Raw genomic sequence first — 56,575 nt, 5'->3', positions numbered from 1 at the left:
GCCGCGCCGCCGAGCGCGGCGACGGGCAGCAGCCGGCGGTGTCCGGCGCCGACGGCCATGCGGGCGGCGTGCGGGACCATCAGGCCGACGAAGCCGATCGCGCCGCTGAAGGCGACGAGTACGCCGGTGAGGAGCGAGGCCAGGACGAACACGGCGGCGCGGAAGCGGCCGGTGTCGAGGCCGAGGACGGTGGCGCCCTCCTCGCCGGCCAGGAGCAGGTCGAGCGGCCGGGCGAGGGTGACGAGGAGGGCTGTGCCGAGCGCGAGGACGGTCGTGGGGAGCGCGAGCATGTCCCAGCGGGCGCTGCCGAGGCCGCCGAGGGTCCAGTAGAGGATTTCCTTGAGGTGGTCGGCGCGCGCGGAGGTGACCATCAGCAGGCTGGTCAGGGCGGACAGGATGTAGGAGACGGCCACTCCGGCGAGGAGGAGGCGTCCGGTGGTCATGGCGCCGCCGCCGCGCGCGAGCGCGTGGACGAGGACGAGCGAGGCGAGCGCGCCCGCGAAGCCGGCGAGCGGGACGGTGACGGTGGTGGCGAGGCCGGCGCCGATCCCCAGGACGATGACGCCGACCGCGCCGACGGAGGCGCCGGAGGAGACGCCGAGGAGGAAGGGGTCGGCGAGCGGGTTGCGTACGAGGGCCTGGAGGACGGTGCCGATGACCGCGAGCCCGGCGCCGACGACGGCGCCGAGCAGGACGCGGGGCAGCCGTACGTCGAGGACGATCGTGCGGTACGGGCCCGCGTCGGCGGCGCCGGTGACGATCTCCAGGACCTGCGGGGCGGGGATGCGTACCGAGCCGAGGGCGAGTCCCGCGACCGCCGCTGCCGCGAGGAGGGCGGCGAGCGCGGCGACGAGGAGGGTGTAGCGCAGCCGCCCGCGGGCGGCGGGGGTCTCGCAGCTCACGTCCGTGCCCGCTACTTCTTCAGCTCGGGGTGGAGTTGGCGGGCGAGCTTGTCGACGGCGGCCGGGGCACGTACGCCGAGGACCATGTCGGACAGGGGCAGGACGGCGAAGCGCTTGTTCTTGACGGCGGGGACGTCGGCGAGGGCCGGGTCGTCGAGGAGGCGCTGTTTCTTCTGGGCGACGGTGGTGCTGCCGTAGTCGAGGATGACGATGGCCTCGGGCCGGCGGTCGACGACGGTCTCCCAGGAGGCGTCGGCGAAGGGCTTGGGGAGGTCGGCGAAGACGTTCTCGCCGCCCGCGCGTCCGACCATCTCGTGGCCGATGCCCGCTCCGCCGACGGTGGAGGCGGTCTTGTCGCCGCCGTCGTAGACGAAGACGGAGACCGGGTCGACGCCGGCGAGCTTCTTCTCGGTGGCGGCGTTCACCGCCTTGGCCTCGTCGATCCAGCGCTCGGCGCGGCCGGCGACGCCGAAGGTGCGGCCGACCTCGCGGATCTCCTGGTAGAGGGCTTCCATCGAGGTCTTGCCGTCGGCGCAGTACTCCGTGTTCAGGCGGGAGTCGATGCCGGACTTCTTCAGCGTGTCGCGGCTGCGGCCGTCGCCGGGCGAGAAGGCGGAGGCGTAACCGCCGTACACGAAGTCGGGGTTGGCGGCGAGGAGCTTCTCGTACGAGGGGTACTCCTTGGCGAGCACGGGGGTGGCCTCGTACTGCTTCTCGTACTTGGGGAGCACCTTGTCGTCGAGGTAGGCGGTGCCGACCAGGGACTTGGCGAGGCCGAGCTCCAGCATGACCTCGGTGACGTGCTGGTTCATGGTGACGACGCGGGTGGGCGGTGCCTTGTAGGTCGTCTTCACGCCGCAGTTGGTGACGGTGTACGGGAAGCGGGGGGCCGCTTTCGCGGCGGTCTCCGGTGCGTCGTCCGCCGTGGTGCAGGCGGTGAGGGGGAGCAGGGCGGCGGCGGTTGCGGCGACGGCGGGGAGCGCGCGGCGGGAAAGCCAGGTACGGCCGGACACGGTGGTGCCTCCTCCGGGGGATTTCCTCGTCCCCTGGTCGGTGGTGCGGAAGGCGGCAGGTCAGTTCCTGGCTTCCAGGCATGGCGATGGCCGTGGCGGTCGTCATGACTGGTCACAGTGGCGGGACCGTGCCGGATTCGCACCGGCTTCCTGGGTCCTGCCGCCCGGGTCGTGCACAGTCTGTCACTGCGTCCCGTGTGGAGATCATTCGGGCCGGAGCCTTACGGCGCAGTGGCGGGGCCGGGCTACGCCTCGACCTTGACCTCTTCCTCCGTGATCACGCCGTCCACGATGCGGAACGAGCGGAACTGGAAGGGGCCCGCGTCGTCGGTGTCGGCGGTGGAGACCAGGACGTAGTGCGCGCCGGGCTCGTTCGCGTAGCTGATGTCCGTGCGGGACGGGTACGCCTCGGTCGCCGTGTGCGAGTGGTAGATGATCACGGGCTCTTCGTCCCGGTCGTCCATCTCGCGGTAGAGCTTGAACAGGTCCGAGGAGTCGAACTCGTAGAACGTGGGCGAGCGGGCGGCGTTCAGCATCGGGATGAAGCGCTCGGGGCGCCCGGACCCGGCCGGTCCCGCGACCACGCCGCACGCCTCGTCGGGGTGGTCGGCGCGGGCGTGCGCGACGATCTGGTCGTACAGGGCCTGGGAAAGGGTCAGCATGGGCCCCAGGATAAGCAAAGGGCCCCGCCCGTACCGAGGGATGGTACGGACGGGACCACATGCTGGGATCAGCTCTGCTCGGCGGCAGCCTGCCCGCTGTTGCGCTTCTTCAGCACCAGCCAGGACACGCCCAGCAGCAGCGCCCACAGCGGCGCGCAGTACAGCGAGATGCGCGCGTCCTTGTCGACGCCCATCATCACGATGACCATGCCGATGAAGAGCAGGGCGAACCAGCTCGTGTACGGCGCTCCCGGGGCCCGGAAGGAGGACTTCGGCAGCTCACCGCGGTCGGACTTGGCCCGGTAGCGGATCTGGCTGACCAGGATCATGATCCAGGCCCACATGCCGGAGATGGTCGCGAAGGAGACGACGTAGTTGAACGCCTCGCCCGGCCACTGGTAGTTGATCCACACGCCGACCAGCATCAGGGCGGCGGAGAAGGACGTGCCCACGAGGGGCAGGCCGTTCTTGGTCAGCTTGGTGAAGAACTTCGGGCCCTGGCCGTTGAGCGCGAGGTCGCGCAGCATGCGGCCGGTGGAGTACATGCCCGAGTTGCAGGAGGACAGGGCGGCCGTGAGGACCACGAAGTTGACGATGGCGGCGCCGACGCCGAGGCCCATCTTCTCGAAGGCCGCCACGAACGGCGAGACGCCCGGCTGGAAGTGGGTCCACGGGACGACCGACAGGATCATGATCAGCGCGCCGACGTAGAAGACGGCGATGCGCCACGGGACGGTGTTGATGGCCTTGGGCAGGACCGTCTGCGGGTCCTTGGCCTCGCCCGCCGTGACGCCGACCAGCTCGACGGCGAGGAAGGCGAACATGACCAGCTGGAGGGTCATCAGCGTCTGGCCGATGCCGTTGGGGAAGAAGCCGCCCTGGTCCCAGAGCATGGTGACCGAGGCGGTGTCGCCGGCGTCGGAGAAGCCGAGGGTGAGGATGCCGGCGCAGATGAGGATCATGCCGACGATCGCGGTGACCTTGATCATCGAGAACCAGAACTCCAGCTCACCGAAGAGCTTGACGGAGATCAGGTTCACGCAGAAGAGGAGGACCGTGAAGATCAGGGCGAAGACCCACTGCGGCTGATCGGTCCAGCCGTCGGTGCCCTTGGTCCAGTACTGCATGTACTCGGAGGCCGCGGTGACCTCGGTGATGCCGGTGACGACCCAGAAGAGCCAGTACGTCCAGCCGGTCACGAAGCCGGCGAAGGGGCCGACGAACTCGCGGGCGTACTCCGAGAAGGAGCCGGAGACCGGGCGGTACATGAGGAGCTCACCGAGCGCCCGCATGATGAAGAAGATGACGAGGCCGGCCATGGCGTAGGCCAGGATCAGGCTGGGGCCGGCGATGGAGATGCCCTTGCCCGCGCCGAGGAAGAGGCCGGTGCCGATGGCGCCGCCGATCGCGATCATCTGGATCTGACGGGCCCCGAGTCCGCGCTGGTAACCCTCGCCGGATGTCGCGCCTTCGGCCTCACTGCCGTCGTGCTGCTTGTCGACCTGCACTGAGGTCATGGTGTGTCGCGCCTTTCTCCATGCCGATCCGGCCTTGAACGGCTCGGATCGACTGTGACGATCCTTTGAGGGGCTCGGCCCCCGGATGTGGAATGGAGTTGCGTGCCGGGGTCAGCCGGCGTCAGCGCCCCCGGGGACAGGGGTGGCGTCCCCGGGCGGTCGTGAAGATTTATCACGCCCGCAACAGTGATCCACTGCGCCCAATGTGGCGCACACCACGGGAAAAATGGGACAAGTAACGCCTGGAGCCCCAAAGGGACCCCAGGCGTTAATCCGATCGTTATCCGGATTTGAGTGTCCGTTGAGCGAACGCCATGAGTGATATGTCAGGACAGGTCAGGGCATATTCAGGGCATGAGCGTTTCGACGAGGCTCTCCTGGAGCGCGCCGAGCCACAGGTACGCCATCACCATCGGCTTGCGCGGATCGGAGTCCGGCAGCCGGTACAGCTCCCCGTTCTCGTCCTCGTCGGTGACCTCCAGGCGCGTCCCGATGGTCAGCCGCAGATCGTTGAGCGTGCCGAGCCAGCGCTTGCACTCGTCGTCCGTGAGCTTGAGTACGGCGCCGCCCTCGCCCCCGGTGGCCAGCGTGTCGAGGCTGCGGACGACCGCGAGGGCGTCCTCCCGCTTGCGCTCGCGCAGGTCGTTCTCGGTGAAGCGCCGGAACTCGGCGGAGTTGGCGCGCACCTCGCGCTCGTGCGCGTCGTCGGGATCGGCCTGCGGATCGCCGTACGCGTCGGGGAAGAGCCGGGCGAGCGCGGGGTCGGACGGCGCCTCGCTGGGGCCCTGCGCGAACAGCGCGGCCAGCGGGTCCTCGCCCGCCGCCGGCTGGTCGCCGGGTCCGACCAGTTCGAGCAGTTGTACGGCCAGGCTGCGCAGGATCGAGATCTCGACCTCGTCGAGCGCGACGGCCACGCCGCCGCCGGGGATCTGCTCGAAGAGCCCGGCCATCAGCCGCGGTCCTGCGTGAGGGTCGCCCAGAGTCCGTAGCCGTGCATCGCCTGCACGTCGCGCTCCATCTCCTCGCGGCTGCCGCTGGAGACGACCGCGCGGCCCTTGTGGTGAACGTCCAGCATCAGCTTGTGCGCCTTGTCCTTGGAGTAGCCGAAGTACGTCTGGAAGACATACGCGACATAGCTCATGAGATTGACGGGGTCGTTGTGGACCAGCGTCACCCAGGGGACGTCGGGTTCGGGGACGGCGGAGGTTTCCTCGGCCGATTCCGGGCGTTCGATCTCTGCGGGAGCCGTACTCACTTGTCCCATGGTGCCACCCGGGAGGGACCCTCGCACAAACGGCCACGTAGAAATCGTCACTCTGACGAGATTGGGGGTAGCATCTTTGCCATGAACACTGCGGACCTTGGGCTGCCGGTGGATGTGCCGTCGACAGCGCTCTTCACCGACCAGTACGAGTTCACGATGCTCCAGGCCGCCCTCCGGGCCGGTACCGCCGACCGGCGTTCCGTCTTCGAGGTCTTCACCCGCAGGCTGCCCGAGGGGCGCCGGTACGGCGTGGTGGCGGGCACCGGGCGGGTCATGGACGCCGTGGAGAACTTCCGGTTCGACGCCGGCGTGCTCGGCTTCCTGCGGGAGCACGCGATCGTCGACGAGCCGACGCTGGAGTGGCTCGCCTCGTACCGCTTCACGGGCGACGTGTGGGGCTACCCGGAGGGCGAGGTCTACTTCCCGGGCTCGCCGATCCTTCGCGTCGAGGGCAGCTTCGCCGAGTGCGTGCTCCTGGAGACCGTGATCCTCTCGATCCTCAACCACGACTCGGCCATCGCGGCCGCCGCCTCCCGGATGGCCGCCGCCGCGGGCGGCCGGCCGCTGATCGAGATGGGCGCCCGCCGTACGCACGAGCTGTCCGCCGTCGCCTCGTCCCGCGCGGCGTACGTCGGCGGATTCACCTCCACCTCGGACCTCGCGGCCGGCTTCCGCTACGGCATCCCCACCGTCGGCACCAGCGCGCACGCCTTCACCCTGCTGCACGACAGCGAGCGCGACGCCTTCCAGGCGCAGGTCGCCTCGCTCGGCAGCGGTACGACGCTGCTGGTCGACACGTACGACGTCGCCGAGGCCGTCCGTACCGCCGTCGAGGTGGCCGGGACGGACCTGGGCGCGGTCCGTATCGACTCGGGCGACCTGCTGCTGGTCGCGCACCGGGTGCGCCAGCAGCTCGACGAGCTGGGGGCCACCCGTACTAGGATCGTGGTGACCAGCGACCTCGACGAGTACGCCATCGCCTCGCTCGCGGCGGCACCCGTGGACGCGTACGGCGTCGGAACGCAGCTGGTCACCGGCAGCGGACACCCCACCTGCTCCATGGTCTACAAGCTGGTCGCCAGGGCCGCATCGGCGGACCCGAAGGCGCCGCTCCAGCCGGTGGCGAAGAAGTCGACGGGCGGCAAGACCTCGATCGGCGGGCGCAAGTGGGCGGCGCGCCGGGCGGACGCCCACGGGGTGGCCGAGGCGGAGGTCGTCGGCACCGGGCCCGTACCGCCGGAGCTGGCCGGCCGGCAGCTCCAGGTCGAGCTGGTCAAGGGCGGCGAGGTCGTGGCGCGCGAGCCGCTGGACGACGTACGCGAGCGGCACATCGCGGCGCGCGGGGCCCTGCCGATGTCGGCGGTGCAGCTCTCCAGGGGCGAGCCGGTGATCCCCACCGAGTACGCATGAACGCCGGGTGAGCGGGCAGCGGCAAGCCAGAGGGCGGGCGCCGAGGGCGTCGCCGACCCTCTAGCAGCCAAAGGCCCCCTGCCGCAAGGCCGTTGGAATCTCTACTCTCGGAACCAACGCCCGCACAACAGGACACGCACCCCCCACCGCCTCATCCCCACCGAAGGGCCCCCGCCATGCACCGCGCCTTGATCGTCGTAGACGTTCAGAACGACTTCTGCGAGGGCGGCAGCCTCGCGGTGGCGGGTGGTGCCGACGTCGCCGCCGCCGTCACCGAGCTGATCGGCGAGGCCCCGGCCGGCTACCGCCACGTGGTCGCCACCCGGGACCACCACGTCGACCCGGGCGACCACTTCTCCGCCACCCCGGACTACGTCCGCTCCTGGCCGGTGCACTGCGTCGCCGGTACGGAGGGCGTGGGCTTCCACCCGAACTTCGCGCCGGCCGTCGCCTCGGGCGCCATCGCCGCGGTCTTCGACAAGGGCGCCCATTCGGCGGCGTACAGCGGCTTCGAGGGCACCGACGAGAACGGTGTCGGGCTGGCCGACTGGCTGCGGGCGCGCGGGGTCACCGAGGTGGACGTGGTCGGCATCGCCACCGACCACTGCGTGCGGGCGACGGCCCTGGACGCGGTCCGCGAGGGCTTCACCACGCACGTACTGCTCGACCTGACGGCCGGCGTGTCCGAGGCGACGACGGAGCGGGCGCTGGAGGAGATGCGCGAGGCGGGCGTGGAGCTGTCCGGGAAGCCGGTGGTCTAGCCGGCCGCCCGGGGGCCCGCCGCGCGCCTCCTAGGCCGGGCGTACGGGTCTGAGCAGCGCCCGTATGGGGTGCCAGAGCTCCACCGTCTCCTGCGGCGCCGTACGCCACAGCAGCCCGTCCGGGTGGTGCAGTACGGCGGTGATCTCGTCCGGCGTCGGCGGGTGCGCGTTGCCCCGCAGGTAGACGGCCCGCAGACCGTGGTTCCGCAGCCTGGTCAGGGCGCGGGCCCGGTTCACCGAGTGGACCAGGACGCGGACCATGCGGCCCTCGGCCTCCGGGCTGGGCAGCGTGAGAGCCACCACCACGCTGCCGCCGGGCAGCCGTACGAAACCTCCACCGGACATGCCGATCAATCCCCCATAAGACGTCGTGTCAACAAGAGCTGGTCAAGAGGCATCTAAACGTGAACGGCCGCCGCCCGCTAGAGGGCGACGGCCGTTCATGCTCTGACCTGCGATGTTACGAACTACTTGGTCGACGGACCGACCTTCACGGTGATCGTCGAGCCGCTCTTGGGCTCGCTGACGATCGAGATCTTGGTGTTGGTGTCAGGGACGTCCACACCACCGGTCGGGTTCTCCTTGTACCAGTACGTCCCCTTGCGGTCGTCGAAGACCGGGACGCCCTTCTGCGACGCGAGCTTCAGCGGCACGTTCGCGCTGTGCAGCGTGAAGCCGTCGGTGCGGTACCTGCTGAAGGTCGAGTCGAAGGACTGGATCTTGTTCCGCAGCAGCTTGCCGTCCGCCCACTTCAGCGGCTTGGCGTGCGCGTCGACCGGAAGGATCAGGCCCTTGCCCGGGTGGGCGCTGGTGTTGTTGTCCTTCTGCGAGGTGTCCCACAGCCAGACCATCAGGCCGTTCTGGTACGGGTAGTGCTCCACCCAGCTCGGCCGCGTGGGGGCGAACCCGAAGTTGTACGGGCCGACCTTCAGCGTCCGGTCGTAGGACACGTACTGGCGGTTCTCGGCCAGGTAGTACTGGTCGTACTCCTTGGTGAAGGACTCACCGACGCGCGTGAAGCCCTTGGCCGTCCAGCCGTTGTCGTCGCCCTCGGCGTTGTCGGTGAACAGCGGCTTGCCGTCGGCGGTCACCGTGATCGCGTCGGCCGCGAAGCCCTTGCCGCCCGCGCCGCCGTCCGTCTGGTAGCGGAAGCGCAGGTCGATCTTCTTGCCCGCGTACGCGTCCAGCGGGAAGGCGAGCTTCTTGTACGCGCCGCCCACACCGGTCAGACCCGGCTTGTCGGCGGCGTCGCGCGGGAGCGCCTTGCCGTCGGCCGTGCCGTCGACGGCGTTCCACGTCTTGCCCGCGTCGGCCGAGACCTCGGCGTACAGCCAGTCGTAGTTCGCCTCGATGTCCCACCAGCCCTGGAGCGACAGCTCGGCCTTGGCCTTGCCGGTCAGGTCCACGGAACGGGTCAGGGTGTTCTTGAGGTCGTCGCCCATGTCGCTCCACCACTGCTTGGAGCCCTCGGCGGGCTTCACGACAGTCGTGGTCACGGGCACCTTCGGCAGCTCGACGACGAGCGCCTGCGGGTTCTTGGTGTTGTACGCCGAGACGCCCAGCTTGTGCTTCGACTTCGTCGCGGCCTTGGCCGTGTCGTAGTCGAGCCAGCCCAGCTGGAGCTTGTCCCAGGCGGTCATGTCGCCGGGCAGGTCGCCGATCTCGTTCTTGCCCTTGCCGAGCCAGGAGCCCGCCGACATCAGCGACCAGAAGCCGACGCCGTTCTCGCCCTTGCCCGAGGTGTCGTACAGGTCGGGCAGGCCCAGGTCGTGGCCGTACTCGTGGGCGAAGACGCCGAGGCCGCCGTTCTCCGGCTGCATCGTGTAGTCGCCGACCCAGATGCCGGTCTTGCCGATCTCGGTGCCGCCGGCCGGGTTGTTCGCCGGGCCGGTCTTGCCGGCGTTCGTGCCGTACGCGTACCAGCGGTGCGCCCACAGGGCGTTCTCGCCCTGGGCGCCGCCGCCCGCCGACTCGTCCTCGCCCGCGTGGACGATCTGGAAGTGGTCGATGTAGCCGTCGGACTCGTTGAAGTTGCCGTCGGCGTCGAAGTCGTAGCGGTCCCACTGGTCGTAACCGGAGAGCTGCGCCTTGATCTCGGCGTCCGTCTTGCCCTTGGCCTTCTGGTCGGCGGCCCAGGCGGTGACGCCGTCGCGGACGGTGTCCCAGACGTTGGCGCAGTTGCTGTCGCCGCAGTAGTTGGAGCCGTAGCGGGCCTCGTTGTAGTCGACCTTGACCCAGTCGGAGACCTCGCCGTCGACCGAGTAGCGGCCGGAGGAGGTCTTCTCGTAGTACGTCTTGAGGGAGTCCTTGCCCTTGCCCTCGCCGAAGTACAGCTCCTGGAAGTGCTTCTGGTCGTAGTCCTTCTGCCAGGCCGTCGAGTTGTCCTCGGAACGGTCCGGCTCGGCTATCCGGTTGTGCGCGGGGCCGGGCTCGCCGCCGTACTTCTTGACGGGCGGCTCGGGGCCGTCGCCGTCCGGGTCGAACATGGTGGTGTCGTCGACCTTGTCGCCGAACTCCACCAGGATCGTGAATATCTTGTCGGTCTTCTCGCGGCCCAGCTCGACGTACTTCTTGTCGTCCAGCTTCACGACCTTGGACCCGCCGCGCTTGTGCACGGTGGCATCGCCGGCGAGGACCTGCTCCAGGGCCGCCTTGCGCTCCAACTCCTGCTGTTTACTGAAGGGTCCTTCGAGATCGTGCTCGACATGGCCCTTCGCGGGCGCCGGGTCGCGGCGCTCGATGCCGGCCGTGTCCTTCGCGCCCGCCGGGTGGTCGTCGGCCCGGACGGTGGCGAATGCGGATCCCGTCGCGGCGGTCGCGGCCATGGCCACGACTACGGCGGCGGCTGCGATCCGCCCTCTGTTGGTGGTCACTTGATGATGTCCTCCCCCGCGGGCCGCGTCAGCACGGAAGAGGGTGAGGGGTTCCGGGCGCGGCGCGCGTCTCAAGTGACGACATTCGACCGGAGTTGCCGAAGAAAAGACAGATCTTGACTTGAGCAGCTCAAGTGCACTATGTAGATGTTCAGTTCCGGATAGCGGACGCTTTCGCCCGGGTGCGACCCGGCCGCAGGGCGCGTCGATCCCACCTGTCGGGACGGGAAATGACTCTGTGCGCCCCCGATGCACCGGCACCGTGGGTTAGGTCACGCTTACTACCCGTTCCGTGCGGGCACTCACCGTCGTAGAGTCGCCTGGAGTGCGACCCGGATGAGAAGACCCCCCTACCGCTGCTCCGAGGACGGAAATCGCCATGCCGCGTCCGACTGCCGCACAGTTCGCATACGGTTCAGCCACAGTCGTCTTCTCGACCCTCGCCATGCTGCTGCTGTCCGGGACGGCGTCGGGCATCGGCGTCGCGGTCATCGCCCTGGCCGCGCTCGCGATGGGCCTGCTGGTCGCGCTGACGGTGCCCACGCCGAAGCCGGCGCGCACGGCCCGCGGTACGAACAGTGCGGCCGCCGGCGGGACGGTCCCCGCGGCGGCCGGCACCGGCTCGGCAGGCACGGGCTCCGGCAGTTCCGACAGCTCCGGCAACGAGGCACGGGTGCCTGGACCGCGCCCCGCCGCCTCGTCCTCCGGGCCCTCCTCACGGGCCCGTTCGGCGGTCGGCGGGCACTCGCTACGCGGTTGAGACCACCACGGTCTTCGCCGCCTTGTCGTGCAGGCCCTGTTTGTAGGGCTTGTCGACCAGGATCATCACCAGGTTGATGAGCCACCACAGGCAGAAGCAGCAGATCAGCGCGGGCACCCACAGGACGACGGCACGCAGCAGCGACGCGTTGGTCTCGGGGACCATGCCGCTGTTGAGCATCGCGACGCGCAGGTTCATGAGCCGCTTGCCGACGGTCCGGCCGTCCTTGGCCGTCATGTAGGTGTCGTAGCCGATGTACACGACCATGGTGACGAGCTGCCAGATCAGCGACTTGGCGTCCGACATGGTCGAGACTTCGTCCCAGTCGTCGCTGTTGTAGCTGTCGAACATGCCCAGCAGCCAGCCGATGAGCCCCAGCGGGACGCCGACGATCAGCACGTCGATGATGCGGGCCGCGATGCGCTTGCCGGTGGGGGCGAGCGGCGGCATCCCGGCGAGCGGGTCGGCGGCGCCGCCGCTGTAGGGCGGCGGCGGGGTGCCGTACGGGGGGCCGCCGTAAGGAGAGTCCCCGTACGGGGATTCGCCGTACGGGGAACCGCCGCCGGGGCCGGGCCCGGCCGGACCGCCGGGCTCGCCCGGTCCCGCGGGGCCGGCGCCGCCTGTCCCGCCGGTGTCGTACGGTCCGCCGCCGGAGGGAGGCGGCGGGGGCTGCTCCGGCGGCGGCTTCTTGCGGAACGGGTCGTCATCGGACGGCTGGCCGGGCGGCGGCTGGTCGGTGCTCATAACGGCAGTCGACCGCGCCCGCCCGCCGCCCGCATCCGGTCGGGTGCCGTTCGGGGGACTGGCTGCCCGTCAGTCCCCCGCGACGAACGTACGGGCCGCCTTGTCGTGCCAGCACTGGCGCCACGGGCGGTCGAACAGGCACCACGCCGCGTTGACGATGCCGATCCCGAGGACGCCGAGCACTCCGTACACGAGCCAGCGGCGCAGCGCGGCGCCGAACGTCGGGGGCTCGTGCGCCTCGATGTCCCGTACGTGCATGCGGCACAGCTTCTTGCCGAGCGTACGGCCCCACTTGGCGGTCGGCAGCACCTCGTACACCACTCCGACGAGGAGGTAGGCGCCGATGACGATGCCGAGGTAGCCGGCGGTGGTCCCGTCGAGCAGCCATACGGTCACGGTCTCGCCGGAGAGCTTCGCCGCCTCGATCTTGTCGTCGATGTGTGCGAGCGCGGCCGTTCCGAGGGGTACGGCGACCGCGCTGAGCACGGCGCCGAGGACGAGCGTGTCGATCAGCCGTGCGGCCAGCCGCTTGGCGAGGCCGGCGGGCCTGGCCGCGGCCTGGGCCTGGGCGGCCTGGAGGAACGGATCGCTGACCGGCGGCTTCCACGGCACGACGGGCGTCCCGCCCGCCTCGTCCTGGTCCGGCTGCGCGAGCCGGTGCACCTGCTGCGCCCAGGAGGCGGCCCCGCCTCCGGCCCCGGCGGAAACAGGGGCGGCACCCGCCGCTCCCCCGTCCGGCGTCGTCTGCGCCGCCCCGGGGATCCGGCCGTGCGCGGGGGCCTGTGCGGCTGCGGCGCCCTGCCCGTGGGCCTGGGCCCGGCCGGGGGTCTGCGCGGGCCCGGTGGCCTGCGCGTGCGCGCCCGCGTGGAACTGCCCCGCAGCGGGCGCCTGTCCGGGGACCTGCACCGGCCCCTGCGCGGGAGCCTGTGCGGCGCCCGATCCCTGGCCGGGGGTCTCGCCCTGCGCCGGGGGCTGGGGGCGGCTCTGGCCCGGGACTTGGGGCCGGCCCGCTCCCGGGGTCATGGTCCTGATGGCCATCGTGCCATCGGCGCGGGCCGTGTGCGGGGACTCCCCGTCGCCGCGGCGCAGGGCACGCATGGTGACCGTGCCGTTGTCGGGGGGCGAGGTCCGGCCCGGCGTGCGGACGCCGGGCAGCGCGCCTCCGCTGGGGTCGGCCGCTGCCCCGCGCGGGTCACGCTCGCCGGGGGCGGCGGGCGCCGGGCCGGGGGCGGCTTCCGGCGCGGAGCCGCCCGTACGCCGGAGGTCGACACCGCCGCCCGCACGGCGCTGCTCGCCGGAGGACTGGCCGGGCGCCGCCTGGGCCCGCCGGGGATCTCCCGTCCCCTGGGCGGGGGAACCGCCGCCGGGGGTGGACGTACGGCCGGGCCCCGACTCCTCGGCGGCAGCGGCCGGCCGTCCGCCGGAACCGGAGGGGGCGCCGCCGGAACCGGCCGGGGCGGGTGCGCCGCCGGAGTCCGGGGCGGTGGAGCCCCAGGAGACCCGGCGGTCGCGGTCACCGCCGAATCCGGTCTGACGGGACGTGTCCGCCTGCCAGGCCGACGCGGGTTCCGGGGTGTTGCCGTGCAGGTGCGCGCCCTCGGGTTCCTCGTCGAAGAAGAGGGGGCCGGTCTCCTCCACGGACGGAGTGGGGGCGGGAGCCGGACTCGCCGCTCCCGTTGGCCCGGCGGGCGTTCCCTCGTCGTCCGACGGGGCGGGGCGACTGGTACCGGGCACCCATGAGGCCCCGTTCCAGAACCGGACGTAACCGGGGATGGACGGGTCGGGATAGTAGCCAGGAGTGGGGCTGCTGTCGCCGCTGGCCGGGGTGGGGGCGCTCATCACCGTGTCCCGTATCTAGTCGATGGCCTCGTTATCGAGGTCCACATCTATCAGACCGCCGCGACGCGCCGGGCCGGTCCCAAGGGAAGCACTTCTTTCCGGGTATTCCCAGAACGTGTCCAGAGCCTTTCCAGACCCTTCGAAGTTGTCGCCGGAAGTCGCGTAATGAACCCGGGGCACGCCCCTCTCTGCTTGTGAGGCCCACGCAAGGGGGCCGCAACCCGCACGGAGAGGAACAACCGCATGCACACCGTGGTGGAACGCGAACTCGAGCTCAACCTGGTGCTGTCGCCCGAGCGCAGCATCCCGGTCCCGGCCCGGCTGTCCTACCGTACGGACGACCCGTACGCCGTGCACATCACCTTCCACGTCGGCTCCGACTCCCCGGTGGACTGGACGTTCGCCCGCGAGCTGTTCGTCGAGGGCGTGTTCCGGCCCTGCGGCCACGGTGACGTCCGGGTCTGGCCGGCCAAGGTCGATTCCCGCAGCGTGGTCTGCGTGGCCCTGACGTCGCCCGACGGGGACGCTCTCCTGGAGGTCCCGTCGCCCGCGGTGTCCGCCTGGCTGGAGCGGACGTTGCGGGCGGTGCCGCCGGGGACGGAGCGGGAGCGGCTCGGCATCGACGAGGCGCTGGCCGCGCTGCTGGCGCGGACTCCGGCCGACGACCTGTGGCCGCGCGCCCCGTGGCTGTCGGACGAGTCCGGGGACGGCGAGGCGTGAGGGGTACGGGCACCTCGGCGCCCGGTCTTTCGCCTGGTGGCCGTACGTCCCGGACCTCAGAAGACCTTGCCCGGATTGAGGAGCCCGAGCGGGTCGAAGGCCACCTTGACCGCGCGCTGCAACTCCAACCCCACGGGCCCCAGTTCGCGGGCGAGCCATTCTCTCTTCAGTACGCCGACACCGTGCTCGCCGGTGATCGTGCCGCCGAGCTCCAGGCCGAGCGCCATGATCTCGTCGAAGGACTCGCGGGCGCGCCGCGACTCGTCCTCGTCCAGGTGGTCGAAGCAGACCACCGGATGCGTGTTGCCGTCACCGGCGTGCGCGCAGACGCCGACGACGAGGTCGTACTTCTCCGCGATGACGGCGGTGCCCTCCAGCATCGCGCCGAGCTTCGAGCGCGGTACGCACACGTCGTCGATCATCGTCGCGGACTTGACCGCTTCGAGCGCCGTCAGCGACATCCGCCGTGCTTGCAGGAGGAGTTCGGACTCGGCGGCGTCGTCGGCGGGGACGACCGAGACGGCGCCGGCCGCAGTGCACAGTTCTCCGACCGCGGCGAGGTCGGCGGCGGGGTCCGGGGTGTCGAAGGCGGCGAGCAGCAGCGCCTCGGTGGTCTCCGGCAGGCCCATGTGGGCCAGCTTGTTGACGGCCCGCAGCGTCGTGCGGTCCATGAGTTCGAGCAGCGACGGCGCGTGGCCGCGCGCCATGATCTCGCAGACGGCGTCGCAGGCGGCGGCCGCGGAGGGGAACTCGGCGGCGAGGACGAGCTGCCGCGGCGGGGCGGGCTTGAGTCCGAGCACCGCCCCGACCACGATGCCGAGCGTGCCTTCCGAGCCGACGAAGAGGCGGGTGAGGTCGTAGCCGGCCACGCCCTTGGCCGTGCGCCGCCCGGTCCGCAGGAGCCGGCCGTCGGCGAGTACGACATCCAGGCCCAGCACGTACTCGGCGGTCACCCCGTACTTCACGCAGCACAGTCCGCCGGCGGCCGTGCCGATGTTTCCGCCGATGGTGCACGTCTCCCAACTCGACGGGTCCGGGGGGTAGTACAGCCCTTTCTCGGCCACGGCCCGCGACAGGACCGCGTTGATCACCCCGGGCTCGACCACGGCGACGCGGTCGACGGCGCTGATCTCCAGGATCCGGTCCATCCTGACCAGGGACAGCACGACGCAGCCGTCGGTGGCGTTGGCGGCACCGGACAGCCCCGTCCGCGCGCCCTGCGGAACGACGGGTACGCGCAGCGCGGTCGCGGTGCGCATGACGTGCTGGACCTGCTCGACGGTGCGCGGCAGGACGACGGCGGCCGGTGCTCCCGCCTCACAGAATCCGGCCATGTCGCGGGCGTACGAGGCCATGACGTCCGGGTCGGTGATCAATGCCTCGGGCGGCAGGCCCGCGCGCAGCTGTACGAGAAGATCGTCCATGGTTCCCAGCGTGTCACCCGGGGCCATCGGTGTGAACCCGTCGCCGATCCACTTCGCCTCCGCGGATGTGCTCGTCGTACCGGCGCACAGTGAGCGGCATGGAGACCGAACAGCAGGTGAAGCGGCGGTGGCCCCGCGCCGTGCTCGCGGGTGCGGCGGTGCTGGTCGTCGCGGGGGTGCTCGTAACGGAGGGGCTGAACGAGGCCCCGCCGCCGTCGCCGGGCGCCGTCGGCCGCGCGATGGCCGCGGTCGAGGCCGTGGGCGCCGGTGTCCCCGCCTCTCCCGCCGACCTGAGCGCGCTGATCGGCGACCGTACGGCGTGGCTGCGCGAGCACCCCGGGGACGAGCACTCTTGGTCGGTCCTCGGCTCGGCCTATCTGGAGCGGGGCCGCTGGACGGCCGACCCGGCCGACTTCCCGCGCGCCGAGATGGCGCTGCGTCACTCCCTGTCCGTACGGCCGCGGGGCAATCCCGAGGCGGAGGTCGGTCTCGCGGCGCTCGCCCACGCGCGCGGCGACCACCGGGCCGCGAGGAAGTGGGCCGAGGCGGTGCGGAAGCGGTCGCCGCGGCGCTGGACCGTGTACCCGGTCCTGGTCGGCGCGTACACGCGGCTCGGTGACCAGGAGGCGGCCGCCGGGGCGGTGGAGAAGCTGGAGGCGCTGCGGCCGGGCGCGTGGGCGCGGCTGCTGGCGGCGGACGTCTACCGCGACCGGGGCTGGCGGGAGGACGCGGCGGCGACGCTGTCGGACGCGACGGCGCTCGCGGGCTCGACCGCGGAGAAGGTGACGTGCCTGCACCGCTCGGGTGAACTGGCGTGGGAGCGGGGTGAGCCGGAGGAGGCCCTGCGCCACTACGAGGCGGCCCTGCGGACGGATCCCGGCTACGGCAGGGCACGGGCGGGCCGCGCCCGCGTCATGGCGGCGCTGGGCCGTCCGTCCGACGCGGAGGTCGACTACCGCGCGGCGATCAGCGACACCCCGCTCCCGGAGTTCCATCTGGAGTACGGCGAGCTGCTCCAGTCCCTGGACCGCGGGCCCGAGGCCGAGGACCAGTACGCCCTCGTACGGGAAGGGGTGGCGGCCGCGCGCAAGCGTGGCGGCGGCCGGAACGAGCTCCTCCTCGGGCGGCTGGACGCGGACCACGGCGATCCGGCCGCGGCGGTGCGGCGGCTGCGGGCGGAATGGCGGCGGCACCCGGACGCGCACGTCGCGGACGCGCTGGCCTGGGCGCTGCACCGGTCCGGTGGGGCGAGGAATCGCGGCGAGGCGCTGAAGTACGCGCGCAGGGCCACGGAGCACGGCTTGCGCAACGCGCTGTTCTTCTACCACCTGGGGACGATCGAACGGGCGATGCGGGAGTACGGCGCGGCCAGGCGCCACCTGGAGGAGGCGCTGCGCATCAACCCGGCGTTCTCCCCGCTGCTGGCTCCCGGGGCGTGGGAGGCGCTGCACGCCCTGGGCGACGGCCGCTGACGGCTCAGGCGGCGCCGGGAGGGGCGTGCCGGGGGCCGGGCGGAGCCGCCCGGGGTTACAGGGCCGCTGTGCCGATCAGGGCGTTGCGGGTGACCAGGGACGCCAGGGCGGGTTCGTCCAGGTGCTCCGTGCCGGCGGGGCGGCGCGGCAGGACCATGTAGCGCGTCTCCGACGTGGAGTCCCACACCGTGACGGCCACGTCCGGCGGCAGCACCAGCCCGAACTCGGCCAGCACCGCGCGCGGCTCCCGCACCACCCGTGACCGGTACGCCTCGCTCTTGTACCAGCTCGGAGAGGGCCCCAGCAGCCGGACCGGGTAGCACGAACAGAGCGTGCACACCACGATGTTGTGCGTGCCCGCCGTGTTCTCGACGACGCGCAGCCGCTGCGGCTGCACACCTCCCGCCGACAGCCCCAGCTCCGTGACGGCCTCGGTCCCGTCGGCCAGCAGCCGCTCCCGGAACCCCGGATCGGTCCACGCCCGGGCCACGACGCGCGCTCCCCCGGCCGCCGAGGCGCCGGTGAGGAACGCGTCGATGGCTTCGTCGACGGCCGCGCCGGTGACGATGCCCCGTTCCTCCAGCAGCGTTTCCAGACGCCGTACCCGACGGGAGATCAGAGCGTCGGAGTGAGTGGTCCCGGTCACGGCTGGTCGTCCTCCAGGTAGCTTTCGAACAGGTCGAGGACCACATGGTGCTCGCCCTCGCCCCACAGGTCCCGCGCGGCGAACCGCACGGCGTACACCTGCTCCACGGGCCAGTCGTCGCGCCCCTGCGCCCGCACGTCGGCGAGCGGGGCGCGCCCCTCCGGCTCGATGACGGTGCCGCGTTTGCCACGGGCGTACCGCGGCAGCCGGGTGTGGTGCGGCGGGTCGTGGTGGACGGTACGCACGCGCGCGCCGGGGGCGTAGCGGTCGTCAGTCATCGAGCTCGCCCGCCGCGACCACGCCCTTGCGTTCCAGCAGCGTGCGGATCGCGAAGAACCACCGTTCGTAGTACGACGCCGCGAGGTACTCGGCGGGCGGCATCGACTCGACGGCGTCGCGGAACTCGTCGAGGTTGTAGACCTTCTGGGCGATGAGGGCGCCGTTAAGGGCGAAGACGCGGGCCTCCCAGTCGGCGTGGAAGGGCGCTGTGTCGTCGGTGGTGTCGACGGGCCCGAAGCCCTGCATGCCGCCCACGTCGTTCATCCTGGCCATGCCCGGAAGCTTATGCGTGCTGCTTGTAGTAGATCGAGTACCTGCGCGCACCCGGCTGCCCCGACGCGAACCCCATGCACAGCCGGGGCTTGCCGGTGCGCCGTACGGCGAGGCCCTCGGGTTCGCGGTGGTCGAGGGAGTAGCCGGCCTCGGTGCGGGTGCGCTGGACGAGGCCGCCGGTGCGGATGTCGACGCAGGAGACGTACGCGTTGCCGTGCACGGAGGGCGGGTTGCCGGGTCCGTACGGCTCCCCGGCCAGCTGGTACAGGTAGTTGCCGTGGAGCGCGAAGCCCTGGAAGTCGATGTCCGGGCCGGGGTGCGCGGCGGGCTGGGCGAAGTCGTGCAGAGGTTTGGAGAAGTTGCCCGAGACGGCGTGGGCGAGCGAGAAGACGCGGTAGCGGACCGTGCCGTCGATGCGGTGGCGGACGGCGACGCGCTTGCGGCTCATGTCGACGGAGGGCTGGTTGGCGGTGGAGCCGGGGACGGGGTAGCGGGTGGACTTCGCGGAGCTGCGGCGTACTTGCCGGTCGACGAACCGGAAGCGTGCGATGCCGCGTCCGAACGCCCCGGACTCCGCTGCCCGCCCGTCCGCCTCGGTCCAGATCCAGGTCGCCCCGGCCGCGTCCCGTTCGACGCCCATGCCGACGCCGTGCCCGTGTCCGAGCAGGTACATGTGCCCCAGCCGGTTGCCGCTCAGGTCGAGCCGGTTCAGGCACATGTCGCCGCGCTGCCGGCGCTCCGTGCCGCTGTAGGGCCGGGACTCGCCCGGAAGCCTGATGCCGCCCTGCATGACCTGGACGACGTACAGCCGCTTGCGGGAGTCGTCGAAGGCGAACGACTGGAGGACGGTGGTGTGTCTGAGCTGCTTCTTCCAGTGCCATCTCTTCGACGGCACGGCCAGGTCGATGCGCTCGTCACTCGTACTCGCACTGATGCTGGTCATGGCCATGACTCACGATAGCGACCCCGTGCCCCCCGGGTCAGGGGCGCACGGGGCCGCGCACGCAGCACACGCGGCACAGGGAGCACGCACGGCGCGGCCTCGGGTGAGCGGCGCCGGTCCGGACGAAGGGCGCCGCCCCGGGCGTGCGGCGTGCGGCGTGCGGCGTGCGGCGTGCGGCGTCAGAGGTTGCCGCGCTTCTCCTGCTCCCGCTCGATCGCCTCGAAGAGCGCCTTGAAGTTGCCCTTGCCGAAGCCCATCGAGCCGTGCCGCTCGATCATCTCGAAGAAGACGGTCGGCCGGTCCTGGACCGGCTTGGTGAAGATCTGGAGCAGGTAGCCGTCCTCGTCGCGGTCGACGAGGATCTTCAGCTCGCGCAGCGTCTCGACGGGTACGCGCGTCTCGCCCGCCCACTCGCCGAGCGTGTCGTAGTACGAGTCGGGGGTGTCCAGGAACTGGACGCCGTTCGCCCGCATGCTGCGCACGGTCGCGACGATGTCGTTCGTGGCGAGCGCGATGTGCTGGACGCCGGCGCCGCCGTAGAACTCCAGGTACTCGTCGATCTGCGACTTCTTCTTCGCGATCGCGGGCTCGTTGATCGGGAACTTCACCTTCAGGGTGCCGTCCGCGACGACCTTCGACATGAGCGCGGAGTACTCGGTGGCGATGTCGTCGCCCACGAACTCCTTCATGTTGGTGAAGCCCATGACCTTGTTGTAGAAGGCGACCCACTCGTTCATCTTGCCGAGCTCGACGTTGCCGACGCAGTGGTCGATGGCCTGGAAGGTGCGCTTGGCCGGCGGTTCGACCATCGGGTCGGCCGCGACGAAGCCGGGCAGGTACGGACCGCTGTAGCCCGACCGCTCGACGAGGGTGTGCCGGGTCTTGCCGTACGTCGCGATCGCGGCCAGGACGACGACGCCGTGCTCGTCCTTGACCTCGTGCGGCTCCTCGATGCCGCGCGCGCCGTGCTCCACGGCGTAGGCGTACGCCGCCCGGGCGTCCGGAACCTCGATGGCGAGGTCGACGACGCCGTCGCCGTGCTCGGCCACGTGCTCGGCGAGGAAGCGGCCCCGGTCGGTGGAGGGCTTGATGACAGAGGTGAGGACGAAGCGCGCGGCACCGTTGGTCAGGACGTAACTCGCGGTCTCACGGCTGCCGTTCTCCGGTCCGGAGTAGGCGACGAGCTTCATGCCGAAGGCGGTCGAGTAGTAGTGCGCGGCCTGCTTGGCGTTGCCGACGGCGAAGACGACCGCGTCCATTCCCTTGACCGGGAAGGGGTCGGCCTCGCGCGCGGTGCTCGGGGTGGTGTGGTGCGTGGTCTCAGTCATATCGGCAGAGTCTCTCCGTATCGCAAGCTGCGCAATAGTTCGTTGAAACACTGGGCAATCTGTCCACCGTACTGCGAAAATGGCCGGGCGATCTGCACAGGATGACCAGGGTCGGCACCACCTCCCGGGAAGCAGGCGAAACTCATGTCAACCGACGGTATCGACGCACTCGACGGCCGGCTCATCGTGCTGCTGGCACGCGAGCCGCGCATCGGGGTGCTGGAGGCTTCTCGCCGCCTGGGGGTGGCGCGCGGGACCGTGCAGGCCCGGATGGACCGGCTTCAGGCCCACGGGGTCATCCGCGGTTTCGGCCCGGACGTCGATCCGGCCGCACTGGGCTATCCGGTGACGGCGTTCGCGACGCTGGAGATCAAACAGGGCCAGGGAGCCGACGTACGGGCGCACCTGGCGACGGTCCCCGAGGTGCTGGAACTGCACACCACCACCGGGCACGGAGACATGCTCTGCCGCCTGGTCGCCCGCTCGAACGCCGATCTTCAGCGTGTGATCGACCGGGTCGTCGGCTTCGAGGGCATCATGCGGGCCTCCACGGCGATCGTCATGGAGAACCCGGTGCCGCTGCGGATCATCCCGCTGGTGGAGCAGGCGGCGGCCGACGGGGCGGGCTGACGCGCGGCTCGGCCGGCGCGGGCATCACCGAGGACATGCAAAGAACAGGTTGCAACGAAGTACTTGCAAAGCTGTCTTTGCATGCCTAGGGTCGAGGCATGCCCACAGAGCCCGGACCCGACCCGCGACCCGACCCGAGGGTGACCAACTCCCGTACCCTGGACGCCCGTTCCCTGCGGGGCCTCGCCCACCCTCTGCGCATCCAGCTGCTGAAGTCGCTGCGCCACGACGGCCCCGCCACCGCCTCCCAGCTCGCCGAGCGGCTGGGCGAGTCGAGCGGCGCCACCAGCTACCACCTGCGGCAGCTCGCCGCGCACGGCTTCGTCGAGGACGACCCCGAGCGCGGCAAGGGCCGCGAGCGGTGGTGGAAGGCGGCACAGGAAGGGACCACGTTCAGCAGGGAGCTGCACAACAGCCCCGATCCCGCCGTACGCGGCGCCGCCGACCTCTTCCTGCACGAGATCGCGAACATCCACACCCAGGAGCTCGGCACCTGGCTCGCCACCTCGCGCGAATGGCCCGAGGAATGGGCCGCCAGCTCCGACATGAGCGACTTCACGCTCCAGCTCACCCCTGAGCAGCTGAAGGAGCTGAACGAGAAGCTGCACGAACTCATCGTCAGCTACCACGGACTGTCCGACGAGGGCTCCGCCCAAGTCCGCCTTCACACCCACTCGTTCCCCCGCCGCTCCACGGACTGAGAGGAACCCGCCCGCCATGCACCCCGACACCCACCTCCGCCTTCACCACCAGCGCGCCGCCGACCTGCACGCCCGGGCCGCCGCGTACGCCCCCGTCCCGCGCCCCGCGCCGCAGCGCGCCCTGCGCACCCGCCTCGGCTGGGTCATGGTCGAGGTGGGTCTGCGCCTCGCCCAGCACCCGCCCGCCCGGCCGGCCCGTATCGCATGACCGCCCGGGGGGTACGGAAACCGTTCGCGGCCGTACTGGCCGCCAACACCATCTCCACGGCCGGCACCTCGCTGACGATGATCGGTGTCCCGTGGTTCGTGCTCGACACCACGGGCAGCGCCGGCCGCGCGGGCGTCGTCGCCTTCTGCGCGACGCTGCCGGTCGTCGTCTCCGCGCTCGTCGGCGGACCGTTCATCGACCGGATCGGCCGCCGCCGGGTCTCGGTCGTCTCCGACCTCGTGTGCGGGCTCGCCGTCGGCGCGATCCCGCTGCTGCACTGGGCCGGGGCGCTGGAGTTCTGGATGCTGTGCGCCCTGATGGCGCTCGGCGGCCTCGCCCATACGCCCGGCATGACCGCCCGTTACGTCCTGGTGCCCGACCTCGCCGCCCACGCCGGCACCACCCTCGCGCGCGCCGCCAGCCTCTTCGAGGGCGTCTCGCGCGGGGCCCGCATGATCGGGGCCGCGCTCGCGGGCGTCCTGATCGCGGTGCTCGGGGCGGAGGCGGTGCTGCTGCTCGACGCGGCGACCTTCGCCGGGTCCGCGCTCCTGGTCGCGGGCGGAGTACGGGGCGTACGGGCGGCCGAGCCGCAGAAGGCGGCGCCGGTGTCGTTCACGACGTACCGCACGGAACTGCGTGAGGGATACGTCTTCCTGCTGCGCCAACGCCTCCTGCTGGCCGTGGTCCTGATGGTGATGCTCACCAACGGCCTCGACCAGGGCTGGAGTTCCGTCCTCCTGCCTGTCCACGCCAAGGAGAACCTGGGCGGCGCCACGGACCTCGGCATGCTCGCGGCGGTCTTCGGCGGGTGCGCGCTGCTCGGCGCCCTGCTCTACGGGGCGGTCGGTGAGCGGTTCCCGCGCCGGATCGTCTTCACCGTGGCGTTCCTGCTCTGCGGGCTGCCGCGCTTCGTCGTCGCCGCGCTGGTGGACGGAACGGCCGCGCTGGCCGTGGCGATGGCGGCGGGCGGACTGGCCGCCGGGATGCTCAATCCGATCCTGACGACGGTGACGTACGAACGCGTCCCGCAGGACCTGCGCAGCCGCGTCGGCGGCGTGTCCACGGCCGGCTGCGAACTCACCATGCCGCTGGGCGGGCTCGCGGCGGGGCTGCTGGTCGAGGAGGCAGGGCTCGTGACGGCGCTGCTGGTGGTGGGCGGCGCGTACTTCCTGGCGACGCTGAGCCCGGTGGTCTTCCCGTCCTGGCGTGCGATGGACGGCGTACCGGCCGGCGCGCCGCTCAGCAGCTCGGAACCTTCGCGCCCTTCGTCTCCAGCGCGTCCAGCGCCCGCACCGCGTCCTTGAGCGTCGTCACCGGCACCAGCCGCAGCCCCGCCGGCTTCTCGGCCTCGGCCTGCGAGCACTCGTCCTTCGGCACGAGGAAGACCGTCGCCCCGTCACGCCGGGCCGCCTGCGTCTTGAGCGGTACGCCGCCGACCGGGCCCACGTCGCCGTCCGAGGTGATCGTGCCCGTACCGGCGATGGTGCGGCCGCCGGTGAGGTCGCCGCCCGAGCCGTTGCCGTCGAGCTTGTTCACGATGCCGAGCGAGAAGAGGAGACCGGCGCTGGGGCCGCCGATGTCGGCGAGGCTGAGATCGACCTTCACCCGCTGGGGGCTCTCGCCGAGGTAGCCGAGCGCCGCGTCGACGGCGGTGGCCTGCGACTGCTCCATCTCCTGGACGTTGTGCTTCTCGATCTCGGCGTCCGTGCCGCCGGTCGGGTAGACCGCTTCCTTCGGCATGACGGCCCGGTCGGTCCTGAACCACGCGTCGACGACCTGCCCCAGGTCGACGTCGACGGAGGGGCCGGTCGCCACGATCGTCGTCATCCGCAGCTCCCCGGTGGTCTTGCGGACCGGCGCCCCGGTGATGGTGATCACCGGCTCACCCTTGACCTCGCCCAGGACGTTCGCGGTGCTGCCGGGCTGCGCGAGGACGTACGGCAGCGGCGCGAAGGCGGCCACGGCGAGCAGCGCGAGCACGGGGGCACCGCACAGGGCGAGGACACGGGGGCGGGAGAGACGTGAGAGCACGCCCCCAATCTAGTCCCGTACTTCGCGGGTCGTTGATTCGTATGGTGTGACCGGTCCGGGAGTGTCCCGGGCCGGTCGCATGGCGTTGGTCCGGATGTGTCGATGACTTCCCGGTCCCCGCGGCCACGATCTGAGCGTCAGCGCCTTGAAGTGGTGGTGACGTCCGTGGTGGAAAAGCGTCTGGGCGCTCTGCCTGTCGCTGCCGAGTTTCTGCGCCGGCTGGACGTGGCCGGGATCGTCGACGAGGTGTGTCCAGGCGGCGCGAGCGCGCATCTGACGCACGGGCAGGTCATCGAGGCGCTGGTGGCCAACCGGCTGACCTCGCCCGCACCGCTGGTGCGCGTCGGGGACTGGGCCCGCACCTGGGCGGTGGAGGAGGTCTTCGGCATCACACCAGACCTCCTCAACGACGATCGCCTGGCCCGTGCGCTGGACGCGATCGCCCCGAAGCTGGAAGTCGTCGCCGGCACCGTCGGCGCGCGGGCGATCACCGAGTTCGGGATCGACGTCTCGCGGCTGCACTGGGACATGACCAGCATGTCCGTCCACGGCGCCTTCCCCGCCCAGGACCAGGACGAGCAGTACCCGCTGATCGCCTGCAACGGGCATCCCAAGGACCGGCGGCTGGACCTGAAGCAGATCCAGACCGGGCTCGCGGTGACGGCCGACGGCGGGATCCCCGTGCACTCCCGGGTCTTCGACGGCGCCGCCGCCGAGGTCCGTCAGGTCGTCGGCGCGATGAACGACCTCAAAGCGATGGCCGGCACCCGCGAGTTCTTGATGGTCGCCGACTCCAAGCTGGTGTCCTACTCCAACATCACCGCCCTGCTTGAGGCCGGGGTGGAGTTCGTCGCGCCCGTCCCAGCCGCGCAGCTCAAGGACGAGGTCTACGCGGTCCTGGATCCTCAGCGGGGCGAGCCCGTCGACTGGGTGCCTGAGCGGGACGAGAGGAAACCCGAGGCGGAACGGGAGACCTACCGGGTCCTGGAGGACACCCACACGCTGACCGGCCGCCGCAAAAGCGATCCGCCGCTGACCGTGCGCCGGATCCTGGTCCACTCCACCGCCGTCGCGGCCGGCCAGCAGGCTGCCCGGGCCAAACGACTGGCCAAAGCCGCCGAAGACCTCGACAGGCTCACCGCCGCGGCGGGCGGACGGCACTACAAGACCAGAGAGAAGATCGTTGCCCGGATCGGCGTCATCGCGACCAAGCGCCGCGTCACCTCCTGCCTGCGCTGGCACATCACCACCGACGAGCACGGCACCCCCAGCCTCACCTGGCACTTCGACCAGGACGTACTGGGAGCCGAAACAGCCGTCGACGGCTGGTGGGCGCTGATCACCAGCGTCCCGGCCGAGAAAGCCGGCCCGGCCCACGTCCTGATCCATTACAAGGGCCAGGGCACCGTCGAACGGCGTTACCACGACTTCAAGGGCCCCCTCGCGGTGGCACCGGTCTTCGTGCAGCACAACCGGCGCGTCGCCGCGCTGATCCAGGTCATCTGCCTGGCCCTGCTCGTCTTCTGCCTGATTGAGCGGCAGGTTAGACGCGCGCTCGGCCCCGACGAGACCATGCCCGGCCTCTACCCGGACAACCGCCGCGTCCGCCCCACCGGCCGGATGATCCTCTACCAGCTCGGCGAACTCACCCTGCGGATCGGCAACGTCACCGACCCGCCAACCGTCCAGATCAACCGCGGCGTCCAACTCCACCTCCTCGACCTACTCGACACCGACATCACGCAAACCCGCTGGCCACAGACCTAAAACGGTCACCCGCGAAGTACGGGTCTAGTGGGCGCGCGCACCGCTCCACCGTGCGCCACCTCTCCCCTGCCCGCGCGTGCCCGTTCCCGCCGCGCACCACTGCTCACCGCTCACCGCAGCGCGTCGCCTCACCGCAACGCGCCGCCTGAACCGCAGCACGTCGCCTGAACCGCAGCGCCCCGCCTCACCGCAGCGCGTCGGCCACCTCGCGCGCCGCGTCGACCACGCGCGGACCCACCCGCTCCGGGACGGAGTCGGCCAGCATCACGACTCCCACGCTGCCCTCCAGCCCGGTTATGCCGACCAGCGGCGCGGCAGCGCCGCTGGCGCCCGCCTCCAGTTCGCCGTGCGTGAGGGTGAAACCGCCGGCCGCCAACGCGCCCTGGCGGGCCGCGAGGATCGCCTTGCCGGCCGCGCCCCGGTCGAGGGGGTGACGGAAACCGGTGCGGTACGCCACGTGATAGTCGGTCCACGTCGGCTCGACGACCGCGACCGCGAGCGCCTCCGCCCCGTCGACCAGCGTCAGGTGCGCCGTGGCGCCTATGTCCTCGGCGAGCGAGCGCAGCGCGGGCAGGGCGGCTTCCCGTACGAGCGGATGGACCTGGCGGCCCAGGCGCAGCACGCCGAGACCGACGCGGGCACGTCCGCCCAGGTCGCGGCGTACGAGCGCGTGCTGCTCCAGGGTGGCGAGCAGCCGGTAGACGACGGTGCGGTTCACACCGAGTTTGTTGGACAGCTCGGTGACGGTCAGACCGTGGTCCGTGTCGGAAAGCAGTTTGAGGACACGAAGTCCCCGGTCGAGCGTCTGGGAGGTTTCCGCGGTCACGACGCCCACTCCTCTGTGGTGAGTGCGGCGGCTCTCTCACGCTGTGCGCCGCCGGTCCCTTCGGCGTCGCGCGCAGAGGCCGCCGGCAGGCCATGGCACCGGCTGCGCTCCGGGGCGGCTCTGCCACGGGGCGTATGCGTTGCGGGAAAGGTAGCGATCGACTCCGCTCAGCGGAAGACCTCGTCCAGAATCCGGGCGCGTGGCGGAAGTCGGTCCACCCGTGGGACCCGTTCCGCGCGGCCCCGGCTTTGGAGGTACCGCCCCCACGGGAAAGCGGGGCCCGGAGACGATCCTCCAGGCCCCGCCGTGACATTCCCGTCGTACGTCAGCGCATCCGGGTGGCCCACTCCTGGACCTTCTTGATCCGCTCCTGGAGCTGCCCGGCGGTGGCCTCGGCGCTCGGCGGGCCGCCGCAGACGCGCCGCAGCTCGGTGTGGATGACGCCGTGCGGCTTGCCGGTCTGGTGGACGTACGCGCCGACCATCGTGTTCAGCGACTTGCGCAGCTCCAGCAGCTGCTTGTGCGTGACGACGGGCCGGGACTCGGCCGGCTTCTCCAGCAGGTCCGCCTCGGCGGCGGGCTTCTGGCGGCTGTGCGCGATCTGCCGGGTCTGGCGCTTCTGGAGCAGGAGCTGCACCTGGTCGGGCTCCAGGAGCCCGGGGATGCCGAGGTAGTCCTGCTCCTCCTCGCTCCCCGGATGGGCCTGCATGCCGAATTCGGCGCCGTCGTACAGCACGCGGTCGAAGACGGCGTCGGACTCCAGCGCCTCGAAGGGCAGCTGGTCCTCGGTCTCCTCGTCCTCCAGCTTCTCGGCGTCGGCGAGGAGCTTGTCCTCCTCGGCGAACGGGTTCTCGTCCTCGCCGCCCTTCTTGGGCTTGTCGAGGACGTGGTCCCGCTCGACCTCCATCTCATTGGCGAATTCGAGAAGCATCGGGATCGTAGGAACGAACACGGACGCGGTCTCGCCACGCCTGCGGGATCGCACGAAGCGTCCGACGGCCTGGGCGAAGAAGAGCGGTGTGGAGATCGTCGTCGCGTACACGCCGACGGCCAGGCGCGGTACGTCGACGCCTTCCGACACCATGCGGACCGCGACCATCCACCGCGAGCCGTCCGCGCTGAACTGGTCGATCTTCTTCGAGGCGGCCTTCTCGTCGGACAGCACGACGGTCGGCCGGTCCCCGGTGATCTTCTTCAGGATCTTGGCGTACTCGCGGGCGGTGTCCTGGTCGGACGCGATGACGAGTCCGCCGGCGTCCGGGATTCCCTTGCGTACTTCGGTCAGCCGGGTGTCGGCGGCCGCGAGCACGTTCGGGATCCACTCCCCCGTCGGCGCGAGCGCCGTGCGCCAGGCCTGCCCGATGGCGTCCCTGGTCATCGGTTCGCCGAGGCGGGCGGCGATCTCGTCACCGGCCTTGGTGCGCCAGCGCATGTTGCCGCTGTAGGAGAGGAAGATGACGGGCCGCACGACGCCGTCGGCCAGGGCGTTGCCGTAGCCGTAGGTGTAGTCGGCGGAGGAGCGCCGGATCCCGTCGTTGCCTTCCTCGTACGCGACGAAGGGGATGGGGTTGGTGTCGGAGCGGAACGGCGTGCCGGTCAGGGCGAGGCGCCGGGTCGCCGGGTCGAACGCCTCCTGGCATGCCTCGCCCCAGGACTTCGAGTCACCGGCGTGGTGGATCTCGTCGAGGATGACCAGCGTCTTGCGCTGCTCGCACCGGTTGCGGTGGAGCATCGGGCGTACGCCGACACCGGCGTAGGTGACGGCGACGCCGTGGTACTCCTTGCTGAGCGGTCCGGCGCTGTAGTCGGGGTCGAGCTTGATGCCTATCCGGGCCGCGGCCTCCGCCCACTGCTTCTTGAGGTGCTCGGTCGGCGCGACGACGGTGATCTGCTGCACGACGTGGTGGTGCAGCAGCCACGAGGCGAGCGTCAGCGCGAAGGTCGTCTTGCCCGCGCCGGGCGTCGCGACGGCGAGGAAGTCGCGCGGCTGGTCCTGGATGTACTTCTCCAGCGCCCCCTGCTGCCAGGCTCGCAGCTTGTTGGCGGTGCCCCAGGGGGCGCGGCCGGGGAAGGCGGGTGAGAGGTGATGGGAGGCGGTAGTAGTCACGGTCTCCGGTTCGGAACGCTCGGGTACGTGGCGGGATGGTCCCCGAAGGGTCGTAGGACAACCGGGCCACCCTACCGGCGCCCCCTCCGCCCCCACGTACGAACGGCGCCGCGTCGCCCTCCGTTGGGACCCACCTCACACGCCCGTCCGCATCGGGGCGTCACCCCCTGTTACGCGCCGTCCTTCGGCAGCAGCCGGGTCGCCACCCACGCTCCCGCCAGCGCCACCCCCGCCATCGGCAGGAACACCGCCGCGAAGGCCGCGGGGTGGGACGCGGACGTGGTGGCCGCGGCGTGGGGCGCGCCCACCGCGCCGCCGCCCAGGGCCGCGAAGACCGCGCCGCCGACGGCCAGGAGCATGACGTTGGACAGGCCGTCGGAGATCTGGAGGGCGGCGGAGTTCGACCCGGCCTCGTGCGGGGCCGACAGCTTGAGCAGCAGCACGCTCGTCGAGGCGATGACCAGGCCCATGCCGAAGCATCCGACTCCCCACGCGACCGCCACGATCCACACCGGCACGGCGGCGATCAGGACGGTGGGCGCCGTCGCGACGGCCGCCGCGACCAGCACCATCCCGGCCGGCACCAGCCGCTCCCGGTACGGCTCCATGCGCGGCCGCGACTGTACGTACGAACCGAACGCCCACGTCGCACCGCCGACCGCCAGCGAGAGCCCGGCCAGCGTCGGGGAGAGCCCCCGCTGGGTGACCAGCATCAGCGGGACGAAGGATTCGGCCGCGATGAACGACCCCGCCGCGATCCCGCGCAGCAGCACCACCGAGGGCAGCCCGCGCGCCGCCCGGTAGGTCCCGCGCGGCAGCAGCCCCAGCACGGCCGGCACGAGCAGCGCGCCGCCCACGGCGGCCGGCACCAGGGAGAGCCACCGCGCCCCTTGAACGGACGCGGCCTGGCCCGCGTACTGGAGCAGGCCGGCGCCCAGCGAGATGCCGAGCGCGAGCCGGATGCGGCGGCGGTCGAAGGCGGGGACGGGTGCGCCCGCGTCGGCGGGGCCGGAGGCCGTGCGGCGTATCGCGGGCAGCGCGATGGCGAGCGGGAAGACGACGAGGGCGGGGATGCCGACGAACACCCAGCGCCAGCCGAGTTGCTCGGTCACCGTCCCGGAGACGAGGGGGCCGACGACCGACGGGACCACCCAGCTCGCGGAGAAGGCGGCCAGGATCGCGGGCTGGAGCCGGGACGGGTAGGCGCGGCTGACGACGACGTACAGCGCGACGATCACGAGGCCGCCGCCGAGACCCTGGACGGCCCGGCCGAGGATGAAGAGCCACATGGCGTCCGCCGTGCCGGAGAGCAGCAGTCCGGCCCCGAACGCGCTGATGCCGGTGGCGAGCGGCGCGAGGGGGCCGGTCCGGTCGGCCCACTGCCCGGACAGGACCATGGCGAAGAGGCTGGTGGTGAAGTACGAGGAGAAGGCGAAGGCGTAGAGCGGGACGCCGTTCAGCTCGCGGGCCGCGACCGGCATCGCCGTACCGACGGCGGTCGCCTCGAAGGCGATGAGCAGGACGACGGCGATGATGCCGATGCTGAGCGCGCGGTGGGCTCTGCCGAGGACGCCGTTGTGGTCCGCGGGCTCGCCGGGTATCTCGTCGGCTTCGGGCGCGACCTCGGCGTCGCGCGGCTCCAGGGCGGTCATTGGCCCAGAGTAAGGGGCGCAGCGCTGATTGGACCCTGTCGTCGGGCGGGCCCGCACTCGGCCTTTGGTCGTACGACCGGGGCCCATATGAACGCGGTGTGGCAGTCGCGTTGCGGCGCGGGCCGATCCCTTGGCCGGCCCGCGCCGCCGCCCTACGGTCGTGACATCAGCACACGGCCGTGTGCCCGAGTGGCTCAGGGGTTCGCCTGCAAAGCGGATTACGTCGGTTCGATTCCGATCACGGCCTCCACCGCTCCACCGCGTGCTCGCTCTACACCGGCAGCACGCACACCGGCACCGGCGCCGCGAGCGCCGGGCCGGCCGCCGTGAGGCGACCCGTACGCCGGTGCACCCGGAACGCCGCGACCGTGCCCGACCTCTGGTTGGCGGCGAACAGCAGCCCGCCGGACGGGTCGAGGGCGATGTGCCGGGGATACGAGCCCCCGGACGGCGTGGCGGACACCAGCCGCAGCGCCGCGCCGCCGCACTCGGCGGCGAAGACGGCGATGCTGTCGTGGCCCCGGTTGGAGACGTACACGAACCGCCCGTCGGGCGAGACCACGACCCCCGCCGGGTAGTTGCGCCCGCTCAGCCGGGTGCCGGGCGGCAGGGTGGGCTGCGGGGTGCCGGGGGTGAGGACCCCGCCGGGCCCGTCGTACGCGCACACGACCAGGGTGCTGTCCAGCTCGTTCACGACGTACGCGTAGCGCCCGGAGGGGTGGAAGGCCAGGTGCCGCGGCCCGGCTCCCGGCTTCATCGCGGCGCGTGCGTGCTCCCCGAGGCGCCCGGTGCGCGGGTCGAGCCGGTAGGTGTGGAGGGAGTCCGTGCCGAGGTCGACGGCGACGACGTACCGCCCGGCGGGGTCCGTGACGACCATGTGCGCGTGCGGCCCCTCCTGCCGCTCGGGGTCGGGCCCCGACCCCTTGTGCCGTACGACGTCGGTGGGTTCGCCCAGCACGCCGTCCGGCCCGACGGGGTGTACGGACACACTCCCGCCGGTGTAGTTCGCGGTCAGCAGGAACCGCCCGCCGGGGTGGACCGAGAGGTGGCAGGGGTCGGCGCCGCCGGTCGCGCGGGGGCGCCCCAGCACTTCGGGGGTCCCGCGCCCGACGCGCACGGCGGTGACGGCGCCCTCGGCGCGCTCGTCGACGGCGTACAGGGTGCGGCGGTCCGGCGAGAGCGCGAGGAAGGAGGGATTCTGTACGCCGACGAGCACTCCCGCGGAGGCCAGTCGCCCGCTGCGCGGCCGGTACGAGGCGAGCCCCATGCCGGTCCCGCCGCCCGGCTGCGTGGTGTAGGTGCCGAGGTACGCGCGCCGCGTCGCCTCCGCGGCCCGCGCGCTGCCGGGCGCCGCGAGAGCGAGCGCCCCGGCGCCGGCCAGCGCGACGAACCGCCGCCGGCTCGGACCGGACGTACCGGTGCCCGCGTGGGCGTCCGCGCCCGCCCCGGTGTCCGCTGCCGCGTCCGGCGGTGTACGCATCTCGCTCATCAGGCCCCTCACGCTTCCCAGTCGGCCGGGTCGGTCGTGCGGCAGTCGTCGCGGTCGCATGGTGTCCCGGACGGGCGTGCCGGGCAAGGGGCCGCGCGTACGGACCCTCCCGCTCCCACCGGCCGGCGTAGGCCGGTGATCGCCGCGGGCGGGCCACCGGCCGTCCACCCAGCGGCCGTCCACACACCGGCCGTCCACACACCGGCCGTCCGCCCAGCGGCACCGACCGGCGCCCTCCGCGACGAGGTGAGTAGGCTCGTCACGCTCATGTCACACCAAGGGGGAGCTTCAGATGGAACGGCCACGCCTGGGCACTGCGCGGCGCATCGGCCCGTACCTCCTGATCACCCGTCTCGACTCGGCCGGCGGCCCCGGCACCCCGCCCGTCCCGGAGCGGCGCTTCATCGCCCGCAGCACGGACGGCGACCGCACGGTGCTGGTGAGCGCACCGCTGGAGGGCGCTGACCCGCAGCGGTTCGTGGCCGAGGCGGAGGCGGCCCGGCATCCGCTGGGCCCGTGGGCGGCCCCGGTCACCGAGCACTCCGGCCCCTCGCCGGCACCCTGGTGCGCCCGCCCGTACCTCCCCGCGCTGCCGTTGCCGACGGCCCTCGCGGTGTACGGCGGGCCGCTGCCCGAGCACACCGTCCGGGCACTGGGCGCGGCACTCGCCGGGACGCTGGCGCTCGCGCACGCGGCGGGCACGACGCACGCCGGCGTGTCCCCTGCGGCCGTACTGCTGGCGGGGGACGGCCCGCGCCTCACGTGCTTCGGCGCCGTACGCGCCGCGGGGCCGGACGGTGCGCCCCGCAGCGGGCTTCCCGGCCTCGACCCCGGCGCCCTGGCACCCGAGCAGGCGACCGGCGGGCGCCCGCGTCCCCCCGGTGACGTCTACGCCCTCGGAGCGGTGCTCTCGTACGCGAGCACCGGGCACACGGTTCCCGACCGGGACGAACTCCCCGCCTCCCTGCGGCCGTTGATCACCGCGTGCCTGGCCCGCGACCCGGCGGCCCGCCCCCGGGCGGCCCAGCTCCTGGAGCAGCTCGCGCCCAGCGCCGCCCCGGCGGCCGCGCACGGCCCCCGGGGGACGGAGATCCACGCCGGCGCCGCGTCCCTTCCCGCCGACTGGCTGCCGGGCCGGCTGGTGGCGGCCGTCGCCCGCCAGTCGGCCGTGGTCCTCGCCGCCGAACTCCCCTCCTCCGCCCACGCCCCTGCCCCCGCGCACAGAGACAACTGACTGAGCGATGCCGACGCCCCTGACCCACGACGACCCGCACCAGCTCGGCGCGTACCGCCTCACGGCCCGCCTGGGCAGCGGCGGCATGGGCACCGTCTATCTGGCGCGCACCGCCGGCGGCCGCACGGTCGCGCTCAAGACGGTCCACGCGCGCATCGCCGCCGACCCGGCCTTCCGCACCCGTTTCCGCCTGGAGACGGACGCCGCCCGGGTCATCGGCGGGCAGCACGGCGCCGCGGTCTTCGACGCCGACCCGCTCGCGGACACCCCCTGGATGGCCACCGAGTACGTACTGGGCCCGCCCCTGGACGAAGCGGTGACGCTCTGCGGCCCCCTCCCGGAACCGTCCGTCCGCGCCCTGGGCGCGGCCCTGTGCGGCGCGCTGTCCCAGCTGCACCGCTCCGACGTCGTCCACCGCGACCTCAAGCCCTCCAACGTGATGGTCACGGCGTACGGTCCCAAGGTCATCGACTTCGGCATCGCCCGTGCCCTGGGCGACGACCGCCTGACCCGCACGGGCACGGCGGCGGGCACGCCCGCCTACATGTCCCCCGAGCAGGCCACCGGCCTGGAACACACACCCGCGGGCGACGTGTTCGCGCTGGCCGGCGTCCTCGTCTTCGCCGCGGCGGCGCACGGCCCGTTCGGCAGCGGCCGGCCGGCGGACCTGCTCTACCGGGTCCGTTACGCGGAGCCGGACCTGACGGGCGTACCAGCGTCCCTCGTCCCGGTCCTCGCCCGCTGCCTGCACAAGGACCCGGCACAGCGCCCCACCACGGGGCAGCTTGCCGCCGAACTCCACGACGGCCACGGCGAGTTCGCGGACCATCTGCCGCCCCCGCTGCTCGCGGAGATCTCGCGCCGGGCGGCGGAGGTCTGGCTCCCCCACCCGCCCCGGCTCGCGGCCCCGCCGGAATCCCCCGACCACTCGTCACCGGCCGCCGCCCCGGCTGCCGTGTCCCGCCGCAAGCTGCTCACGATGGGCGGGGGTTCGGTGCTGGGCGTGGCGGCGGCGGGGGCAGGCGGGTGGGCCTGGTGGGACAAGCGGGGCGCGGACGACAAGGCCGGGAAGCCGTCGTCCGCCGCGGCCGACGACGGGCCGGAGCCGCTGTGGCGCACCGATATCGTCGACAAGTGGCAGCGCCGGCTCCCGATGCCGCTGGGCAAGGTGGTCGCCGGCCTGTCGGAGAACACGCTGCGGGGGCTGGACGCGAAGAGCGGCAAGGAGCTGTGGTCGTACCCGCTGCTGTCCTACGGGCAGCAGTTCACCTCGGACGGCAAGGCGATCTACGGTTTCCTCCCCGACTACGACGAGGGCAAGGGCCTGTCGCTGCACGCCTTCTCACCCACTGACGGAACCATGGTGCGCCGCGTCGCCCGGCTCACCGGATTCAACGGTTCCCTGCACGACGCGGAACTGATCGCCGCGATCGGCGGGGTGCTGTACCTGGCCGCCCGGAAGAAGGGCGCGTCGGCGACCGACTACACCGCTCAGGCCAAGGACTGGTGCCTGGTGGCGGTCGGCCTGCGGAGCGGGAAGAAGCTCTGGCAGCGGCCCATCTCCGTGGCCTACCCCGACAACGGCTCCAGAGCCATCAGCGCCACGGTCGTGGGCAAGCGCCTGATCGTCGCCAGGAAGGGGGACGGTTACGCGGACTACAGCGTGGGGGCCCTGGACATCGGTACGGGCGAGGTGCTCTGGCGGACGGACATCCCCAGGGAACGGCTCGACTCCTCGTTCCTCATCCCGGGCCAGCTGGCCGCCGACCGGCAGCACGTCTACGTGAGCAGCGGACGCGTCTGGGCCCTGCGGATCTCCGACGGTGAGGCCGCCTGGGAGTTCGGTGACGACCGTAGTCCGGGTGAGATCGAGCAGAACGGGCGGTGCTACAGCCCTCCGGCCGTGCGGGACGGTGTCGTGTACGCCGCCGAGGGCAGCCACGGCATCGTCGCTCTGGAGGCGACGACGGGAAAGCTGCTGTGGGAGGAGAAGGAGGACTTCACCAACGACGACACTCCGCGTCTCACCGCTCCCCCCGTCGTCGGCGAGAAGTACGTCTACGCCCCTCTCACCCACGGCGTCAGCGCCGTCGACCGCCGTACCCACCGGTCCGTCTGGACCTATGCCACACCGGCGATCCGCTTCGTGGCGCACGAGGAGGCCGGGCAGCTCATCGCGGCCGACTCCGGCACCGTGACGGCCCTGCCCTTCGAGTGAGAACCGGCACCGTGACCGCCCCGCGGGAACCGGCACCGTGACCGCCGCCCCGCCCCCCGAGTGAGAAAGCGCCTCCACCATGCTCCCCCTCAGCACCGGCGATCCACTGCGCCTCGGCCCGTACCGCCTCCTGGGCGTACTCGGCGAGGGAGGGATGGGAAAGGTCTACTTCGGCCGTGACGGCGCGGGCGGCACCGCGGCGGTGAAGGTCCTGCGCCCCGAACTCGCGCACGACCAGCACCTGGCCGGGCGGTTCGTCCGCGAGGCGCAGACAGCGCAGGCCGTGACCAGTGACGGTGTGGCACGCGTGCTCGGCGCGCGGACCGAGGGCGGACGGCCCTGGATCGCGGCCGAGTTCCTGGCGGGTCCGACCCTCGACGACGCCGTCACGTCGTACGGCCCGCTGGACGACGTCGCCCTGCGGGCCCTCGCGGCGGACCTCGCCCGCACCCTTCAGGACATCCACGCGGCGGGTCTCGTCCACCGCGACCTCAAACCGGCGAACATCGTGCTCACGTCGGGCGGCCCCCGCGTCATCGACTTCGGTATCGCCCGCCCCGAGCACGGGCTGACGCTGACCACCACCGGCCAGATCCCGGTCACGCCCGGCTACGGCGCACCCGAGCAGGTGCTCGGGCAGCGGGTCGGCCCGCCCGCCGACGTCTTCTCGCTCGGCGCGGTCCTCGCCTACGCGGCCAGTGGCCACCGCGCCTACGACGGCCCGCACGTGGCCGGCGTGCAGTACCAGGTCGTGCACGGCGAGCCCGAGGTGAGCCTCGTGCCCGAGCACGTCCGGACGCTCGTCCTGCCCTGTCTCGCGAAGGATCCGGCGCGGCGCCCCGTGCCCGCGCAGATCGCGCAGGCGTTCGCGCCTCCCCGGGGGGCCGGCAAGGTCTGGCGGCAGGGTCCGCTGGCCGACGACATCGGCCGGCGCGAGGCGGCGGCCGGGCGCCTGGCCGCGACGCACCCGGCAGAGCCCGGCGACGGCTCCGCCTCCCCCTCCCGGCGCCGGCTGCTCACCACCCTCGCCACCGCCGGCGCCGTCCTCGCCGCCGGCGGCGGGACCGCCTGGTGGCTCAAGGAGGGCCGGAGCGCTGCCCCGAAGCCCATCACCGTCCCGCCGGCCGCCAAGACTCCCACGGCGGCGCTCCTGGCCCCCACCGCGCCCATCGCGCCGCTGTGGGGGCCCGAGACCCTGGCCGGTCCCCGCACCCCGGCGCCCCTTCCGGTGCGCGATGTCTTGATCTTCGAGGCGGCGGACGGCGGCCTGGCAGCGCACCGTGTGACGGACGGCCGCCAGAAATGGCGCGCTCCGGACGTGACGGCGTCGGCCGGCTACGTGACGCTCTCCGACCGGCTCGTGGTGACCGCGGACGCGGAAGGCGCCCTGCACGCCTTCGTCGCCTCCACCGGTGACCGCGCCTGGACGGCGGCGGACATCGACGCGGAGACGCTCCTGGCCGCCGACGCCCGCACGCTCTACGTGATGACCCGGGAACGGCAGCTGCGGGCCGTCAGCACGGTCACGCGAAAAGTTTTGTGGTCGCGGGCCACCCCCGTACGGACGACGGGAGCGGAACCACCGGCGGCGGCGACGGGCAGGGGGCGTCTGGTCCTCTTCCCCTCGGACGGTCACGTGGTCGTCGTGGACACGGACACCGGCGGCGACGTGTGGGAGATCCGCGGCCAGGGCACCGCGGCCCTCGCACCGGCGATCCGGGGGGACACGGTCTTCCTCGGCGGCAGGACCCTGACCGCCCTCTCACTCGACGACGGCAAGAAAATCTGGTCCGTGCCGGCGGACAGCAGAGTCGACCAGGAGACCGGGGGCTGGGGGCCTCCGGCCGTCCGGGGGGACGAGGTGTACGCCGTCGACTACCTGGATCTCCACCGCCGCCGGGCGAGCGACGGCCGCGGGCGGTGGTCGTGCCTCCTGCGGAGCTACGAGGGCACCCGGACGCTGCCCGTCGTGCAGGGCGGCACCGTGTGGGTCGCCGAGTCGAAGAGCTACGGGCTCACCGCCGTCAGTGCGCACACGGGCGACGAGCTCGCGGCGTACGAGCACGGCGACACGGCCTCCCACACGACAGCGGGCGACGGCAACCGCTTCTTCGCCGTGTACGACGGCTCGGTGATCGCCATGCCCGTACGGTCCTGACGCCTGCCGCGCACGGCGCGGTGCGGCGCCGAGCCGTGCCGTGCGACGCCGCGTTACGCGGAGGGGACCGCCACCGCCGCCTGCGGGCGGATCGGCAGGCGGTTGACCGGGCGGCCGGTGGCCGCGCGGACCGCCGAGGCGATCGCGGCCGGCGAGGTGACCACCGGGACCGCGCTGACCGGCTTCGCGCCGAACGGGGCGACCACGTCGCGCTCCTCCACCAGCTTCACGATGCGGATGTCGGGCGCGTCCAGCGACGTCGGGAGGGCGTAGTGGGTCAGGTCCGGGTGACGGACCAGCCCGCGCGGCGTGCGGAGGTTCTCCGTCAGCGCCGCGCCGACGCCCTGCGTGACGCCCGCCTCGATGCGGGTCGCGAGCTGCGCGGGGTTCAGGATGCGGCCCACGTCCTGGGCCACCGCCATCTCCACCACGCGGATCGAGCCCAGCTCGATGTCCACGTCCACGATCGCCCGGATCGCGCAGAAGGCCAGCCCCACGAAGGCGTCGCCCTGGCCCGTCTCGTCGAGCGGCTCGGTGGGGTGGGGGCGGCACTGGGCCGTGGCCCACAGTTCCTTGCCGTCCATCGCCTCCATCACCGTGGTGGACAGCACCCCGTCGTACGACGTGATCTTGCCGTCGGCGATCTGGAGCAGCTCCGTCGACATCCCGAACTTGTGGGCCAGCGGCTGGAGGAGCTGCGTGCGGACCATCTTCGCCGCGCGCTCCACCGCGCCGCCCGACACCCAGGTGTGGCGGCCGTGCGTCGCGGCGCCCGCCGGGGGCTGGTCGGTGTCCACCGAGGCCACGTGGACCTCTTCGACGCCCAGGACCTCCTGGACGATCTGGCGGGCGAGCGTGGTGAAGCCCTGGCCGGTCTCGACCGCCGCGCAGATGACCGTCGCCACTCCGTCGTGGACCTTCACCGTAGCCGTGGAGACCTCGTCCGCGCCCTCCGCGCCCAGCATGTGCACCATGCCGACCGCGTAACCGACTCCCCGGCGTACGGCGCTCGGCTCGCCCGCGCCCTCCGGGCCGCCCGGCAGCAGCCATTCGTCCTGCGGGGTGTCCTTGGGGAGGGTGGGGAGCGGGAAGTCCCGTACGGATCTGAGGAGTTCCGCCACGGGGGCCGGGCAGGTCACCGTCTGGCCGGTGGGCAGCAGGTCGCCGGTCGCCAGCACGTTGCGCAGCCGCAGTTCCGCCGGGTCCATGCCCAGCTTCGCCGCGAGCTTGTCCATCTGGCCCTCGTACGCCGCGCACACCTGGAGGGCGCCTTCGCCCCGGACGTGCCCGGAAGGGGGGTTGTTCGTCCGGACCGCCCAGCCCTCGATGAAGGCGTGCGGGACGACGTACGGGCCGCAGGCGAAGGCCACCGCCGCCGCGAGTGATTCGGACGAGGCGTCGGCGTACGCGCCCGCGTCCAGGAGGATCTGTGCCTCGACCTTCACCAGGCGGCCCTCCGCGTCCGCGTGGTGGCGGTAGCGCAGGAGCGTCGGGTGGCGGTGGGCGTGGCCGAGGAAGGACTCCTCGCGGGTGGCGGCCAGCTTGACCGGGCAGCCGGTCCTGAGCGCGAGCAGGCCGAGCGGGATCTGGAAGCTGCCGTCCTCGCGGTCCCCGGTCGCGCCGGGGACGCCCGTGACGACGACCTTCACGCGTTCCTGTTCCAGGCCGAAGCAGGCGGCCGCGCGGTCGCGGTCGGTGTGCGGGTCGGTGGACGCCGTGTAGATCTCCACCCCGCCGTCCGGGCGGGGCACGGCGAGACCGGCCTCGGCGCCGATGGGCGCCGGGTCCTGGCGGCCAATGCGGTACAGGCCCTCGACGATCACCTCGCCCGTCGCCTCCGGGTCGCCGAAGCTCAGCGGGATGTGGCGGATCAGGTTGCCGTCGGGGTGCAGCGGCTCGGCCGCGAACGCCTGCTCCGGGTCGGTGACCGGTTCGAGGACCTCGTACTCGACCGCGATGGCGGCCGCAGCCAGGCGGGCCGTGTCGGGGTGGTCGGCGGCCACGGCCGCGATCGCCTCGCCGTGGTGGCGCACCAGGTCGGCGGCGAAGACGGGGCGGTCGGCGACGGAGCGGCCGTGCGCGGGGTCGCCCGGCACGTCCCGGTGCGTGACCACGGCCCGTACGCCCGGCATCCCCGACGCCGCGGAGGTGTCGATCGAGACGATGCGCGCGTGGGCGTGCGGGGAGCGGAGCACCGCCGCCCACAGCAGGCCCTCCGCCCACAGGTCGGCCGCGTACGGGAACGTGCCCTCCGTCTTCGCGCGGGCGTCGGCCGGCGGGAGGGACGCGCCGAGGCCGTGGGCCGGGGCCTCGGAGCGGCGCTCCGGCTGGGTGCTGTCGACCGCCGTCGTGCTGGTCGCGGTGGCCGCGTCGCTGCTCACGCCATGCCTCCGTCGTGCGGGTTCTCGAGGTGGTTCTCGTGCGGGTGGGGCTGGTGGATGCCGCCCGCGCCGGGGGGTGCCTGGTGCGGGATGCGGGCCTCCTCGGCGGCGGCGGTGGCCTCGCGCTCGGCGACGACCTCGCGTACCGCTTCGAGGACGCCCCGGTAGCCCGAGCAGCGGCACAGGTTGCCGCAGAGGGCCTGCCGCGTCTCCAGGTCGCTCGGGGCGTGGTTGCCCTCCAGCAGGTCGTGGACCGTCATCGCCATGCCGGGTACGCAGAAACCGCACTGGACCGCGCCGCAGTTCGCCAGGGCGCGCTGTACGTCGGAGGGTTCGCCGTCGGTGGCCAGACCTTCCACCGTGCGGACCTCGCTGCCGGCGGTGGTGGCGGCGGGCACCAGGCAGGAGGCGACCAGACGGCCGTCGACCTGCACCGCGCAGGCGCCGCACTCGCCCTGGGAGCAGCCGTCCTTGGCGCCGGCCAGCCCCAGGCGCTCGCGCAGGACGTAGAGGAGGGATTCCCCGATCCAGGCGTCGGTGACGGGGCGGTCGGCGCCGTTGACCCGCAGGACGTACGAGGCGTGGGGGTGCTCGCTGTGGGCGTCCTCGCCGGCCGCGGGCGCGGGGGCGGGGGCGGGGGCTGGGGCGTCGGTGAAGGGTGCGGGGGCGTCCGGGGCGGGCTGTGCGTCCGGGGCCCCGGCGTCCGGTGCGGCCTCTGCGGCGGCGTCGGGCGTGGCTTCCGGGGCGCCGGGGTCGGTGCCGCGCCCGGGCGTCTCCTCGGGTGCCGGACGTTCGGGCAGTGCTGCGGTGTGTTCGGGGTGGTGGTGTTCGGCACCCTGCGGGGAGCGCCCGGACACGTCCCCTCCCGGCACCGTGGAGTGCGACGCCGGGTGCGTCGGGCGGGGTTCGAAGTCCTGGGTCGGGGCGGTGGACTCGGCCCCCGCCGGCTGGGTCGCCCAGGGGGCCTGGGCGCCGCCCGGGAGCGTCTGGCCCGCGGCCGAGGTGTTGGCCCAGGGGGACGGCGCGCCGCCCGGGAGGGTCGCCGGGGGGTGGGTGGTGGCCCAGTGGGACGCCAGGGCGGAGGTGGTGAACTCGCCGGACTCGTCCGGGAGGTCACCCTCCGCCACCGGGATCGTCCACTGGCCGGTGAGTTCCGTCGCGACCGGCGGCACCGGTTCCGGGGCCGACTCGAAGCTCCACTGCCCCGTCGTCCCCGCCTCGTGCGCCGGGGCAGGCGGCTGCGGGCTCTCCGGTTCGGGCCACCGCATCTCGCCCGGCACGGGGCCGGCCACGGTCCACATCCCGGGCGCGGCCGGGTCGGCCGCGCCCGGCGCCGCCGTGATCTGCGGGTCGGTGTGCGGAGCTATCTGCGGCGGTACGTAGTCGTGGCCCGGCGCGGCCAGCGGGTCGCCGTACGCGCCGAAGTCCGTCATCCCCTCGGGCAGGTGCACGAACGCCGTGGCCTCCGCGTCGTACTCGCCGCCCTGCGGGGTCGGCTGCCAGCCGCCCGGGTTGGGCGGTCCCGGCGTCCCGGGGTTCTCGTTCTCGCTCACGACAGTGCCCTCCCCAGCGCTCGTCGGGCCAGCGCGGCGACCGTGCGCCGCAGGTGCAGTACAGCGGGTGGCAGAGCGGCCTCGGCCCCGTCCGCCGGTGCGGGGTCCGGGATGCAGGCGGCGGCCACGTACTCGCCGAACGCCGCGCAGGCTTCCGGCGCCAGCTTGCGGTCCGCGTCCCACTCGATCAGCGAGGCGATCCAGCGCTCGGCCTCCAGGGGCCGCAGCGGCATCGGCGCGATGGCGCCCACCGCGCACCGCACCTCACGCCGCGCCGGGTCGAGGACCAGGGCGACGGACGCGGTCGCGCGGCCGGGGCCGGTGCGTCCGGTGGCCTTGAAGAAGACCTGGGGGGCGTGCAGCAGCGGTACGCGTACGAAGCCGATCAGCTCACCGGCGCCCAGCATGTCCCGGCCGGCCAGCAGGTGGGAGACGGGCGTCTCGCGGCGCGCTCCGCCGGGTCCGGCGATCACGAGCGTCGCTTCCATGGCGGCCAGTACGGGCAGGGTGTCGCCGGTGGGCGCGGCGGTGACGATGTTGCCGCCGAGGGTGCCGGCGTTACGGATCTGGGGAGGGCCCGCGGCGCGCGCGGCCGCCGCCAGCGCCGGGATGAGGGCCGCGAAGTCGGGCCGTCCCATCCGGGCGTGGGTGAGACCGGCGCCGAGCAGCGCGTTCCCGTCCTGGTACTGCCAGCCCCTGATCTCGCTGATCCGGCCGAGCCCGACCAGGGCGGCGGGCCGAAGCTGCCCGGAGTTCACGGAAGCCATCAGGTCCGTGCCGCCCGCGACGGGCACGGCGGCAGGCATGGCGGTGAGTGCCGCCACGGCCTCGTCGAGCGAGGCCGGGAGCGTCACGGACTGCGCCGCCTGCGGTGCGTGCGTGGTCAACCCAGCTGCCCCTTCCCGGTGTCCCGGCTGTCCCGCCTGTTGCGCCGTACGGTACGTGCTCACAGCCCGGACGAGGCAACTCTGGCACATCTTGCGAACCGGCCGACGCGAGGGTCCACTAGGGGCCCCTCGTCCCCGGCCAGGGCATTGGTCCGCTTTCGCACCTCATTGACGGTGAGGGTGAATTGCCGCTCTTCAGTGGGTGTTGTGCGCCTTACGGCGTATGCCGAGCCGGGCCTGTCCACGGTCCCAGGCCCGGCTCGGCGCGGCACGCTCCTTGCTCTGCGGCTCACACGTTTGGGGGCGACCCCTCGATCGGGCGTCCGAGCGTCGCCGGATTGCCGTCGGGAGCGGGCCGTCTGTGCCGCGGCAGCGGGCCGGCCGGCGGCCGGTAGTCGACTCCCAGCGCGTCGAGCCGCCGGTAGTGCTCCGCCATGCGTGCCCGGAAGCCGGCGAAGTCGCGTTCGGCGGGTGCCGGCAGGTCCGCCCAGGCGACCTCGGCGAACGCGGCGAGGCGGGGGAATGTCTGGTAGTCGACGCGGCTCTGGTTCTCCATCACCTCCGTCCAGACGTTGGCCTGGGTGCCGAGCACGTGCCGCGCCTCTTCGGGTGTGAGCTGCGGGGGTACGGGCTCGAAGCGGTAGACGTCCTCCAGCGTGCGTACGTACCCGATGGGCATCGGCTCGTCCGGGCCGCCGTCCTGACGGTGGTCCAGGTAGACGTGCTGCTCGGGGCACATGACGACGTCGTGTCCGGCCTTGGCGGCGGCGATCCCGCCGGCGTAGCCGCGCCACGAGGAGACGGCGGCTCCCGGTGCGAGGCCGCCTTCGAGGATTTCGTCCCAGCCGATGAGGCGGCGGCCGCGAGTGGTGAGCCAGGAGTCGAAATGCCGGACGAACCAGGACTGGAGTTCTTCCTCGTCGGCCAGGTTCAGTTCTTTGATACGCGCCTGGGCGGCCGGGGACCGCTTCCACTGGTCCTTCGGTGCCTCGTCCCCGCCGATGTGGACGAAGGTGGAGGGGAAGAGTTCGAGGACTTCCTCGAAGACGCCCTCGAAGAAGCGGAGGGTGGTGTCAGTGGGGGCCAGTACGTTCTTGTTGATGCCCCAGGTGTCCCAGACGGAGAGGATGGTGGTGTCGATGAGATCGGTGTTGCCCAGTTCCGGATATGCGGCGATCGCGGCCTGTGAATGGCCGGGGATGTCGATCTCGGGGACGACGGTGATATGCCGCTCGGCGGCGTACGCGACGATCTCGCGAATGTCGTCCTGGGTGTAGTAACCGCCGTGCGGTGTATCGCTCCAGAGGCCGGACGCCCGGTGGCCCCATTGGGTGCGCGCCCGCCAGGCGCCGGTCTCCGTCAGTTTCGGGTGGCGCTTGATCTCGATGCGCCAGCCCTGGTCGTCGGTGAGGTGGAAGTGGAAGACGTTGAGTTTGTGCGCGGCGAGGAGATCGAGATAGCGCAGCACGCCGTCCTTGGGCATGAAATGGCGTGACACGTCGAGCATCAGGCCGCGCCAGGCGAAGCGCGGTCTGTCCTCGATGGCCACCATCGGTACGGACCACTGGCGCGCCGGGTCGACGGGCGCCCGCCGGAAGGCGTCCGGGCCGAGCAGTTGACGCAGCGTCTGGGCGCCCCAGAAGACGCCCGCCGGGCCGCCGCCCTCGATGAGGACCACGTAGCCGTCCACGACGAGGCGGTAGCCCTCCGGGCCGAGGTCCTGTCCGACGTCGGGGTCGATGCGGAGCTCGACGCGGTTGCTGCCGCTGTCGCGCTCGTTGTCGCTGTCGGTGCCGTCCGCCAGCGGCAGCCCGGTGGCGGCCCCCACCGTGGCGCGCAGCCAGCGGGCCACGCCCTCGGTGCCGGGGCGGGCGAACAGGGCGGTGTCGTGGCCGAGGGGGTAGTGCCCCTGGGCGGGGGGCGCCCAGGCCGCGGCTCCCGGAGCCGGTACCAGATCGAGCATGGCGTCAGTCCTTAACCGCTCCGCCCAGTCCGGAGACGAGGCGTCGCTGTACGAGTACGAAGAAGACCAGCACCGGGACGGTCATCACCGTCGACGCTGCCATGATCCCGCCCCAGTCATTTTCCTCCGGCTTGAAGAAAACAAGCAGCGCCATCGGAAGTGTCGACTGCGAGGTGTCGCTGATGATGAAGGACTTGGCGAAGAGGAAGTCGTTCCAGGTGGAGATGAAGGAGAAGACGCTCGTCGCGACAAGGCCCGGGAAGACCAGCGGGAAAAGAATCTGCCACAGGAAGCGGGAGCGGCTCGCGCCGTCGATGTACGCCGCTTCCTCCAGCGCCTCGGGGACGGCCTTGACGAAGCCGCGCAGCATCCACACCGCGAAGGGAAGCGAGAACGCGATGTGCGGCAGGATCAGCGAGCCGAGCGTATTGAGCTGCCCCAAGTCCCTCATGAGGAAGAAGAGAGGGATGGTCAGCGCCTCGATCGGCACCATCTGCGCGACCAGGAACATGATGAGCAGGGTGGTGCGGAGCTTGAACCGGAAACGGGTGACGGCTGTGGCCGCGAGAAAGGCGATCAGTGCGGATGCGAGGACGACGCTCGTCGCGACCAGCAGGCTGTTGAGGAAATAGCGGCCGAATTCCTGCTGTTCGAAGACGCGCCGGAAGGAGTCGAGCGAGGGAGCCAGGGTCCAGGGTCTGGCCTCGGTCGACTGGATCTCGCCCGCCGGTTTGAACGCGGAAAGCACCATCCAGTAGAGGGGGAAGGCGACGGCAGCGGCGATCAGCAGGGCGGACGCCTCGGCGGCCAGGCGCCAGGGACGGCGTACGGGACTCATAGTTCTTCTCCCTGGCGTCGCAGCAGGCGCAGGTACACGAGGGTGACCGCGAGCAGGATCAGCAGCATGACGACGCCGATCGCCGAGCCCAGGCTGTACTGCGAGGACGCGAACGCCTTCTGGTAGGCGTACACGTTGAGGACGAGGTTCTGGCCGGCGATGCCGCCGCCGTTGGTCATGACGTAGATCTGGGTGAAGATCTTGAAGTCCCAGATGACCGACTGGATGGTGACGACGACCAGGATCGGCCGCAGCATCGGGGCCATGACCGAACGCCAGATCCGCCACTGCGACGCCCCGTCGAGCGACGCCGCCTCCAGCACCTCCCCCGGGATCGCCCGGATGCCCGCGTACACGGTCACCATCACGAACGGGAACGAGCACCAGACGACTTCGAGCAGTACGAGCGCGAAGGCGCTGTAGCGGCCGTACGTCCACGAGTGGTCGCCCAGCCCCAGCACCTTGTTGACGGGGCCGAAATCCGGGTCGAAGAGAAACACCCAGACGGTGGACCCGGTGATCGCCGGAGTGGCCCACGCGCCGAGCGCGGCCATCATCAGCGCGAGCCGGGGCACGGCCCGTACGCGCGTCAGCAGCACGGCCAGTGCGCAGCCGAGGGAGAGCGTGGCGACGACGCAGGCCGCCGCGAAGAGGACCGTCGCGAGGAGCACCTGCCAGAACTGCGGGTCACCGAAGAGCGTGGCGTAGTTGTCCAGGCCCTTGAAGGTGGTCGGCTCGCCGCCGCTGACCTGCGCCTGGGTGTACTCCAGGAAGGAGATCAGGCCGAGCTGGTAGACCGGGTAGACGAGCAGACCGCCGAGAACGACGAGGGCGGGCGCGAGGTAGAGCCACGGTGTCCAGCCGGAACCCCGCCGCAGGGCCGTGCTCAACCTGCCGCGCCGAACGCGTCGTTCATCTTCTTGGCCGCGTCGCCGGAGGCCGCCGCCACGTCCTTGCGGCCGCTGACGACCTCCTGGAACATCGTCGGGAGCACGAGCGAGGAGTCGATCTGCGCCCAGCCCGGCGAGGCCGGGGCGGCCTTCGCGCCCGCCGCGAGCGTCTTGATGAACGGCTCGACGAACGGCTCCTTGCGGGCCGCGGTCTCACGTACGTCGGTGTAGGTCGGCAGGAAGCCCATCGCGTCGAAGAGCTCCCCCTGCGTCTTCTTCCCGGCGAGCTGCTTCAGCAGGTCCACGGCGAGCGTGCGGTGCGAACTGCTCCTCAGTACGCCCAGGTTGTTGCCGCCCGCGAACGCCGGAGCGATGTCGCCGGCCTTCACACCGGGCAGCGGCACCACGGCGTACCTGCCCTTCACCTTTCCCGCCTCGACGGCGGCGTGGCTGAAGTCGCCGCCGATCGCCATGCCCGCCTTGCCGGACGCGAAGGCGGTGACGGTGTCGTTGCCGCCCATCTCGGCGCACTTGGCGGCCGGGCAGTTGTCGGGGCCGAACAGCGAGGTGTACGCCTTGATGCCCTTGCGCGCGGCCGGGCTGTCGAGGGCGGAGGTGTACGTTCCGCCGCTCTCCTTCGCGAGTTCGCCGCCGTGCGCCCAGATGAAGGGCATCGCGCCGTACGTGTACGCGCCGCCGACAGCGAGCCCGTACAGGCCGGGCTTCGCCTTGCGGATCTTCTTTGCGGTGGCGACGAGTTCCGCCTGCGTCTTCGGCGGCTTCAGGCCGAGGTCCGCGAAGACGTCGGTGCGGTAGTACAGGGCGCGTACGCCGACGAAGAGCGGGGCGCCGTACACCTTGCCGCCGACGGTCACCGACTGCCGGGCCGTCGGGTCGGTGTCCCTCGCGTCGGGCCAGGCGCCGGACTCCCGCGTGATGTCTGCGAGTCCGCCGTCCTTCACGTAACCGGCGGTGTCGGTGTTGCCGTACTCGATCAGGTCGGGGGCGCTCTTCGGGTCGTTGAAGGCGGCCTTGATCTTCTGGGCGCGGGTCTCGACCGGTATGTACTCGATCTCGACGTCGGCGCCCTTGTGCCGGGCACGGAAGGCGTCGACGGCGCGGTCGACGACCTTCTGCTTGGGCCCGTTGCCCACTTCCTGGAAGAGCCAGACGCGCAGGGTTCCGCTCTTCTCGTCCTTCTTGGCGCTGTTGTCGGAGGTCTGCGGGGCGCAGGCGGTGGCGGTGAGGCCGGCCAGCACAAGGACGGCGGCGGGCAGGGCGGTTCGGGCGAAGGGCTTCATCCGGGACTCCTGTCGAGTCAGCGTTGCACCATATGCAACGCTGGTTTCGCACTGCACAACAGGCAGGAATCTAGATCGGCCCCCGCGAGCCGACAAGAGGTCTGAACCACTTCGGCCGGGCTCTCCACCACCTTGTGACCGGCCGGAGCATCCTGTGCAACGCGAACGGCCCCCGCGGTGCGCCGATGCGCACCGCGGGGGCCGTCCCCGTACCTCCTGCTCGCCGCCGCCGTCGCGGCCGCGTACTACTTCTTGCCGCTGCTGTCCTTGCCGCCCTTGCCACCCTTGTCCTTGTCGCCACCCGCGCCGAGAGACTCGAAGATCTCCTTGCACATGGGACAGACCGGATACTTCTTCGGGTCGCGGCCCGGAACCCAGACCTTGCCGCAGAGCGCGACGACGGGCGTACCGTCGAGGGCGCTCGCCATGATCTTGTCCTTCTGGACGTAATGGGCGTACCGCTCGTGGTCTCCGTCGCCGCGCGAGGTCTGCGGCGTCGGCTCGACGAGGGTCCCCGTACCTGCCCCGCGCTCGGGCTCGGGCTCAAGAGTGCTCATGGCGTCCAAGGGTACCCACCCCCGGCCCGTTCAGTTCAGGCTCGGATCGTCCGGATAGGTGGCGATCATCGCGAGTTTGCTGCGCTGCCTGCGCAGTACGGCCCGCCACAGGCTCTCCGGCTCCGGGGACGACACGTCACCTGGCTCCGACTCCACGACGTACCAGGCCCCGCTCTCCAGCTCCTCCTCCAGCTGACCGGGGCCCCACCCCGAGTACCCGGCGAAGATCCGCAGCGAGCCGAGCGCCGCCGCGAGGAGTTCCGGCGGGGCCTCCAGGTCCACCAGGCCGATCGCGCCGTGCACGCGGCGCCAGCCGAGCGGCCCCTCGTCGCCGGGGATGACTGCGACGCCCAGGGCCGAGTCGAGCGAGACCGGGCCGCCCTGGAAGACGACGTCCGGGTCGCCGGCGAGGCCGGCCCAGGGCAGCAGGATGTCGCGGACCCCCACCGGCGTCGGGCGGTTGAGGACCACGCCGAGCGAGCCCTCGTCGTCGTGGTCGATGAGGAGCACCACCGCGCGGTCGAAATTGGGGTCCGCGAGGGCCGGACTGGCCACCAGCAGCCGTCCTGTGAGCGAGGACACCTCCGTCATGCCAGACATGATCCCGCACATTCGCCCTCCTGGGGGAGCGGACGGCGGTGTGCAAGGCTGCGCAGCTCAGGGCGCACCGCAGCAACGGGAGCGCGCACCGGCGGAACGTCACACTCCGCAGAGGCGCCTGTGCGCAGCGTGTTGTGTCTCATTCATGACATACGTGAAGCCCGCTTGGCCTTACGGCACAGGGGTAGTCGCCCCTTACTCTTTTCTCTGGCCACCTGTCCGACAACTCCGGAACGCGAGATCCATGACCGGCACTGAAGATGTACTGCTCGTCCACGGCGGCACCCCGCTCGAGGGCGAGATCCGCGTCCGCGGCGCGAAGAACCTGGTGCCGAAGGCGATGGTCGCCGCGCTCCTCGGCAGCGGACCGAGCCGACTGCGCAACGTTCCCGACATCCGTGACGTACGCGTCGTACGCGGACTGCTCCAGCTGCACGGCGTGACGGTGCGCCCCGGCGAGGAACCGGGCGAGCTGATCCTCGACCCGTCCCACGTCGAGTCCGCCAATGTCGCCGACATCGACGCGCACGCCGGCTCCTCGCGCATCCCGATCCTGTTCTGCGGCCCGCTGCTGCACCGGCTCGGCCACGCCTTCATCCCGGGCCTGGGCGGCTGCGACATCGGCGGCCGGCCGATCGACTTCCACTTCGAGGTGCTGCGGCAGTTCGGCGCGACGATCGAGAAGCGCGCGGACGGCCAGTACCTGGAGGCCCCGCAGCGGCTGCGCGGCTGCAAGATCCGGCTGCCGTACCCGTCGGTCGGCTCGACGGAGCAGGTGCTCCTGACGGCCGTACTGGCCGAGGGCGTCACCGAACTGTCGAACGCGGCCGTGGAGCCCGAGATCGAGGACCTCATCTGCGTACTGCAGAAGATGGGCGCGATCATCTCCATGGACACCGACCGGACCATCCGGATCACCGGTGTCGACTCGCTCGGCGGCTACAACCACCGCGCGCTCCCGGACCGCCTGGAGGCGGCCTCCTGGGCGTCGGCCGCGCTCGCGACCGAGGGCAACATCTACGTGCGCGGCGCCCAGCAGCGCTCGATGATGACCTTCCTCAACACCTACCGCCGGGTCGGCGGCGCCTTCGAGATCGACGACGAGGGCATCCGCTTCTGGCACCCGGGCGGCCCGCTCAACGCGATCGCCCTGGAGACCGACGTACACCCCGGTTTCCAGACCGACTGGCAGCAGCCGCTGGTCGTCGCCCTGACGCAGGCGTCGGGCCTGTCCATCGTCCACGAGACGGTGTACGAGTCGCGCCTGGGCTTCACCTCCGCGCTGAACCAGATGGGCGCGCACATCCAGCTGTACCGCGAGTGCCTCGGCGGCTCCGACTGCCGCTTCGGCCAGCGCAACTTCCTGCACTCCGCGGTCGTCAGCGGCCCGACGAAGCTCCAGGGCGCGGATCTGGTCATCCCCGACCTGCGCGGCGGCTTCTCGTACCTGATCGCGGCCCTGGCGGCCCAGGGCACGTCCCGGGTCCACGGCATCGACCTGATCAACCGGGGCTACGAGAACTTCATGGAGAAGCTCGTGGAACTCGGTGCGAAGGTCGAGCTGCCGGGCGGCGCGCTCGTCTGACGTATCGATACGCCGAAGGGGCGGCCGTCCGGATCACCGGGTGGCCGCCCCTTTTCGGTGCGCGCGGGTCTCGTGGGGCCGCTCAGTCCTTGCCGGCCGACACCGAGGGGCTCTTCGCCGCCCGGTCGCCGTCGCCGGCCGAGGCCGGGGCCGTGCCGAGGCTGGCGGCGAGCGTCGCCGTCAGGAGGGCGGCGCCCACCACGAGAAGGGAGCGGCTCGGTCGGGCCGGGTGGGATACGCGCACGGTCTACTCCTGGGTCTGAGTCTGGGTCGCTGAGTCAGGGCAGCTGAATCTGGGCAGCTGAGTCGGCGATCGCGCGCCTTACCAGTTTCGCGGGACGTAAACCTCTTGAATGCCGTCCGGTCCGCGAGGGCGGCCGAAGCCGTGAGCGGCCTTCTGCGGCGGTACGGCGGTCCGTCCGACCCCCCGGGGGGAGACCGGACCTGCGCGGCCCTCCAGGGCGGGACAGACGCGCGGGTACGCCGAAGGGGGCGGCCACCCGGCGTATTCCGGTTGACCGCCCCCTTCGGGTCTGCCTTGGGTGTTACTTGCCCTTGGCGGCTTCCTTGAGCTTGGAGCCCGCGGAGACCTTCACGCTGTAGCCGGCCGGGATCTGGATCGGGTCGCCGGTCTGCGGGTTACGAGCGGTGCGAGCGGCACGGTGGGTGCGCTCGAAGGTCAGGAAGCCGGGGATGGTGACCTTCTCGTCGCCCTTGGCGACAATCTCGCCGACGGTCTCGGCGAGCGCGGCCAGCACGGCGTCGGCGTCCTTGCGGGTCACGTCGGCGCGGTCGGCCAGGGCGGCCACCAGCTCACTGCGGTTCATGTTTGTACTCCCGTGTTCTTCTTGCCTGTAAGGCGTGAGATCGAAGCCGATGCTGCCAGGGCCCTCGGACAGTCCCCGGACCCGGGTCTGTCGTCAGACCCTCGCGCCCAAATACGCATCCTGCCCCCACCAGCGGCGGGAAAGCCAATCCGGCACCCTCCGGAGTCACACGAAAAGCGCCACAGCCTCGACTTGGTGACGCTCCGTCCGCTGCCGGAAGCGGACCGCAGGGCTCTGAGGGGTCCTGCGGGCTCATTGCCCGCCACCCTAGAGGGGGCCGTGAGGCCCCGCGACCCGCGACGCGCCGGGTGATCCGCCGAGGCCACCGGGAAACGTCAGGCGGACGTGGCACCCGTCACAGCGGATCCGACCGACTTGGCCGCCGTGCGGACGGCGCCGGCCACGGCGCCCGCCACCTTGTCGTTGAAGACGGACGGGATGATGTAGTTCGCGTTGAGCTCGTCCTCGGTGACGACGTCCGCGAGAGCGGCCGCGGCGGCGAGCATCATCTCCGTGTTGACGGTCCGGGACTGGGCGTCCAGGAGGCCGCGGAAGACGCCCGGGAACACCAGCACGTTGTTGATCTGGTTCGGGAAGTCGGAGCGGCCGGTGGCCACAACAGCCGCCGTCTGACGGGCGATTGCGGGCTCGACCTCGGGGTCCGGGTTCGCGAGCGCGAAGACGATCGCGCCGTCCGCCATCGCCGCGACGTCGTCGCCGTTCAGGACGTTGGGGGCCGATACGCCGATGAAGACGTCGGCGTCGACCACGGCCTGCTTGAGGGTGCCGGTGACGCCCTCGGGGTTGGTGTTGTCGGCGATCCAGCGCAGCGGCGACTCGGGCGCGGCGTCCACGAGGTCCTCGCGGGCGGCGTGCACCACGCCGTGGATGTCGGCGACCACCGCGTGCTTCACGCCCGCGGCGATCAAGAGCTTGAGGATGGCCGTACCGGCCGCGCCGGCGCCGGACATGACGACCCGTACGTCACCGATCGACTTGCCGACCACGCGCAGCGCGTTGGTCAGTGAGGCGAGGACCACAATGGCCGTGCCGTGCTGGTCGTCGTGGAAGACGGGGATGTCGAGCGCCTCGCGCAGCCGTGCCTCGATCTCGAAGCAGCGGGGCGCGGAGATGTCCTCCAGGTTGATGCCCGCGAAGCCGGGGGCGATGGCCTTGACGATAGCGACGATCTCGTCGGAGTCCTGGGTGTCCAGGCAGATCGGCCACGCGTCGATGCCGGCGAAGCGCTTGAAGAGGGCCGCCTTGCCCTCCATGACGGGCAGCGCGGCCATCGGGCCGATGTTGCCCAGGCCGAGCACCGCGGAGCCGTCCGTCACCACGGCGACGGAGTTGCGCTTGATGGTCAGGCGGCGGGCGTCCTCGGGGTTCTCGGCGATCGCCATGCACACGCGGGCGACACCCGGCGTGTAGATCATCGAAAGGTCGTCACGGTTGCGGATGGGGTGCTTGGACGCCATCTCGATCTTGCCGCCGAGGTGCATCAGGAACGTACGGTCGGAGACCTTGCCCAGCACCACGCCCTCAATGCCGCGCAGTCCCTCGACGATCTCGTCGGCGTGCGCGGTCGAGGTCGCCGCGATCGTGACGTCGATCCGCAGCTTCTCGTGGCCGGAGGCGGTCACGTCGAGGCCGGTCACCGACCCGCCGTGGGACTCGACGGCCGTGGTGAGCTGGCTGACCGCGGTCCCGCTCGCGGGGACCTCCAGCCGGACCGTCATCGAGTACGAGACGCTGGGCGCCGTTGCCATGGCCGACTTCCTCTGCTTTCCCTAGCTTCATTGCTACGCGGCCGTGACGGTTGCCCGGCGGCGCCTTCCGATGGTCGCACCTACCTGTGGGTAGCAGGTAATGCGGTCATTTAGTTTTCGGAAAGTGTTTTCCACCATACGAGAACCGCAGGTGAAACAGAAGAGGCCCGCGGTACCCGAGGGTTCCGCGGACCTCTTCTTTGGATGTATGCACCAAGACGTGTGCACCAAGATCAGGTGGCACCGGCCCGCCATGCTCGCCTCGCGGCAAGTGGTCGCTCGAAGCGACGAAGGTTGGGCCCGGGGGCTTGGATCGAGCCGGTGCCACCCCCAGGCTAACAAAGACCCCCGGGAAGTGATTCCCCCATGACGGGTTGACGCCCGTTCAGTCCCGCGCCGGTGCCCGGTCAGTCCCGCAGCAGAGCGGGGACCCCGTCCGCGTCCGGCTTGTCGCGCTGTCCCGAGACAACCGTGAGCTGCTGCGTCGCGCGCGTCAGCGCCACGTACAGCACCCGCAGGCCCGCCGGGGACTCCTCCGCGATCTCGGCCGGCGACACGACCACCGTGGCGTCGTACTCCAGGCCCTTGGCCTCCAGGCTGCCGAGCGCCACCACCCGGTCGCCCAGCGGCGCGAGCCACTTGCGGGCCTGCGCGCGGCGGTTCATCGCGACGACCACGCCGACCGTGCCGTCCACCCGGTCCAGCAGGCGCTGGGCCTCCTCGCGGGTGGTCCGGGCCAGCCCGGAGTCCTGGGTGTCCTCCACGGCCGTGAAGCGGGGCTCCACGCCCGTGGAGCGGACGGCGGCGGGCGACTCCATGCCGGGCATGGCGCGCTGGAGGACCTTGGCCGCGAGGGCGGCGATCTCCGCCGGGTTGCGGTAGTTCACCGTGAGGGTGAAGCGGCGGCGCGGGCGGGCGCCGAGCGCCTCGTCGCGGGCCGCGGCCGCCTCGTCCGGGTCGGTCCAGGACGACTGGGCCGCGTCGCCCACGATCGTCCAGGTCGCGTGCCGGCCGCGGCGGCCGACCATCCGCCACTGCATGGGCGTGAGGTCCTGCGCCTCGTCGACGATCACGTGCGCGTACTCGGTGCGCTCCTGCGCGAGCCGCTCGGCCCGCTCCCACTGCGTCTCCTCGCGCTGCGGCATCAGCTCCTCCAGGCCGCTGAGCTGGTCGAGCGGGTCGTACTCGCGCTTGCGCTTCGGCCGGGCGGGAGTGCCGAGCAGCGTGCTGAGCTCGTCGAGGAGCGCCACGTCGTGCACGGACAGGGGGCCGTTGCCGTCCGCGTCCAGGCGGCCCAGCGAACGCGCCAGCCGGCGGATCTCGCGCGGGTTCAGGACGCGGCGTGCCCAGCGGCCGAGGCGCTTCTCGTCGGACATGGCGGCGAGCACCCGGCGCGGGGTGAGCTCGGGCCACCAGGCGTCGAGGAACTCGATGAACTCGGTCTCCGTCGAGATGTCCTCGTCGAAGCCGGAGCGGAGCTCCGCGATCAGCTCCTGGTCCGTGTACCGGCCACGGCCGCTGGACTTCGACCAGAGCGCGTCCAGGAGCAGCTTGCGGGCGCGCGGGCGCAGCAGGTTGACGGGGGCGGTGCCGCTGAGGACGTTGTGGCGGATGCGGCTCAGGTCTTCGGCGTCCAGTTCCACGCGCTGCCCGAAGGCGACCACGCGCAGGCTGGTGGGGGTCCGGGCGTCCTGCCGCTCCTGCGGCTCCTCGTCCCCGAAGGACAGCTGGCCGTCCTCGGCGGGGGCCTCCGGTGCGGGCGGCGCGTCCAGGGCGCCGCGCGCCGCGTGGCGCAGCACCTTGAGCATGCGCGAGGAGCCCTTGATGCGGGAGATGTTCGGTTCGTCGTACGTCGATGCCTCCGCGCCGTCGACCAGCGAGCCCACCGCGCGGATCGCGACCTGGCCCTCCTCGCCGAGCGAGGGCAGCACGCCCTCGGTGTACGCGACGAGCAGCGGCGTCGGGGACACGATGAGGATGCCGCCCGCGTACTTCCGCCGGTTCTGGTAGAGCAGGTACGCGGCGCGGTGCAGGGCCACGGCGGTCTTGCCGGTGCCCGGGCCGCCGGAGACCTCCGTGACGGAGGCGGCGGGGGCGCGGATGACCATGTCCTGCTCGGCCTGGATCGACGACACGATGTCGCGCATGGTGTGGCTGCGGGCCTGGCCGAGGGCCGCCATGAGCGCGCCGTCACCGATGACGGGCAGCGGGGCGCCGTCGAGGGTGGCGGTGAGCTCCGGGCGCATCAGGTCGTCCTCCACACCGAGGACCTTGCGGCCCTTCGACCGGATGACCCGGCGGCGTACGACACGGCCGGGCTCCTTGGGCGTGGAGCGGTAGAACGGCGCGGCGGCCGGCGCGCGCCAGTCGATGACCAGCGGGGAGTAGTCGGAGTCGAGGACGCCGATGCGCCCGATGTGCAGCGTCTCCGCGATCTCCGCGGTGAGGTCGGGGCGTACCGCGTCGTCGGCGGGCTCCACCGAGGTGAACGCGCCGTCCGGGCCCTTCTCCCCGTCCTTGCCCCGGAGCAGGTCGATGCGTCCGAAGAGGAAGTCCTCGAATTCGTTGTTCAGCCGGTTGAGGTGGATTCCGGCGCGGAAAACCTGCGCGTCGCGCTCGGCGAGCGCGCCGGGCGTGCCGACCTGGCCGCGCTTGGCGGCGTCGTTCATGAGGAATTCCGCCTCGTGGATCTTCTCCTCCAGACGGCGGTACACCTGATCCAGATGATCCTGTTCCACACCGATTTCGCGGGTCCGGGTCGACTCCTCCGAGGAGGAGTCGGCAACGGAATTCACGGAATCGACAGCGGCATCCTGCGCGGCCACCGAGGCCCCCTTCTGACGTGCTGCGGGCAGCCGTCAACCGTACGCGACAGGGGGCCGCGACCGCACCTGTCCGGAGCGGGGGATCGTGCGGGAATGTGGTGATCTGTCGGCTGCCACTGTCAGGCTTCGACCTCTACCAGCCGTTTTCCGTCGAAGGTCCGGACCTCGAAATGATCGATGTCGCCGCGGTTCATGGCCGCGCCGCCGTGGACGTACAGCGGGTTCTTGGCCATTTCGTGGGTGCTGTCCGGAATGCCGTAGCCCCATTTCGGCACGGCCCAGCTCGTCACCGTCTCCTCTTTCCCGTCCTTCGAGACGGCGATCAGGCTGCACTTCAGCGGACCCTTGACGTTCTTCAGCTCAAGGACGGCGTGGGTGCCCCACGCCTTCTTCTCCATGCCGACCGCCGCACTGACCTTCGTGGCCGCGTCGGTCGCGACGATCTTCTCCTCCATGTGGTTGAAGAAGGCGTCCTCGGCGGGGCTCGTGGGGTGGGCCCCGCCCGCGATGTGCCGGTCGGTGTCGCTGCCGCCGGAGGTCGCCACGACCGCGATCGTGGGACCGCCGACCACCAGTACGGCGGCGGCGGCGACCAGGTAGAAACCGCGGCGGCGGCGCTGCGCCCGGCTCGCCGCGACCTCGTCGGTGAGACGGGTGAGCAGCTGCGGGCTCGGCTCGGTCAGCCGCGGGGGCGGGCCCGGGGCCTCCGCCAGGGCCGCCATCATCGGCTCCATGCCGGCGAAGTCGT

At 71.9% G+C, this 56,575-nt stretch carries 49 protein-coding genes, 1 tRNA gene and 1 riboswitch (2 of these 51 cut by a window edge); of the genes, 15 read left to right on the top strand and 35 right to left on the bottom strand.

What is annotated here, in order from left to right:
• The 6 genes from AS594_RS21565 to clpS all read right to left on the bottom strand — a co-directional run.
• Nucleotides 1-902: the 5' portion of a FecCD family ABC transporter permease gene (locus tag AS594_RS21565; protein WP_069928592.1), read on the bottom strand. It extends 151 nt beyond the left edge of the window; the window shows 902 of its 1,053 coding nt (coding positions 1-902); it begins with the start codon at nt 900-902; its stop codon lies off the left edge, out of view.
• An 11-nt stretch (nt 903-913) separates the two neighbouring features.
• Nucleotides 914-1,852, bottom strand: coding sequence for an ABC transporter substrate-binding protein (locus AS594_RS21560; protein WP_069935954.1), 939 nt, complete (start codon nt 1,850-1,852; stop codon nt 914-916).
• 104 nt (nt 1,853-1,956) lie between these two features.
• Nucleotides 1,957-2,091: riboswitch (cobalamin riboswitch) on the bottom strand.
• A gap of 69 nt (nt 2,092-2,160) precedes the next feature.
• Entirely contained in the window at nt 2,161-2,577 is a 417-nt protein-coding gene (locus AS594_RS21555) for a M67 family metallopeptidase (protein WP_069928591.1), read from the bottom strand.
• 68 nt (nt 2,578-2,645) lie between these two features.
• Nucleotides 2,646-4,094, bottom strand: coding sequence for an amino acid permease (locus tag AS594_RS21550; protein WP_069928590.1), 1,449 nt, complete (start codon nt 4,092-4,094; stop codon nt 2,646-2,648).
• A gap of 347 nt (nt 4,095-4,441) precedes the next feature.
• The gene (locus AS594_RS21545) at nt 4,442-5,044 is read right to left on the bottom strand and encodes a DUF2017 domain-containing protein (RefSeq protein ID WP_069928589.1); all 603 of its coding nucleotides are present in this window, start codon (nt 5,042-5,044) and stop codon (nt 4,442-4,444) included.
• Nucleotides 5,044-5,358: an ATP-dependent Clp protease adapter ClpS gene (gene clpS / locus AS594_RS21540; protein ID WP_037649048.1), complete on the bottom strand. Its 315-nt coding sequence runs from the start codon at nt 5,356-5,358 to the stop codon at nt 5,044-5,046. Before clpS ends, AS594_RS21545 begins: the two co-directional genes overlap by 1 nt.
• 81 nt (nt 5,359-5,439) lie before the next feature.
• Between clpS and AS594_RS21535 the strand changes: the two genes are divergently transcribed.
• Both AS594_RS21535 and AS594_RS21530 read left to right on the top strand, forming a co-directional pair.
• The gene (locus AS594_RS21535; RefSeq protein WP_069928588.1) at nt 5,440-6,768 is read left to right on the top strand and encodes a nicotinate phosphoribosyltransferase; all 1,329 of its coding nucleotides are present in this window, start codon (nt 5,440-5,442) and stop codon (nt 6,766-6,768) included.
• A 176-nt stretch (nt 6,769-6,944) separates the two neighbouring features.
• Nucleotides 6,945-7,529: an isochorismatase family protein gene (locus tag AS594_RS21530; RefSeq protein ID WP_069928587.1), complete on the top strand. Its 585-nt coding sequence runs from the start codon at nt 6,945-6,947 to the stop codon at nt 7,527-7,529.
• 30 nt (nt 7,530-7,559) lie between these two features.
• Here AS594_RS21530 and AS594_RS21525 read toward each other — a convergent pair whose 3' ends face one another.
• Together AS594_RS21525 and AS594_RS21520 are read right to left on the bottom strand one after the other, a co-directional pair.
• Nucleotides 7,560-7,874: a hypothetical protein gene (locus AS594_RS21525; protein ID WP_069930672.1), complete on the bottom strand. Its 315-nt coding sequence runs from the start codon at nt 7,872-7,874 to the stop codon at nt 7,560-7,562.
• A 122-nt stretch (nt 7,875-7,996) separates the two neighbouring features.
• Nucleotides 7,997-10,354 carry an immune inhibitor A domain-containing protein gene (locus tag AS594_RS21520; protein ID WP_107358072.1) on the bottom strand — a complete coding sequence of 786 codons (2,358 nt, stop codon included), beginning with the start codon at nt 10,352-10,354 and terminating at the stop codon, nt 7,997-7,999.
• Between the two features lie 427 nt (nt 10,355-10,781).
• Here AS594_RS21520 and AS594_RS21515 point away from each other — a divergent pair, with 427 nt between their 5' ends.
• Complete coding sequence (locus AS594_RS21515; protein WP_069928585.1) at nt 10,782-11,162, top strand: hypothetical protein; 381 nt, start codon at nt 10,782-10,784, stop codon at nt 11,160-11,162.
• Here AS594_RS21515 and AS594_RS21510 read toward each other — a convergent pair.
• Together AS594_RS21510 and AS594_RS21505 are read right to left on the bottom strand one after the other, a co-directional pair.
• Nucleotides 11,151-11,906 carry an RDD family protein gene (locus AS594_RS21510; RefSeq protein ID WP_069928584.1) on the bottom strand — a complete coding sequence of 252 codons (756 nt, stop codon included), beginning with the start codon at nt 11,904-11,906 and terminating at the stop codon, nt 11,151-11,153. The genes AS594_RS21515 and AS594_RS21510 overlap by 12 nt on opposite strands.
• Before the next feature lie 69 nt (nt 11,907-11,975).
• Nucleotides 11,976-13,745 carry an RDD family protein gene (locus AS594_RS21505; RefSeq protein ID WP_069928583.1) on the bottom strand — a complete coding sequence of 590 codons (1,770 nt, stop codon included), beginning with the start codon at nt 13,743-13,745 and terminating at the stop codon, nt 11,976-11,978.
• Between the two features lie 243 nt (nt 13,746-13,988).
• On the opposite strand from AS594_RS21505, the gene AS594_RS21500 reads away from it, so the two are divergent.
• Nucleotides 13,989-14,465, top strand: a complete 477-nt coding sequence (locus AS594_RS21500; RefSeq protein WP_069935243.1) for an SsgA family sporulation/cell division regulator — start codon at nt 13,989-13,991, stop codon at nt 14,463-14,465.
• A 56-nt stretch (nt 14,466-14,521) separates the two neighbouring features.
• Here AS594_RS21500 and AS594_RS21495 read toward each other — a convergent pair whose 3' ends face one another.
• Nucleotides 14,522-15,889: an FAD-binding oxidoreductase gene (locus AS594_RS21495; RefSeq protein WP_069930671.1), complete on the bottom strand. Its 1,368-nt coding sequence runs from the start codon at nt 15,887-15,889 to the stop codon at nt 14,522-14,524.
• A 98-nt stretch (nt 15,890-15,987) separates the two neighbouring features.
• Here AS594_RS21495 and AS594_RS21490 point away from each other — a divergent pair, with 98 nt between their 5' ends.
• Nucleotides 15,988-17,361: a tetratricopeptide repeat protein gene (locus AS594_RS21490; protein ID WP_069935242.1), complete on the top strand. Its 1,374-nt coding sequence runs from the start codon at nt 15,988-15,990 to the stop codon at nt 17,359-17,361.
• A 55-nt stretch (nt 17,362-17,416) separates the two neighbouring features.
• Here AS594_RS21490 and nthA read toward each other — a convergent pair whose 3' ends face one another.
• The 5 genes from nthA to hppD all read right to left on the bottom strand — a co-directional run bounded on the left by nthA (nt 17,417) and on the right by hppD (nt 20,830).
• The gene (gene nthA, locus AS594_RS21485) at nt 17,417-18,007 is read right to left on the bottom strand and encodes a nitrile hydratase subunit alpha (RefSeq protein WP_069935241.1); all 591 of its coding nucleotides are present in this window, start codon (nt 18,005-18,007) and stop codon (nt 17,417-17,419) included.
• The gene (locus AS594_RS47585; RefSeq protein WP_069935240.1) at nt 18,004-18,285 is read right to left on the bottom strand and encodes an SH3-like domain-containing protein; all 282 of its coding nucleotides are present in this window, start codon (nt 18,283-18,285) and stop codon (nt 18,004-18,006) included. Before AS594_RS47585 ends, nthA begins: the two co-directional genes overlap by 4 nt.
• On the bottom strand, nt 18,278-18,559 hold the full coding sequence (locus AS594_RS47580; protein WP_069928578.1) for an SH3-like domain-containing protein: 282 nt from the start codon (nt 18,557-18,559) through the stop codon (nt 18,278-18,280). The genes AS594_RS47585 and AS594_RS47580 overlap by 8 nt, the downstream gene beginning before the upstream one ends.
• A gap of 10 nt (nt 18,560-18,569) precedes the next feature.
• On the bottom strand, nt 18,570-19,502 hold the full coding sequence (locus AS594_RS21470; protein ID WP_069935953.1) for a phage baseplate protein: 933 nt from the start codon (nt 19,500-19,502) through the stop codon (nt 18,570-18,572).
• A 179-nt stretch (nt 19,503-19,681) separates the two neighbouring features.
• Nucleotides 19,682-20,830, bottom strand: a complete 1,149-nt coding sequence (gene hppD / locus AS594_RS21465; protein ID WP_069928577.1) for a 4-hydroxyphenylpyruvate dioxygenase — start codon at nt 20,828-20,830, stop codon at nt 19,682-19,684.
• A 144-nt stretch (nt 20,831-20,974) separates the two neighbouring features.
• On the opposite strand from hppD, the gene AS594_RS21460 reads away from it, so the two are divergent.
• The 4 genes from AS594_RS21460 (at nt 20,975) to AS594_RS21445 (ending at nt 23,673) form a co-directional block, all read left to right on the top strand.
• Entirely contained in the window at nt 20,975-21,460 is a 486-nt protein-coding gene (locus AS594_RS21460) for an Lrp/AsnC family transcriptional regulator (protein ID WP_069935239.1), read from the top strand.
• 98 nt (nt 21,461-21,558) lie between these two features.
• On the top strand, nt 21,559-22,161 hold the full coding sequence (locus AS594_RS21455) for an ArsR/SmtB family transcription factor (protein ID WP_069928575.1): 603 nt from the start codon (nt 21,559-21,561) through the stop codon (nt 22,159-22,161).
• A 16-nt stretch (nt 22,162-22,177) separates the two neighbouring features.
• Entirely contained in the window at nt 22,178-22,369 is a 192-nt protein-coding gene (locus AS594_RS21450) for a hypothetical protein (RefSeq protein WP_069928574.1), read from the top strand.
• Nucleotides 22,366-23,673 (top strand): MFS transporter, encoded by a 1,308-nt coding sequence (locus AS594_RS21445; RefSeq protein WP_069935238.1) that lies wholly within the window; start codon nt 22,366-22,368, stop codon nt 23,671-23,673. The genes AS594_RS21450 and AS594_RS21445 overlap by 4 nt, the downstream gene beginning before the upstream one ends.
• Here AS594_RS21445 and AS594_RS21440 read toward each other — a convergent pair.
• A complete protein-coding gene (locus AS594_RS21440; protein WP_069928572.1) occupies nt 23,609-24,400 on the bottom strand; it encodes a S16 family serine protease in 792 nt (263 codons plus the stop codon). The two genes, AS594_RS21445 and AS594_RS21440, sit on opposite strands and share 65 nt — an antisense overlap.
• A gap of 165 nt (nt 24,401-24,565) precedes the next feature.
• On the opposite strand from AS594_RS21440, the gene AS594_RS46250 reads away from it, so the two are divergent.
• Nucleotides 24,566-26,167, top strand: a complete 1,602-nt coding sequence (locus tag AS594_RS46250) for an IS1634 family transposase (RefSeq protein ID WP_240509067.1) — start codon at nt 24,566-24,568, stop codon at nt 26,165-26,167.
• Nucleotides 26,168-26,351: 184 nt separating this feature from the next.
• Here the strand turns inward: AS594_RS46250 and AS594_RS21430 are convergent, their stop codons facing one another.
• The 3 genes from AS594_RS21430 to AS594_RS21420 form a co-directional block, all read right to left on the bottom strand.
• On the bottom strand, nt 26,352-26,993 hold the full coding sequence (locus AS594_RS21430) for an IclR family transcriptional regulator (protein ID WP_069930669.1): 642 nt from the start codon (nt 26,991-26,993) through the stop codon (nt 26,352-26,354).
• A 325-nt stretch (nt 26,994-27,318) separates the two neighbouring features.
• On the bottom strand, nt 27,319-29,100 hold the full coding sequence (locus tag AS594_RS21425) for a DEAD/DEAH box helicase (RefSeq protein WP_069935236.1): 1,782 nt from the start codon (nt 29,098-29,100) through the stop codon (nt 27,319-27,321).
• Between the two features lie 170 nt (nt 29,101-29,270).
• Nucleotides 29,271-30,752, bottom strand: a complete 1,482-nt coding sequence (locus tag AS594_RS21420; RefSeq protein WP_069928570.1) for an MFS transporter — start codon at nt 30,750-30,752, stop codon at nt 29,271-29,273.
• 175 nt (nt 30,753-30,927) lie between these two features.
• On the opposite strand from AS594_RS21420, the gene AS594_RS21415 reads away from it, so the two are divergent.
• Nucleotides 30,928-31,002, top strand: a tRNA-Cys gene (locus AS594_RS21415).
• 21 nt (nt 31,003-31,023) lie between these two features.
• Here AS594_RS21415 and AS594_RS21410 read toward each other — a convergent pair.
• Nucleotides 31,024-32,241 carry a lactonase family protein gene (locus tag AS594_RS21410; RefSeq protein WP_240509066.1) on the bottom strand — a complete coding sequence of 406 codons (1,218 nt, stop codon included), beginning with the start codon at nt 32,239-32,241 and terminating at the stop codon, nt 31,024-31,026.
• Between the two features lie 292 nt (nt 32,242-32,533).
• Here AS594_RS21410 and AS594_RS21405 point away from each other — a divergent pair, with 292 nt between their 5' ends.
• The 3 genes from AS594_RS21405 (at nt 32,534) to AS594_RS21395 (ending at nt 37,851) form a co-directional block, all read left to right on the top strand.
• A complete protein-coding gene (locus AS594_RS21405) occupies nt 32,534-33,475 on the top strand; it encodes a serine/threonine protein kinase (protein WP_069935235.1) in 942 nt (313 codons plus the stop codon).
• A gap of 7 nt (nt 33,476-33,482) precedes the next feature.
• A complete protein-coding gene (locus AS594_RS21400) occupies nt 33,483-35,693 on the top strand; it encodes a serine/threonine-protein kinase (protein WP_079148134.1) in 2,211 nt (736 codons plus the stop codon).
• Nucleotides 35,694-35,772: 79 nt separating this feature from the next.
• Nucleotides 35,773-37,851 (top strand): serine/threonine-protein kinase, encoded by a 2,079-nt coding sequence (locus tag AS594_RS21395; RefSeq protein WP_069935234.1) that lies wholly within the window; start codon nt 35,773-35,775, stop codon nt 37,849-37,851.
• A gap of 53 nt (nt 37,852-37,904) precedes the next feature.
• Here the strand turns inward: AS594_RS21395 and AS594_RS21390 are convergent, their stop codons facing one another.
• From AS594_RS21390 to AS594_RS21350, 9 genes are all read right to left on the bottom strand, one after another.
• On the bottom strand, nt 37,905-40,232 hold the full coding sequence (locus tag AS594_RS21390; protein ID WP_069928567.1) for a xanthine dehydrogenase family protein molybdopterin-binding subunit: 2,328 nt from the start codon (nt 40,230-40,232) through the stop codon (nt 37,905-37,907).
• The gene (locus AS594_RS21385; protein ID WP_069935233.1) at nt 40,229-41,785 is read right to left on the bottom strand and encodes a (2Fe-2S)-binding protein; all 1,557 of its coding nucleotides are present in this window, start codon (nt 41,783-41,785) and stop codon (nt 40,229-40,231) included. The genes AS594_RS21390 and AS594_RS21385 overlap by 4 nt, the downstream gene beginning before the upstream one ends.
• The gene (locus AS594_RS21380) at nt 41,782-42,672 is read right to left on the bottom strand and encodes an FAD binding domain-containing protein (RefSeq protein ID WP_069928565.1); all 891 of its coding nucleotides are present in this window, start codon (nt 42,670-42,672) and stop codon (nt 41,782-41,784) included. Before AS594_RS21380 ends, AS594_RS21385 begins: the two co-directional genes overlap by 4 nt.
• A 289-nt stretch (nt 42,673-42,961) precedes the next feature.
• Nucleotides 42,962-44,635: a beta-N-acetylhexosaminidase gene (locus tag AS594_RS21375; RefSeq protein WP_069935232.1), complete on the bottom strand. Its 1,674-nt coding sequence runs from the start codon at nt 44,633-44,635 to the stop codon at nt 42,962-42,964.
• Nucleotides 44,636-44,639: 4 nt separating this feature from the next.
• Nucleotides 44,640-45,473 (bottom strand): carbohydrate ABC transporter permease, encoded by an 834-nt coding sequence (locus tag AS594_RS21370; RefSeq protein ID WP_069928563.1) that lies wholly within the window; start codon nt 45,471-45,473, stop codon nt 44,640-44,642.
• Nucleotides 45,470-46,363: a carbohydrate ABC transporter permease gene (locus AS594_RS21365; RefSeq protein ID WP_069928562.1), complete on the bottom strand. Its 894-nt coding sequence runs from the start codon at nt 46,361-46,363 to the stop codon at nt 45,470-45,472. Before AS594_RS21365 ends, AS594_RS21370 begins: the two co-directional genes overlap by 4 nt.
• The gene (locus AS594_RS21360; RefSeq protein ID WP_069935231.1) at nt 46,360-47,664 is read right to left on the bottom strand and encodes an extracellular solute-binding protein; all 1,305 of its coding nucleotides are present in this window, start codon (nt 47,662-47,664) and stop codon (nt 46,360-46,362) included. Before AS594_RS21360 ends, AS594_RS21365 begins: the two co-directional genes overlap by 4 nt.
• Nucleotides 47,665-47,909: 245 nt before the next feature.
• Nucleotides 47,910-48,221: a DUF3039 domain-containing protein gene (locus AS594_RS21355; protein WP_028815328.1), complete on the bottom strand. Its 312-nt coding sequence runs from the start codon at nt 48,219-48,221 to the stop codon at nt 47,910-47,912.
• Between the two features lie 30 nt (nt 48,222-48,251).
• Nucleotides 48,252-48,812 (bottom strand): YqgE/AlgH family protein, encoded by a 561-nt coding sequence (locus AS594_RS21350; protein ID WP_069928560.1) that lies wholly within the window; start codon nt 48,810-48,812, stop codon nt 48,252-48,254.
• 253 nt (nt 48,813-49,065) lie between these two features.
• Between AS594_RS21350 and murA the strand changes: the two genes are divergently transcribed.
• Nucleotides 49,066-50,406 (top strand): UDP-N-acetylglucosamine 1-carboxyvinyltransferase, encoded by a 1,341-nt coding sequence (gene murA / locus AS594_RS21345; RefSeq protein WP_028815326.1) that lies wholly within the window; start codon nt 49,066-49,068, stop codon nt 50,404-50,406.
• A gap of 82 nt (nt 50,407-50,488) precedes the next feature.
• On the opposite strand, the gene AS594_RS44740 is transcribed toward murA, so the two are convergent.
• The 5 genes from AS594_RS44740 to AS594_RS21325 form a co-directional block, all read right to left on the bottom strand.
• A complete protein-coding gene (locus AS594_RS44740) occupies nt 50,489-50,650 on the bottom strand; it encodes a hypothetical protein (protein ID WP_167368036.1) in 162 nt (53 codons plus the stop codon).
• A gap of 301 nt (nt 50,651-50,951) precedes the next feature.
• Nucleotides 50,952-51,233 (bottom strand): HU family DNA-binding protein, encoded by a 282-nt coding sequence (locus tag AS594_RS21340; RefSeq protein WP_028815325.1) that lies wholly within the window; start codon nt 51,231-51,233, stop codon nt 50,952-50,954.
• Between the two features lie 335 nt (nt 51,234-51,568).
• The gene (locus AS594_RS21335) at nt 51,569-53,002 is read right to left on the bottom strand and encodes an NAD-dependent malic enzyme (RefSeq protein ID WP_069928559.1); all 1,434 of its coding nucleotides are present in this window, start codon (nt 53,000-53,002) and stop codon (nt 51,569-51,571) included.
• Between the two features lie 407 nt (nt 53,003-53,409).
• Nucleotides 53,410-55,827: a HelD family protein gene (locus AS594_RS21330; protein ID WP_069935230.1), complete on the bottom strand. Its 2,418-nt coding sequence runs from the start codon at nt 55,825-55,827 to the stop codon at nt 53,410-53,412.
• 119 nt (nt 55,828-55,946) lie between these two features.
• On the bottom strand, nt 55,947-56,575 hold the 3' portion of the coding sequence (locus AS594_RS21325; RefSeq protein ID WP_069928557.1) for a zf-HC2 domain-containing protein. Its footprint extends 130 nt past the window's final position; 629 of the gene's 759 nt are visible here — the last part of the coding sequence; its start codon lies beyond the right edge, outside the window — the gene reads right to left on this strand; it ends in the stop codon at nt 55,947-55,949.

It is taken from the genome of Streptomyces agglomeratus (assembly GCF_001746415.1).
GTDB lineage: Bacteria > Actinomycetota > Actinomycetes > Streptomycetales > Streptomycetaceae > Streptomyces > Streptomyces agglomeratus.
Note: the sequence above shows the minus strand (reverse complement) of the source record. Positions and strands in the feature narration are given on the sequence as shown.

What these genes read in the sequence shown, in the direction of transcription:
- AS594_RS21355 (WP_028815328.1), bottom strand. Translation starts at nt 48,221, where the DNA reads ATGAGCACTCTTGAGCCCGAGCCCGAGCGCGGGGCAGGTACGGGGACC.
- AS594_RS21455 (WP_069928575.1), top strand. Translation starts at nt 21,559, where the DNA reads ATGCCCACAGAGCCCGGACCCGACCCGCGACCCGACCCGAGGGTGACC.
- hppD (WP_069928577.1), bottom strand. Translation starts at nt 20,830, where the DNA reads ATGACTGAGACCACGCACCACACCACCCCGAGCACCGCGCGCGAGGCC.
- AS594_RS21535 (WP_069928588.1), top strand. Translation starts at nt 5,440, where the DNA reads ATGAACACTGCGGACCTTGGGCTGCCGGTGGATGTGCCGTCGACAGCG.
- AS594_RS21395 (WP_069935234.1), top strand. Translation starts at nt 35,773, where the DNA reads ATGCTCCCCCTCAGCACCGGCGATCCACTGCGCCTCGGCCCGTACCGC.
- AS594_RS21500 (WP_069935243.1), top strand. Translation starts at nt 13,989, where the DNA reads ATGCACACCGTGGTGGAACGCGAACTCGAGCTCAACCTGGTGCTGTCG.
- clpS (WP_037649048.1), bottom strand. Translation starts at nt 5,358, where the DNA reads ATGGGACAAGTGAGTACGGCTCCCGCAGAGATCGAACGCCCGGAATCG.
- AS594_RS21470 (WP_069935953.1), bottom strand. Translation starts at nt 19,502, where the DNA reads ATGACCAGCATCAGTGCGAGTACGAGTGACGAGCGCATCGACCTGGCC.
- AS594_RS47580 (WP_069928578.1), bottom strand. Translation starts at nt 18,559, where the DNA reads ATGGCCAGGATGAACGACGTGGGCGGCATGCAGGGCTTCGGGCCCGTC.
- AS594_RS21410 (WP_240509066.1), bottom strand. Translation starts at nt 32,241, where the DNA reads ATGAGCGAGATGCGTACACCGCCGGACGCGGCAGCGGACACCGGGGCG.
- AS594_RS21490 (WP_069935242.1), top strand. Translation starts at nt 15,988, where the DNA reads ATGGAGACCGAACAGCAGGTGAAGCGGCGGTGGCCCCGCGCCGTGCTC.
- AS594_RS21420 (WP_069928570.1), bottom strand. Translation starts at nt 30,752, where the DNA reads ATGACCGCCCTGGAGCCGCGCGACGCCGAGGTCGCGCCCGAAGCCGAC.
- AS594_RS21340 (WP_028815325.1), bottom strand. Translation starts at nt 51,233, where the DNA reads ATGAACCGCAGTGAGCTGGTGGCCGCCCTGGCCGACCGCGCCGACGTG.
- AS594_RS21525 (WP_069930672.1), bottom strand. Translation starts at nt 7,874, where the DNA reads ATGTCCGGTGGAGGTTTCGTACGGCTGCCCGGCGGCAGCGTGGTGGTG.
- AS594_RS21350 (WP_069928560.1), bottom strand. Translation starts at nt 48,812, where the DNA reads ATGACGGAGGTGTCCTCGCTCACAGGACGGCTGCTGGTGGCCAGTCCG.
- AS594_RS21370 (WP_069928563.1), bottom strand. Translation starts at nt 45,473, where the DNA reads ATGAGTCCCGTACGCCGTCCCTGGCGCCTGGCCGCCGAGGCGTCCGCC.
- AS594_RS21450 (WP_069928574.1), top strand. Translation starts at nt 22,178, where the DNA reads ATGCACCCCGACACCCACCTCCGCCTTCACCACCAGCGCGCCGCCGAC.
- AS594_RS21515 (WP_069928585.1), top strand. Translation starts at nt 10,782, where the DNA reads ATGCCGCGTCCGACTGCCGCACAGTTCGCATACGGTTCAGCCACAGTC.
- AS594_RS21530 (WP_069928587.1), top strand. Translation starts at nt 6,945, where the DNA reads ATGCACCGCGCCTTGATCGTCGTAGACGTTCAGAACGACTTCTGCGAG.
- AS594_RS21460 (WP_069935239.1), top strand. Translation starts at nt 20,975, where the DNA reads ATGTCAACCGACGGTATCGACGCACTCGACGGCCGGCTCATCGTGCTG.
- AS594_RS21555 (WP_069928591.1), bottom strand. Translation starts at nt 2,577, where the DNA reads ATGCTGACCCTTTCCCAGGCCCTGTACGACCAGATCGTCGCGCACGCC.
- AS594_RS21375 (WP_069935232.1), bottom strand. Translation starts at nt 44,635, where the DNA reads ATGCTCGATCTGGTACCGGCTCCGGGAGCCGCGGCCTGGGCGCCCCCC.
- AS594_RS47585 (WP_069935240.1), bottom strand. Translation starts at nt 18,285, where the DNA reads ATGACTGACGACCGCTACGCCCCCGGCGCGCGCGTGCGTACCGTCCAC.
- murA (WP_028815326.1), top strand. Translation starts at nt 49,066, where the DNA reads ATGACCGGCACTGAAGATGTACTGCTCGTCCACGGCGGCACCCCGCTC.
- AS594_RS21360 (WP_069935231.1), bottom strand. Translation starts at nt 47,664, where the DNA reads ATGAAGCCCTTCGCCCGAACCGCCCTGCCCGCCGCCGTCCTTGTGCTG.
- AS594_RS21335 (WP_069928559.1), bottom strand. Translation starts at nt 53,002, where the DNA reads ATGGCAACGGCGCCCAGCGTCTCGTACTCGATGACGGTCCGGCTGGAG.
- AS594_RS21495 (WP_069930671.1), bottom strand. Translation starts at nt 15,889, where the DNA reads ATGGACGATCTTCTCGTACAGCTGCGCGCGGGCCTGCCGCCCGAGGCA.
- AS594_RS21445 (WP_069935238.1), top strand. Translation starts at nt 22,366, where the DNA reads ATGACCGCCCGGGGGGTACGGAAACCGTTCGCGGCCGTACTGGCCGCC.
- AS594_RS21510 (WP_069928584.1), bottom strand. Translation starts at nt 11,906, where the DNA reads ATGAGCACCGACCAGCCGCCGCCCGGCCAGCCGTCCGATGACGACCCG.
- AS594_RS21520 (WP_107358072.1), bottom strand. Translation starts at nt 10,354, where the DNA reads ATGGCCGCGACCGCCGCGACGGGATCCGCATTCGCCACCGTCCGGGCC.
- AS594_RS21405 (WP_069935235.1), top strand. Translation starts at nt 32,534, where the DNA reads ATGGAACGGCCACGCCTGGGCACTGCGCGGCGCATCGGCCCGTACCTC.
- AS594_RS21505 (WP_069928583.1), bottom strand. Translation starts at nt 13,745, where the DNA reads ATGAGCGCCCCCACCCCGGCCAGCGGCGACAGCAGCCCCACTCCTGGC.
- AS594_RS21545 (WP_069928589.1), bottom strand. Translation starts at nt 5,044, where the DNA reads ATGGCCGGGCTCTTCGAGCAGATCCCCGGCGGCGGCGTGGCCGTCGCG.
- AS594_RS21550 (WP_069928590.1), bottom strand. Translation starts at nt 4,094, where the DNA reads ATGACCTCAGTGCAGGTCGACAAGCAGCACGACGGCAGTGAGGCCGAA.
- AS594_RS21400 (WP_079148134.1), top strand. Translation starts at nt 33,483, where the DNA reads ATGCCGACGCCCCTGACCCACGACGACCCGCACCAGCTCGGCGCGTAC.